This window comes from Pseudomonas sp. GW822-FHT02D10 (assembly GCF_058802345.1).
Map to the genome: position 1 here is coordinate 115,344 of NZ_JBXAOB010000003.1, position 57,213 is coordinate 172,556.

Sequence of the window (57,213 nt, forward strand, 5' to 3'; positions counted from 1 at the left end):
TCTCGGTCGGCGCCGGCGGCGTGGCCCGCACCAGCACGGGCTGGCCGATACGCGCTTCGAGCAACTTGATGCGCTGGGAAATCGCCGATTGTGACAACCCCAACACCTGAGCGGCGCGCTCGAATCCGGCTTGCTCAACCACCGCAGCCAGGGCGGACAGTAATTTATAGTCGAACATCAGTTTTCCTAATGAGCGATCAGTAATATTTGTTTTTCTTATACAGCCTGGAACAGGAGAATGACCAGCACGAACTGTTTGTCGGCCAGGCCGACGCCCAGCGCGCAATGTCGGTACTGCGCCAACTCGCGGCAAACGCGGAGTAAACCTTATGTGGCAAAGCTATGTGAACGGCCTGTTGGTCGCTGCGGGATTGATCATGGCGATCGGTACGCAAAATGCGTTCGTGCTGGCGCAAAGCTTGCGCCGCGAACATCACCTGCCGGTAGCCGCACTCTGCGTGACCTGCGATGCGTTGCTGGTGGCCGCCGGGGTGTTCGGCCTGGCGACGGTGCTGGCGCAGAACCCGACGTTGCTGGCCATTGCCCGTTGGGGCGGTGCAGCGTTTCTGCTGTGGTACGGCAGTCTGGCACTGCGTCGTGCCTGCTCGAAGCAAAGTCTGCAACAGGGCGAAAATCAGACCGTGCGTTCATTGCGAGCGGTATTGCTCAGTGCACTGGCGGTGACGCTGCTCAACCCTCACGTGTATCTGGACACCGTGTTGCTGATCGGTTCTCTCGGAGCACAACAAACAGTGCCGGGCGCTTATGTGGTGGGCGCGGCCAGTGCGTCATTGCTGTGGTTTTTCACCCTCGCGCTGGGCGCCGCGTGGCTGGCACCGTGGCTGGCACGCCCGAGCACCTGGCGGATTCTCGACCTGCTGGTGGCGGTGATGATGTTTACCGTGACCTTTCAATTGATCACTGCGGCCTGATTATTCCAAACAGCTCTGGAGCCTCTATTCCACACAGTTGTTGCGTGGTTAAGCCGCCCCCCCGGTGCTATGATCCGACACCTGCGCCGCCAAAGAGTACAAACTCCCCGGCGCTTGTCTGGCCGCCCGTGATCGGCCTTGCGCTCACCGCAACTGACCTGATTAGGAGAATCACCATGGCTTTCGAATTGCCGCCACTGCCTTACGCACACGATGCACTGCAGCCGCACATTTCCCAGGAAACGCTGGAGTATCACCACGACAAGCACCACAACACCTACGTCGTGAACCTGAACAACCTGGTGCCAGGCACCGAGTTCGAAGGCAAGACCCTGGAACAAATCGTCAAGACTTCTTCGGGTGGCATCTTCAACAACGCCGCTCAGGTCTGGAACCACACTTTCTACTGGAACTGCCTGGCGCCAAACGCCGGCGGTCAACCAACCGGCGCACTGGCTGAGGCCATCAACGCGGCTTTCGGTTCGTTCGACAAGTTCAAAGAAGAATTCACCAAGACTTCGGTCGGCACCTTCGGTTCCGGTTGGGGCTGGCTGGTGAAAAAAGCTGACGGTTCCCTGGCCCTGGCCAGCACCATCGGCGCCGGCAACCCGCTGACCGGCGGCGACACCCCGCTGCTGACCTGCGACGTCTGGGAACACGCTTACTACATCGACTACCGCAACCTGCGTCCGAAGTACGTTGAAGCGTTCTGGAACCTGGTCAACTGGAAGTTCGTGGCTGAGCAGTTCGAAGGCAAAACCTTCACCGCTTAAGTCTGCTTGCAGTCAAAAAAACCCGGCATTGCCGGGTTTTTTTATGCCTGAAAATTGGCTACTGGTTCTGGGGTGCCTCAAAACCACGCTGCTCAATCACCCCAAACACATCGGCAACATCCTGGATCAGGATCCGGGCGATGTTGGTGACGGTGTTGATGTCGTTCTCGGCGTAGTCCGGCAGGCTGGTGCAGGCCATCAGGTTCAGGTACTTGAGGGCGGCGTTAAGGCGTTCGCTGACACAGTTGTGGAGTTCGCGTAGCGGCGCATTACTGTCAATGAGCAGGACGGGGTAATCGGTGGCGAATTGGGCCATGGGGGTGAAGCGGCGTGACGGGTTGTTCATTGTCATAAGTAAATCTTCCTCGAATCTAAAAGAAGAGCTACTGCCGTTCGCTGCGAAACGAATGGGGTGGTAGCTATGTGCGGGTTCGCAGACCAGGGATACGAGGAACCCGGCAGACCCGAAGATCTCCCACACACAGCCACCATAAAACGGACTACGGGCGTTGAGGCGACCGTCGTTACTTTTTAGGGTGCTAGGTTACTACACGTATCGTAAGGGCTGCGAAACCCCGTAGCCGATTGATGTCAGCCACGGGAGAACTTTAGGCGTCGACTTTGGTGTCTGCAACCGGGGGGGGGTAGGACGGTTGCGCGGTCATTGTGGCGAGGGGGCTTGCCCCCGTTCGGCGGCATAGCCGTCATAAAACCGGGCGCTGCGGAGTGTCTGAAGAAATTGGGTGCCAGGGCTTGGGGCTGCGTCGCAGCCCAGCGGGAGCAAGCTCCCTCGCCACAATGGGGTTATTCCTACAAGGTTTGCGGACATAAAGATCAAAAGATCACAGCCTTCGCAGCTCTCACTTTTGAGTTAGCCGCTACATCACGCTCACGTTTGAGAAACAAATCCGCCTTTACGCGTCCCTTGCGGATAGTTAGAACGCGTTGCCTTGTCCTGGTGTGGGTGGGATCGGGAGTGTTGGCATGATTACTTTTTCTAGCCCACAGCAACACGGGAACTGTGCTGCCAATAGGCATAAGCGCTAAATAATCGAATCAATATCCAGATTGAAAGGGGCGCCCACAGCATGCCCTCCCGTGATTGCGGCAATGGCCGCGTCATGGTCTTTGGGCACTGGCGGAATCATCGCCAACTGCTCCTGAGCGATGTTCTCCGGATGGGCATTCCAGCGCAGCAGGTTTTCCTGCACCCACTCGGGCTGGTCGGCGTAGCTGCCGTAAACTTCGGTCTCGGTGACTCGCTGGTTGTGTAGGGCCAGCAGGCGAGTCTGGGTCATCTGAATCTTTCCCTTTTCTTCCTTGAGAGCCTCGGACTTTTGCGCGTCTTGATGGTAATTGGCATGTGCGGGGGGGTTGTTTTCGAGTTTCTGCTGGAGGTCGTCCAGCTGTCTGCTGATGTTTCGCAAGGCGTCGTCGATCCGTTCGAACTCCTGAGCAGTCACCAGTGAGCGCTTGAGTTCCTGCGCCTGCTGCCAACGGCGCAGGCTGGCCCAGCAACCGGGGATGTAGCTGCCGACCATCGAGTGATCGGCGGCCTCCAGCACCTGCCGCAGGAGTGAGCCGCGTTTGGGCAGGCCATCGATCTGTCGCAGTGCCTCGGCGCAGCCATGATCATTGATCGTGCTGCAACCCGGTTCCCAGAGGATGGAGGACTTGTGACCTTCGCCGAACACCACCGGCATGAAGTGGCGCAGTTTGCCGTGATGCGCGTAGGGCTCGCCCCCGAAGTTGACCATCCCCACGATCAAGAGCGCCAAGCCAGCGGCCGGGTTGAGGACAAGTACCGTCCCATGGGCGACATACATCGGCTTGGACGGCGTGTTCATCCAGGTGGCGGGTACGCTCGGCACGGGGTCGTTGTGGTTGACGATCCGGTGATGGTTCAAGGGGTGGGCGTTTTTGATGAAGGTGGCGTCACCGGCGCGGGGGGCGCCGTAGGTGTATAGGACGATGTCCGGTTGATAGCGTTTATTGCGTCGTAGCATCTCGGACAGTATCAGTGCCACCGCTCCGCCCAGACTATGCCCGGTAATCACCAACTTTTGCCCGCTGTAGAATTTTTCCAGATAGCCGACGACAAACGTATAGGCGACCTTGGCGGCTTCGTAGAAACCGTTATGAACCTTGCCTTCCCCTTCCTCAAACGGAACCTGCTGGGCATCCGCATCACGCAGGCCGTCGGCGAGCAGCTCATTGGTTCCGCGCACGCTAACCAATATCAATTCGTCGTGATGGGTGATAAATGCCTGCGTGTCCGAGCTTTTGACCTTCTTGCGATCATCGAGAAAGTGCAGTTTGGTCGGGTGCTCCTGCTCATCACCCAATTCGGGGTTGTTGACCTCGGGGTAGAGTTGCGGGTCGAATGGCACCACTTCCAGCCGTTTCGAGTAAGGCACCTCTTCATAAAGCGGGTAGTACTTTTTCGTCTGCGTGGCATCGACTTTCCACAACTCATCAAACTGCGGCAGGGCATGGCCGAACCAGTTGCCGCTGGTTGGCTGCAAGGGGAAGCTCACACTGTCGGTCTTGACCGGTTGGGTGTCCGGTTCCTGACCAAAATCGGTGTAACTCAGGGTTGCCATCAACGCCAATTGATAGAGGTTAAGTGCGCAAAACTCGTTGCCGGTCGACAACATCGGGCGTAGCGCCCTCATGGGGCGCACTTCCATCACATGATGTTTATTCGGCAACAGGGCAATGCCCTTTGGTTTGGGCGGGGGCGGGAAAAATCCCAACTCGACCGTGGCCATGTCCACCTGACTGAAGACCGCGCTGAGCCCGCCATCCGGGGCGCTTTTATCGACAATCGTGAAAGCTCTGGTTTTGGGAGTGGATCGCAGCAGTTTGTGCACCACCATATTCGGTGGATCGCGACGAAAGGCCAGGGGCGGTAAGTGCGCTACGTGTTTTACCAATTCGCTGACTTCGACCTGGTAATAGGCAGTGGCATCAGCGAGGTCTTTTGCTGGATTGGCTTGGGTGCGTACGCCTGATTTGTTGAAGAAACGGGTTTTTTCGGCGCGTACCTGGAGTTCGGTGATGGGGAGTGGGTAGTGCGGTCTTCCCTGCAAAAATGTGTATGTTTTCTCACTTCCTTGATAGGGACTATTCAGTTTGAGCACCACAGGGCCGCAGAAGTGGTTGTCCACCTTCGCGGAACCGGTCGCATCGAGCTTTCCGGTGTAGATGGTGTCTTCGTAATCGGTAACTTCATAGGTCAAGCCGGCATAAGGCTTGCCATCGCCAAACTCGTCCACGAACTGAAAACTCGTTGAATGGCCACGCAATGGGCAGGCGTGAATGTTGCCTTGCATGAATGCCACATCACTGGCGGCTAAAGGTTCAATGCTCATGGATTTTCGTCCTTGTTTTCCGTGCAGCCTGGGTAAATGGTGCAGACCCGCTCATCCACCATTTTGAAAGTGCTGAAATCTTTGTGATTGCCGTAGCAAAAGGCGTATTGGTCTTCAAAGTTATCGCCCATGCAGCGTTTCCATCCGCCGGGTACTTTGCTCCAGGTATCAGCTATGGCTGGTATTTCCTCCTCGGCCAACTTGATTTTCAGCCTTACGGTTTTCCCCGGAAGCTGAGTCAGCGTGTATGCCGTGAAAGGACGACTTCGACCGACATTGCCCTGTGCATCCATTTTTTTGCACGTGAGCAGTTTTATCAGGTAACGCTTCGGCCCTACCGTGCGAAAAGACCACAGGCATTCGCCGAAGAACTCGCCCACGCTGTCATCGCTGAAAGTGCCTATGTGTCGCTCCAACAACTCCGGGCGCACGGCAAAGGAGGCGTAGTCATAGCTGCTGTCACTTCGTTCCGGGCCAAAAATTCCCGTGATTTTGATCTCCACATGGTTCAGCGCTAGCGGGCAGTCGCTCACGGTTCTGTACAGCTCAATCTCGGAAGTGTCTTTGTATGGCGCATTGATCTGATTGAAACCAACCTGAGTGTTTTTTCCGCCTGGCACTGTGCAGGTTTGCCCTTTGGCGGGCACGTAGGTGGCTGTCAGTTCGTACTTGAAGTCAGGTGGAAAATCGGGAATGAAGGTAAAGCTGCCAGGCTTGCTGACAGCCGCACAACCCACGGTCAGGGAAAGGCAACTGCCGAGGGTCAAGCCTTGAATGACACGTTTCATACGGGGGCATCTCCCTGCCAATACAGCGCTTTGCAATGCGTCATGGAGTTTCGTCCTTGTTTTCCGTGCAGCCCGGGTAAATGGTGCAGACTCGCTCATCCACCATTTTGAAAGTGCTGAAATCTTTGTGATTGCCGTAGCAAAAGGCGTATCGGTCTTCAAAGTTATCGCCCATGCAGCGTTTCCATCCGCCGGGGACTTTGCTCCAGGTATCAGCTATGGCTGGTATTTCCTCCTCGGCCAACTTGATTTTCAGCCTTACGGTTTTCCCCGGTAGCTGAGTCAGCGTGTACGCCGTGAAAGGACGACTTCGACCGACATTGCCCTGTGCATCCATTTTTTTGCACGTGAGCAGTTTTATCAGGTAGCGCTTCGGCCCTACCGTGCGAAAAGACCACAGGCATTCGCCAAAGAACTCCCCCACGCCGTCATCGCTGAAAGTGCCCATGTGTCGCTCCAACAACTCCGGGCGCACGGCAAAGGAGGCGTAGTCATAGCTGCGATTACTTCGTCCCGGGCCAAAAACTCCTATGACCTTGAGCTCCACAAGGTTCAATGCCATCGGGCAGTCGCTCACGGTTCTGTACAGCTCAATCTCAGCAGTGCCTACGTATTCCATGTTGGGCTTGTTGAAGCTGACCTGAAAATTTCGCCCGCCGGGCAAGCTGCACGTCTGCCCTTTGGCGGGCAGGTAGATGGCCTTCAGTTCGTACTTGAAGTCAGGTGGGAAATCGGGAATGAAGGTAAAGCTGTCTGGCTTACCGACAGCCGCACAACCCACAGTCAGAGAAAGGCAACTGCCGAGGGTCAAGCCTTGAATGACACGTTTCATACGGGGGCATCTCCCTGCCAATACAGCGTTTGCTGATACACGCGCTCAAAGTGTGCCGCTGGGTCCTCTTCGGGCTGGGGAGCCACGAGTTCGGTGCAAGGTAGCCCGGCGCTTGCAGGCTCTGGGTCAGCAAAAAGTGCACCTGCTCGGGTTGCTGCCAGCCCCATAGACGAGCCAATTGAATCTGGCCCCACAACCAGTCATACACATTCAGCTGTGCGGCGAGGTGAGCAAGCTCTCCACATCAAAATCAGGGTTTTCGCTGACCGGCTCTATGACAGGAAATGAAGCGCGATGTCCAAACCGTCCATGGTTTATGCACGCGAAATTGGCGGGCACGTTAACAATGGGGAAAAAGGATTGATGTAGGAGGGATCCTCGAATACAGCCAGACCGTTCCGCTTTACAAGATGTTGCGTTAATGCATTAGAAGCAGGCGGCCCGCACCCTGAGCCCTGGCGACTTGCAGGACCTGAAGCGTTATCTCAAAAACAAACGTTCCCTTGCCTCAACGCCACAGCCGTCTACCCTCAACCAGACACAAATATTCTCTCCTGCCCCTCAAGTTGCAGGAGGTGCCTACCGACACATTACTAATGGGTTCCAATTGCCAGTCACCGAGGCAATGCGGCCAAGCCGGCAGACAAAATCTGCAAGGCTTGATTGTCCCTTTGACTGCCATCGCAGGATTGCCAATACTCATGGCAATTTGACGTTACCCGCACGGAACAAGGAATAACCCTTTGAAGCTGGAACTCAAAAACAGCTTGTCGGTGAAGTTGCTCCGGGTCGTGCTCCTGTCGGCATTGATCGTCGGCGTGGTGTTGAGCTGCGCGCAGATCGTTTTCGATGCCTATAAAACACGCCAGGCCGTGGCCAATGATGCCCAGCGCATCCTCGACATGTTTCGCGACCCCTCGACCCAGGCGGTGTACAGCCTCGATCGGGAAATGGGTATGCAGGTGATCGAAGGCCTGTTCCAGGACGACGCCGTGCGCATGGCCTCCATCGGCCATCCCAATGAAGCCATGCTCGCGGAAAAGTCCCGTGACTTGCAGCACTCTCACAGCCGCTGGCTGACCGACCTTATTCTGGGTCAGGAGCGCACGTTCACCACGCAACTGGTGGGGCGTGGCCCCTACAGCGAATATTACGGCGACCTCAGCATCACCCTCGACACCGCCACCTACGGTCAGGGTTTTATTGTCAGCTCGGTGATCATCTTTATTTCCGGCGTGCTTCGGGCCATGGCCATGGGCCTGGTGCTGTACCTGGTTTATCACTGGCTGCTGACCAAACCGCTGTCGCGGATCATCGAACACCTGACCAACGTCAATCCCGACCGTCCCAGCGAACACAAGATTCCGCAGCTCAAGGGCCACGAAAAGAACGAACTGGGGATCTGGATCAACACCGCCAACCAGTTGCTTGAGTCCATCGAACGCAATACCCATCTGCGCCACGAAGCCGAAAACAGCCTGTTGCGCATGGCTCAATACGATTTCCTCACCGGCCTGCCGAATCGTCAGCAGTTACAAACGCAACTGGACAAGATTCTGGTAGACGCCGGCCGCCTGCAACGCCGGGTCGCGGTGCTGTGTGTGGGCCTGGACGATTTCAAAGGCATCAACGAGCAGTTCAGCTACCAGACCGGCGACCAATTGCTGTTGGCTCTGGCAGACCGTCTGCGTGCTCACAGCGGCCGTCTCGGCGCGCTCGCTCGCCTGGGGGGCGATCAGTTCGCACTGGTTCAGGCCGACATCGAGCAACCTTACGAAGCCGCCGAACTGGCGCAAAGCATCCTCGATGACCTGGAAGCGGCGTTTGCCCTCGATCATCAGGAAATCCGCCTGCGCGCAACCATCGGCATCACCCTGTTCCCGGAAGATGGCGACAGCACCGAGAAGCTGTTGCAGAAAGCCGAACAGACCATGACCCTGGCCAAGACCCGTTCGCGCAACCGCTATCAGTTCTACATTGCCAGCGTTGACAGCGAAATGCGCCGGCGCCGCGAACTGGAAAAAGACCTGCGCGACGCCCTCACCCGCAATCAGTTCTACCTGGTCTACCAGCCGCAGATCAGCTACCGCGATCACCGGGTGGTCGGCGTCGAGGCGCTGATTCGCTGGCAACACCCGGAACACGGGCTGGTGCCGCCAGATCTGTTCATTCCACTGGCCGAGCAGAACGGCACGATCATCGCCATTGGCGAATGGGTGCTGGACCAGGCCTGCCGACAGCTGCGCGAATGGCACGACCAGGGGTTCAGCGACCTGCGCATGGCGGTCAACCTGTCCACCGTGCAACTGCACCACGCCGAGCTGCCGCGGGTGGTCAACAACCTGCTGCAAATCTATCGCCTGCCGCCGCGCAGCCTGGAGCTGGAAGTCACCGAGACCGGCCTGATGGAAGACATCAGCACCGCCGCGCAGCACCTGCTCAGCCTGCGCCGCTCGGGGGCATTGATCGCTATCGACGACTTCGGGACCGGATACTCGTCGCTGAGTTATCTGAAAAGCCTGCCGCTGGACAAGATCAAGATCGACAAGAGCTTCGTTCAGGACCTGCTCGATGACGACGACGATGCGACCATCGTTCGCGCGATCATCCAGCTCGGCAAAAGCCTTGGCATGCAGGTCATCGCCGAGGGCGTGGAAACCACCGAGCAAGAGACTTACATCATCTCCGAAGGCTGTCACGAAGGTCAGGGCTATCTCTACAGCAAACCGTTGCCTGCGCGGGAGCTGAGCGCTTATCTGAAACAGGCTCAACGCAGTAATGCGTTGAGCCTGTAGGTTCTTCGTCACAGCCAAAAGATCGCAGCCTGCGGCAGCTCCTACGCGGAAATGCGATCTGCGTAGGAGCTGCCGCAGGCTGCGATCTTTTCGGTGCGAACAAGAAATATTTCCAATCACAGCCCTTTACACATAATGCGAAAGATTTGCATTATGTCGCAGTTTTGCGCACCCCCGCGCCTGTCCATATTTACCGAAGCAGGATGTTCGCCATGATTCGTATGCCTCTGGCTACCGCCAGTTTGCTGGCCATCGCTATTTCCCTCGCTGGTTGCGGCGAAGGCAAAGACAAGGCTGCTGCTCCTCAAGCGCCTACTCCGGCCGCCAGCACCACCGCACCTGCTGCGTCTGCTGACGCTGGCAAAGTCGATGAAGCCGCTGCCAAAGCCGTTGTCGCGCACTACGCCGACATGGCTTTTGCGGTCTTCAGCGATGCCGAATCCACCGCGAAAACCCTGCAAACCGCTATCGACGCCTTCCTCGCCAAGCCGAATGCCGAAACCCTGAAAGCCGCTCGTGCTGCCTGGGTCGCCGCGCGCGTGCCTTACCTGCAGAGTGAAGCGTTCCGCTTCGGCAACACCATCATCGACGATTGGGAAGGTCAGGTTAACGCCTGGCCGCTCGATGAAGGCCTGATCGACTACGTCGACAAGAGTTACGAGCACGCTCTGGGTAACCCGGGCGCCAACGCCAACATCATCGCCAACCCGATTATTCAGATTGGCGAAGACAAGATCGACGTGACGGACATCACGCCGGAAAAGCTCGCCAGCCTGAACGAGCTGGGCGGTGCCGAAGCGAACGTCGCGACGGGTTACCACGCCATCGAATTCCTGCTCTGGGGCCAGGACCTGAACGGCACCGGGCCGGGTGCTGGCAACCGTCCTGCTTCGGACTACCTGGAAGGCGCCGGCGCTACCGGTGGCCACAATGATCGTCGTCGCGCTTACCTGAAAGCCGTGACTCAACTGCTGGTCAGCGACCTGGAAGAAATGGTCGGCAACTGGAAGCCGAACGTGCCTGACAACTACCGCGCCGAGCTGGAAGAAGAACCGGCTGAAAGCGGTCTGCGCAAAATGCTCTTCGGCATGGGCAGCCTCTCGCTGGGCGAACTGGCGGGCGAGCGCATGAAGGTTTCCCTGGAAGCCAACTCCCCTGAAGACGAGCAGGACTGCTTCAGCGACAACACCCACAACTCGCACTTCTACGATGCCAAGGGCATTCGTAACGTGTACCTGGGCGAATACACCCGTACAGATGGCACCAAGATGACCGGTGCCAGCCTGTCGTCGCTGGTGGCCAAAGTCGACCCGGCTGCCGACGCTGCGCTCAAGGCTGACCTGGCCGCCACTGAAGCCAAAATCCAGGTCATGGTTGATCACGCCAACAAGGGTGAGCATTACGACCAACTGATCGCTGCCGGCAACACCGCGGGCAACCAGATTGTGCGTGACGCCATTGCTGCGCTGGTCAAGCAGACCACCTCGATCGAACAGGCTGCCGGCAAACTGGGCATCAGTGACCTGAACCCGGACAACGCTGATCACGAGTTCTGATCAACGCTGACCGAGCGAATGACAAAGGCGACCTTCGGGTCGCCTTTTTTATACCTGCCTGAACGCAATACCCTGTGGGAGCGAGCTTGCTCGCGATATCGGTAGTATGTTCAAAATGAATGTTGGCAATGATGGCCCCATCGCGAGCAAGCTCGCTCCCACAGGGAATCGCGGTCAACCTGTGAGAGCAAACGATAATTCCTCTTATTCAAACTCCCCTGCCCTGTTAGACTTTGCGCCCTTGTTTTGCTCGCCTTTCAGGATTGCTGATGCCCTCGCTGCCTCTTCGCTTGTCTGCACTGATTCTGGCCCTCGGCCTGAGTGCCTGCGATGACGCTCCGCGTTTTACCAAGGCCGAACCCGGTGAAGCTCGCTCCGGCGGCGCGGCGACCGTCAGAAAAACCGACCAGAACGCATTTTCCCTGCCTTCAGCCAACCTCTCGCCAACCCGTCGGCTGGACTTCAGCGTCGGCAACAGTTTCTTCCGCAGCCCGTGGGTGATCGCCCCGTCGACCACCACTGCTCGCGATGGCCTCGGCCCACTGTTCAACACCAACGCCTGCCAGAACTGCCACATCAAGGACGGTCGCGGCCATCCGCCGACGGCCGATTCCGATAACGCCGTGTCGATGCTGGTGCGTCTGTCGATCCCCGACACCCCGGCCTATGCCAAGATCATCGAACACATGGGTGTGGTGCCTGAGCCCGTCTACGGCGGGCAGCTTCAAGACATGGCCGTGCCCGGCGTCGCCCCCGAAGGCAAGGTTCGCGTCGACTACGATTCGGTCCCGGTGCGCTTTACGGACGGCACCGAAATCGAACTGCGCAAACCCAAACTGCTGATCACCCAACTGGGCTATGGCCCGATGCATCCCGACACGCTTTTTTCCGCGCGGGTCGCTCCGCCGATGATCGGCCTCGGACTGCTCGAAGCCATCTCCGACGCGGCTATTCTGGCCAACGCCGACGCGCAGGCTAAAGACAAAAACGGCATCGCCGGACGTCCGAACCGGGTCTGGGATGACGCGCAACAAAAGACCGTTTTGGGCCGTTTTGGCTGGAAAGCCGGACAACCCAATCTCAATCAGCAAAACGTTCACGCGTTTTCCGGTGATATGGGCCTCACGACCAGCCTGCGGCCCTTTGATGATTGCACCCAGGCCCAGACTGACTGCCTGCAAGCGCCCAACGGCAATGGCCCGAATGGCGAGCCGGAAGTCAGCGACAACATCTTGCGCCTGGTGCTGTTCTACAGCCGTAACCTGGCAGTCCCGGCCCGCCGTGACGTCAACGGATCGCAGGTGCTGGCCGGCAAAAACCTGTTCTATCAGGCCGGTTGCCAGTCCTGCCACACACCGAAATTCACCACCGCCGCGAATGCCGCAGAACCTGAACTGGCCAATCAAGTGATTCGCCCCTACAGCGATCTGTTGCTGCATAACATGGGCGAAGGCCTCACCGATAACCGTAGCGAATTCCAGGCCTCTGGCCGTGACTGGCGCACACCGCCGCTGTGGGGCATTGGCCTGACGCAGACGGTCAGTGGCCACACTCAATTTTTGCATGACGGCCGCGCCCGCAATCTGCTCGAAGCCGTGCTTTGGCACGGCGGTGAAGCTACGGCCGCGCAGCAACAGGTTTTAGCTTTCAATGCCGAGCAGCGCGCTGCGTTGCTGGCCTTTTTGAATTCTCTTTAACGCATTTCCCATACGCTTTCGCCCATATAAAAAGGGAGCCCGACATGTTCCGTCCCAAGCTGTTGTTCACCAGCCTTGCCGCACTCGCCCTGGGCGCCTGCTCGCCCCAGGATCCTCAAGCCGTCACGTCGGCAGCCATCGCCAAACAAGTGATCCTGCCGACCTACAGCCGCTGGGTTGAAGCTGACCGCCAATTGGCCGTCAGTGCGCTGGCCTACTGCGAAGGCAAGGCCGACCTTGCGACCGCTCGTGCCGATTTCCTCCATGCACAAAAAGCTTGGGCACAATTGCAACCGTTGCTGATTGGCCCACTGGCCGAGGGCAATCGCTCCTGGCAGGTGCAGTTCTGGCCGGACAAGAAAAACCTGGTCGGCCGTCAGGTCGAGCAACTGGTCACCGCACAACCGCACATCGATGCCGCTGCGCTGGCCAAATCCAGCGTTGTCGTGCAGGGCCTCTCGGCCTATGAGTACATTCTGTTCGACGACAAGACCAACGTTGCCGACGCCGCGCAAAAAGCCCGCTACTGCCCACTGCTGACCGCCATCGGCGAACGTCAGAAGCAGCTGGCCGAAGAGATTCTGGCGAGCTGGAACAGTAACGACGGCATGCTCGCGCAACTGAGCAAATTCCCGAACCAGCGTTACGCCGACTCCCACGAAGCCATCGCCGATCTGCTGCGCGCGCAAGTGACGGCACTTGATACCCTGAAGAAAAAACTCGGCACGCCGATGGGTCGTCAGACCAAGGGCATTCCACAGCCGTTCCAGGCAGACGCATGGCGCAGTCATACGTCGCTGCAAAGCATGGAGGCGAGCCTGGCTGTCGCCCGGACCGTCTGGGTCGGTGTCGACAACAAGGGCCTGCGTGGACTGTTGCAACCTGAGCAGAAGCCGCTGGCTGACAAGATCGATGCTGCCTACGCTGCGTCCTTGAAACTGTTCAACAGCAATCAGCGCTCGCTGACCGAAATGCTCACCGACGATGCCGGTCATCAGCAACTCAACGACCTCTATGACAGCCTCAACGTCGTCCATCGCCTGCACGAAAGTGATCTGGCCAAGGCGCTGGGCATCCAACTGGGCTTCAACGCCAACGACGGCGACTGATGAGGGGTAGTTCCATGCTGCGACGCCAGGCTCTGACGTTAGGCGGTTTGTTGCTGGGCGCCGTGACGCTGGGTGGCTGGAAGCTGTTCAAGCAAAAGGACCACGGTCCTTTGCTGCTTTCGGCGCGCGACGACAGCGATGGTAAACACTACGCCGTCGGCTATCGGCTGGACGGCACTCGTGTGTTCGCCACCGAAGTCGGCCAGCGCTGCCACGACATCATCAACCACCCGACGTTGCCGATTGCCCTGTTCGTCGCCCGCCGACCGGGCACCGAGAGCTATCTGGTCGATCTGCGTGACGGCGCACTGCTGCAAACCGTGGTGTCGCAACCGAACCGGCACTTCTACGGCCACGCGGTCATTCACAACAGCGGTGACTGGCTGTACGCCACCGAGAACGACACCACCGACCCAGGTCGCGGCCTGCTCGGGGTGTACCGTTTCGAAGGTGAACGCTTGGTGCACAGCGGTGAGATTTCCACTCACGGTATCGGCCCGCACCAAGTGTCGTGGATGCCCGACGGTGAAACCCTGGTGGTGGCCAACGGCGGGATTCGCACCGAAGCCGAAAGCCGGGTCGAGATGAACCTCAACGCCATGGAACCCAGCCTGGTGCTGATGCAACGCAATGGCACCCTGTTGAACAAGGAAACCCTGGCCCAGCAAATGAACAGCGTGCGTCACATGGGGATCGCCAGCGACGGCACCATTGTCACCGGCCAGCAATTCATGGGGGCCGCCCATGAATCATCGGAGCTGTTGGCGATCAAGCGTCCCGGCCAGCCCTTTGTCGCGTTCCCGGTCGCCGAGCACCAGTTGCAGGCCATGGGGCACTACACCGCGAGCGTCGCGGTGCACAGTGATTTGCGGCTGGTGGCGCTCACCGCACCGCGCGGCAACCGCTTTTTCATCTGGGACCTGGACAGCGGCGAAGTGCGCCTCGATGCACCGCTGCCCGACTGCGCCGGTGTCGGTGCAGTGGCCGATGGTTTTATCGTGACCTCGGGGCAAGGGCGTTGCCGTTTCTATGATTGTCGCCAGACACCGCTGCTGGCCAAACCCCTCGAACTCCCCGCAGGGCTCTGGGATAACCATCTGCATCTGGTCTGATGCCGCTCACAGGCGGGTATGTGGAATCACCGGCACACACGGAGTAATGTTCGGCCTGTCTCACCTGATTTTTTCCAGGGAAGTGGAATATGCTGCGCCGCCGCATGCTGATCATGTTGGGTGTCGTCCTGTTGATCGTCCTGATGCTGGGAGGCTACAAAGCCTTCTCCATCTACAAGATGGTCCAGACTTTCGCTGTGCCAAGACCACCGGTGAGCGTTGCCGTGGCCACCGCCACCGAACGGCCCTGGCAAACCCGCTTGCCCACGGTCGGTACCCTCAAGGCGCTGCAAGGGGTCAACCTGAGTCTGGAGATTGCCGGTACGGTCAAGGACGTGCAGTTCGAGTCCGGGCAGAAGGTCAAGGCCGGCCAGCCGATCGTGCAGCTCGACAGCGCCGTCGAAAGTGCCCTGCTGGAAACCGCCCAGGCCGACCTTGGCCTGGCGCAACTGGATTACGGTCGTGGTAGCCAACTGGTCGGTAGTCAGGCGATCTCCAGGGGCGAGTTCGACCGCCTCACCGCGGTGCTTGCAAAGAGCAAGGCCACGGTCAATCAGCTCAAGGCTGCGCTGGCGAAAAAACACATCGTTGCACCCTTCAACGGCACCATCGGTATTCGTCAGGTAGACGTCGGAGACTTCCTGCCCAGCGGCACCGTCATTGCCACCCTGCAGGACCTCAGCAGCCTGTACGTCGACTTCTACGTGCCGGAACAATCAGTACCGAAAATCGCCCTCGGCCAGCCAGTACAGGTCACGGTCTCGGCCTACCCCACGCAAAACTTTCCAGGCGCCATCAGCGCGATCAACCCCAAGGTCGAAAACAGCACGCGCAACGTGCTGGTACGCGCCACCCTGGCCAACCCGGACGGCAAATTGCTGCCAGGCATGTTCGCCAGCCTGCTGGTCATGCTGCCGGATCCACAGCCCAAAATCGTCGTACCGGAAGGCGCGATCACCTACACCCTCTATGGCAACTCGCTCTACGTGGTCGCCCAGAAGAAAGACGCGGACGGCAACGTCGAGAAAGACGACAAGGGCCAGCCGTTCCTGATCGCCGAGCGGCGCTTCATCGAAACCGGCGAGCGACGCGACGGTATGGTGCTGATCAACAAAGGGCTGCAGAACGGCGAGCAAGTGGTCAGTGCCGGTCAGATCAAACTCGACAACGGCACGCACATTGTCGTCAGCCCCGACAAGAACCTGCCAGCCGAACAGACCCGCCAACCGCGCGCGAACTGATCGAGGAATCCCCATGGCGTTTACCGATCCGTTCATCCGCCGTCCGGTGCTCGCCACCGTGGTCAGCCTGCTGATTGTGCTGCTGGGCTTCCAGGCCTGGAGCAAGCTGCCGCTGCGCCAATATCCGCAAATGGAGAACGCGCTGATCACGGTGACCACCGCCTACCCCGGCGCCAACGCCGAAACCATTCAGGGTTACATCACCCAACCCTTGCAGCAAAGTCTGGCGAGTGCCGAAGGCATCGACTACATGACCTCGGTCAGCCGCCAGAACTTCTCGGTGATTTCGGTCTACGCACGTATCGGTTCCAACAGCGACCGGTTGTTTACCGAGTTGCTGGCCAAGGCCAACGAGGTCAAGAACAAGCTGCCCAAAGACGCTGAAGACCCGGTGCTGAGCAAGGAAGCCGCGGGCGCCTCGGCGCTGATGTACATGAGTTTTTTCAGCAAGGAACTGAGCAACCCGCAGATCACCGACTACCTGTCACGGGTGATCCAGCCCAAGCTCGCCACTCTGCCCGGCATGGCTGAAGCCGCCATTCTCGGCAACCAGGTGTTTGCCATGCGCCTGTGGCTCGACCCGGTGAAACTCGCCGGTTTCGGCCTGAGCGCCAGTGATGTCAGCAACGCCGTGCGCCAGTACAACTTTCTGTCCGCCGCCGGTGAAGTCAAAGGCGAGTACGTCGTTACCAGCATCAACGCCAATACCGAGTTGAGGACCGCCGAAGCCTTCGCCGCCATTCCGCTGAAAGTCGACGGCGACAGTCGGGTACTGCTCAGTGACGTAGCGCGCGTGGAGATGGGTGCCGAAAACTACAACACCATCAGCTCCTTCGGTGGCACTCCCTCGGTGTACATCGGGATCAAGGCCACGCCGGCCGCCAACCCGCTGGACGTGATCAAGGAGGTGCGCAAACTCATGCCGGAGCTGGAATCCCAGCTGCCCCCCACCCTCAAGGCCGAAATCGCCTACGACGCCACGTTGTTCATTCAGGCCTCGATCAACGAAGTGCTGAAAACCCTCTTCGAAGCCGTGCTGATCGTGATTGTCGTGGTGTTCCTGTTCCTCGGCGCGCTGCGTTCGGTGGTGATCCCGGTGGTGACCATTCCGCTGTCGATGATCGGCGTGATGTTCTTCATGCAGCTGATGGGCTACTCGATCAACCTGCTGACCTTGCTGGCGATGGTGCTGGCCATCGGTCTGGTGGTGGATGACGCCATCGTCGTGGTGGAAAACATTCACCGACACATCGAAGAGGGCAAGACGCCGCTGGACGCAGCCCTCGAAGGCGCGCAGGAAATCGCCATGCCGGTGGTCTCGATGACCATCACCCTGGCGGCGGTCTATGCGCCCATCGGTTTTCTGACGGGCCTGACCGGCGCTCTGTTCAAGGAGTTCGCCTTGACCCTGGCCGGTGCCGTGGTGATCTCAGGAATCGTTGCCCTGACCCTGTCGCCGATGATGTGCGCCCTGCTCTTGCGCCACGATGAAAACCCCTCAGGCCTGGCTCATCGCCTCGATCTGATTTTCGAAGGGCTCAAGCGTCGCTATCAGAGCGTTCTGCACGGCACGCTCAACACCCGGCCGGTGGTGCTGGTGTTCGCCGTGATCGTGCTGTGCCTGATTCCGGTGCTGCTCAAGTTCGCCAAATCGGAACTGGCACCGGATGAGGATCAGGGCGTCATTTTCATGTTGGCCAACGCCCCGCAACCGGCCAACCTGGAGTACCTGAATACCTATACCGACGAATTCCTGGCGATCTTCAAGGCGTTTCCCGAGTACTACTCGTCTTTCCAGATCAACGGATTCAACGGCGTGCAGTCAGGCATTGGCGGCTTCCTGCTCAAACCCTGGAATGAGCGCAAACGAACCCAGATGCAGCTTCTGCCTGAGGTGCAGAAAAAGCTGTCGAACGTCACCGGCCTGCAAATCTTCGGCTTCAACCTGCCCTCGCTGCCGGGCACGGGTGAAGGCTTGCCGTTCCAGTTTGTAATCAACACCGCCAATGACTACGCGTCGCTGCTGGAGGTGGTCAATCGGGTGAAGAAGCGTGCGCTGGAGTCCGGCAAGTTCGCCTTCGCCGACATCGACCTGGCCTTTGACAAACCCGAAGTGGTGGTTGATATCGACCGCGCCAAGGCAGCTCAGATGGGTGTCTCGATGGAGGATCTGGGCGTGACCCTGGCGACGTTGCTGGCAGAAGCCGAGATCAACCGCTTCACCATCGAGGGGCGCAGCTACAAGGTCATCGCCCAGGTCGAACGGCCCTACCGGGACAACCCCGATTGGCTAAGCAACTATTACGTGAAAAACGCCAACGGGGAACTGCTGCCCTTGTCGACCTTGATCACCATCAGCGACCGCGCACGACCGCGGCAGTTGAACCAGTTCCAGCAACTCAATTCGGCGATTCTTTCAGGTGTTTCGAAGGTCAGCATGGGCGAGGCGATTGATACCGTGCGCCAGATCGCCCAGGAAGAAGCACCGCCGGGCTATGCCTTTGATTACGGCGGCACCTCGCGACAGTACGTTCAGGAAGGCAGTGCCTTGTGGGTGACCTTTGCCTTGGCGCTGGCGATCATTTTCCTGGTGCTGGCGGCGCAGTTCGAAAGCTTCCGCGATCCACTGGTGATTCTGGTGACCGTGCCACTGTCGATTTGCGGCGCGCTGATCCCGTTGTTCCTGGGCTGGTCGAGCATGAACATTTATACCCAGGTCGGTTTGGTGACCTTGATCGGACTGATCAGCAAACACGGAATCCTGATCGTCCAGTTTGCCAACCAGTTGCGCAAGGACAAGGGCCTGACACCACGCGAAGCCGTGGAGCAAGCGGCCGCCATTCGCCTGCGTCCGGTATTGATGACCACGGCCGCCATGGTCTTCGGCATGGTGCCGTTGATCATCGCCACAGGCGCGGGCGCCGTCAGCCGCTACGATATCGGGATGGTGATTGCCACCGGGATGTCGATCGGGACGTTGTTCACCCTGTTCGTGCTGCCCTGTATCTACACGTTGCTGGCCAAGCCCGATAAACCGTAAGTACGGACTCCGCGTAGGAGCTGCCGAAGGCTGCGATCTTTACCAAAGATCAAAAGATCGCAGCCTTCGGCAGCTCCTACGAGGTCCATATAAACCTTATTCAGGACGAGCCAGCTGAAAAACAAAAGGCCTCGCATTTGCGAGGCCTTTGATGTGCGCTTTAGGGTTTTCAACCCTGGCGTTTCATTCCCTGGGTCATGCCAAACATGAACAACAACAACTCATCATTATCAGTGTGGGTCACCACGGATGACTTCGTAGTCCGTGGCAACGGACAATGCACGCTGCCATTCATTGCACTGAGAACTTGCGTACGCGGCTGCTCTAATCCAACCACCGCCAATGAAACAACTGCCAAGGCTCCTGCCATAAACAAACCTCTAGCAATTTCTAGTTTCATGGCCATAAACCTTTGATAGAGCGGCCAAACGCCTTCTTATAAAGGTAGACGAGCTTTTCCCTATCTGCCGGGCTCTACGACGAATGGCGGCCGAGGCACGCCACGGCATCAGGCGCCTGCCTGACTCAGCTCGACATAAAAGCGGCAGCCGTTGGGCTCCATGGTGCTGAGGCTGACGCTCCAGCCCTGGTTTTCACAAATCCGCTGCACCAGCGACAGGCCGAGCCCAAGCCCTTCGCCACGCTTCTCGCCACCCCGCACAAACGGCTCGAACATCGCTTCGCGCTTCTCTTCGGGAATACCGACGCCGCTGTCTTCGACCAGAAAACCGCAGGGCAGAATGGTCAGTCGGATAAACCCGCTGTCAGTGTAGTACAAGGCATTACGCAACAGATTGCCCATGACCGCATGCAGGAATGTCGCGTTATAGCGCGTATCCGACGGATTACCGGGTTCATAGAACAGCGTGAGTCCCTTGTCCTCGATCGGCTCGCGCCACAGGCCGAGCAAGTCTTCGGCCACCTGCCCCAGGGTCAGTTGCGGTGACATGCTGGCATCTTCGCGCTGAGCCCGGGCGAGCATCAGGAAGGTCTGGACCAATTCGCGCATTTCTTCACAAGCGCGAGCGATCCGCTCGACCTGATTGCGACCACGCTGATCGAGGTCCGGGTTCTCCAGCAACAATTCGCAGGAACTGGCCAATACCATCAACGGTGTACGCAGTTCGTGACTGACGTCGCTGGTGAATAGCCGCTCGCGGCTCAGTGCCTGGCGCAACCGGCCCAGCGTGGCGTCGAAGGCCACGGCCAGCTCACCGACTTCATCGGCGGCATAGTCCGGCGCCAGGGGCGGTGCCAGACCCAGCAGTTGATCGCGGTGACGCACCTGACGCGCCAGCCGGACCACCGGTGCCATGACCTTGCGTGCCAGCACCCAGCCAAGAAACACTGCCAACGCCAGACTTAATACAAACCCCACCAGCACCACGGCAAACAGCACCCGTTCGCGCTCTTCGAAATCGCTCTGATCTTGCAGCAAGACGTAACGCCGGCCGTCAATGATCTCGACGAGCGCGTGGTACGACAGCTGCTCGCGAAATACTTCATGGAACCCCGCATCCAGGTGCCGCAGGTCCCTGGGCAAGTCGAAGTCGCCGGGGCCACCGCTGAAGTAGAACAACTGATCGGGCTCGGGACGGTGGCTCCAGTCGGTCATGCTGTCCATCAACAGCAACCGCCGTAAATCCCCCCCCAGGCCTGCAGAAATCAGCTTTGCTTCGACCAGATGTACGGTCGCCACGATGCCCATGGCGAATGCCCCCGCCACCAACGCGCTCATCAAGGCAAAAGCAATAATGATCCGCTGAGCAAGGCTCTGCTTAAACTCCATCACGCCCCTCGGCCAGACGATAGCCGACGCCGTGCACGGTTTGCAGCAACGGTTTGGCGAACGGCTTGTCGATCACCTGACGCAGCTGATGGACGTGACTGCGCAGGCTGTCGCTGTCCGGGCAATCGTCGCCCCAGAGGGCTTCTTCGAGGATTTCGCGACGCAATACGTGCGGGCTTTTCTGCATCAATACCGCCAGCAGCTTGAGGCCTACCGGGTTGAGTTTCAGCAGGCGACCTTCGCGGGTCACTTCCAGCGTGTCGAGGTCGTAGCTCAGATCGCCAACCTGCAGGGCACGGCGACCGCCACCCTGGGTACGACGCATGACCGCCTCGATGCGCGCCGCCAGTTCGGACAGGGCAAAGGGTTTGACCAGGTAATCATCGGCACCGGACTTGAAGCCCTGCAGTCGGTCATCCAACTGATCACGGGCGGTCAGCATGATGACCGGGGTATCGCGCCGGGCGTCTTCCCGCAGGCGTTTGCACAGGGTGTAACCATCAATGCCGGGTAGCATGATGTCGAGCACGATCAGGTCGTAATGCTCGGTAGCCGCCAGGTGCAGACCTGACAAACCGTCCTGCGCGCAATCCACGGTATAGCCTTTAAGCCCCAGATAATCAGCCAGATTGGCGAGGATGTCGCGGTTGTCTTCAACCAATAGAATTCGCATGGGCACTTGCTCCGTACACAGTTACGGCCGTCTTGGCCCGCGCAGCTTAAGGCCAAGAGTGGTTCAGGGCTAGTCGCAATCACAGGCAGCCCTTTCCACATTGGACCAATGAAGCCACAAGGCTCACGGTGTATGCCAGATATAAAAAAACCCCGCCTGCATAACGCAGGCGGGGTTTTTCGTACAGGGTAAGGCTGGCTTACATCATGCCGCCCATGCCGCCCATACCGCCCATGTCTGGCATGCCGCCGCCAGCTGGACCGTCTTCCTTGATCTCGGCGATCATGGCTTCGGTGGTGATCATCAGGCTGGCAATCGACGAAGCCGCTTGCAGAGCCGAACGGGTCACTTTGGCCGGGTCCAGGATACCCATTTCGATCATGTCGCCGTATTCGCCGGTAGCAGCGTTGTAACCGTAGTTACCCGAACCCTGCTTGACCTTGTCGACTACAACGCTTGGCTCGTCACCGGAGTTGGCAACGATCTGGCGCAGTGGTGCTTCAACAGCGCGACGCAGCAACTGGATGCCCACGTTCTGGTCATCGTTGTCGCCTTTGAGTTCAGAGATAGCTTGCAGAGCGCGAACCAGTGCCACGCCACCGCCAGGTACCACGCCTTCTTCAACGGCTGCACGGGTAGCGTGCAGGGCGTCTTCAACGCGGGCTTTCTTCTCTTTCATTTCAACTTCGGAACCCGCGCCAACCTTGATCACTGCAACGCCGCCGGACAGCTTGGCCAGACGCTCTTGCAGTTTTTCACGGTCGTAGTCGGACGAAGTGTCAGCCACTTGTTGACGGATCTGAACAACGCGAGCCTGGATGTCAGCCTCAACGCCAGCACCGTCGATGATGGTGGTGTTTTCTTTGGACAGGATCACGCGCTTGGCATTACCCAGGTGTTCCAGGGTAGTGCTTTCCAGGCTCAGGCCGATCTCTTCGGAGATAACGGTACCGCCCGTCAGAACAGCGATGTCCTGCAGCATGGCCTTGCGACGGTCGCCGAAGCCTGGAGCCTTGACGGCTGCGACTTTAACGATGCCACGCATGTTGTTCACAACCAGAGTCGCCAGGGCTTCGCCTTCAACGTCTTCGGCAACGATCAGCAGAGGACGGCCGGCTTTGGCAACGGCTTCCAGTACTGGCAGCATTTCGCGGATGTTCGAGATCTTTTTGTCGACCAGCAGGATCAGCGGACCGTCCAGTTCGGCGGTCATGGTCTCTGGCTTGTTGACGAAGTACGGGGACAGGTAGCCACGGTCGAACTGCATGCCTTCTACAACCGACAGTTCGTTTTCCAGGCCCGAGCCTTCTTCAACGGTGATCACGCCTTCTTTACCAACTTTTTCCATGGCTTCGGCAATGATGTCGCCGATGGAGCTGTCGGAGTTGGCCGAGATGGTGCCGACCTGAGCGATGGCCTTGGTGTCAGCGCAAGGCTTGGACAGGGCTTTGAGCTCTTTGACGATAGCGATGGTCGCTTTGTCGATGCCGCGTTTCAGGTCCATCGGGTTCATGCCGGCAGCGACGGCTTTCAGGCCTTCGTTGACGATCGATTGAGCCAGAACGGTAGCGGTGGTGGTGCCGTCGCCTGCGTCATCGTTGGCACGGGAGGCAACGTCTTTGACCAGCTGCGCGCCCATGTTTTCGAAACGATCTTTCAGTTCGATTTCTTTGGCGACGGAAACGCCGTCCTTGGTGATGGTCGGAGCGCCGAAGCTCTTCTCGATGATCACGTTACGGCCTTTAGGGCCCAGGGTCGCTTTTACTGCGTCAGCCAGGACGTTCACACCGGCGAGCATTTTCTTACGGGCGGAATCGCCGAATTTAACTTCTTTAGCAGCCATGATCGATATTCCTTAAATACTTTGTAGTAGCGGGAAATTGAGCGGAAATCAGCCTTCGATAACAGCGAGAATCTCGTTCTCAGCCATTACCAGCAGGTCTTCACCGTCGACTTTCACAGTGTTGCTGCCGGAGTACGGGCCGAACACAACCTTGTCACCCACTTTCACGGCCAGCGCACGCACTTCACCGTTGTCCAGCACGCGGCCGGTACCGACAGCGAGGACTTCACCGCTGTTGGCTTTTTCGGCAGCCGAACCTGGCAGAACGATACCGCCAGCGGTTTTCTTTTCTTCTTCGCTGCGACGGATGACGACGCGGTCATGCAGAGGACGAAGCTTCATTGTCGATCTCTCCTAATTGTGGTTTTCAGCGGCCGGTGTAATCCCGGCGGGTTAAATTCCGGCGTTGCCGGTTGCGGCTCGTCAAGCGAGACGCGGAAGTCTGTCTGGTGATCTTCACCAGAAACCTTGCGGTGACCGTTACATAAGGGCGCATAAGCTTATTACAAGGGCTGGGCAGTGAAATTTTTTACATCACCGGCCACAGAAACGAACACGGCACCCGAAGGTGCCGTGTCGATGAAACAGTTATTTGGAGTCGCGGTGCTCGAACTCGCCTTCGATCACGTTCGGCTCACGACCCAGCGGTTGACGCGGAACCGGGCCACCACGCGGTTGCAGATCATCGGCGAAGGCACGTTGACGAATCGCCTGTTCTTCGGCGCGCTTGCGCATCGTGTTGGCCAGCAACCGACGGGTAAGCGGCAACGTCATGATCAGGCCGATCACGCTGCTGATGAAACCTGGCAGGATCAACAGACCACCGCCCAACGCCAGCATCAGGCCTTCGAGCATGGTCTGGGCTGGCAACTCACCACGGTTCAGGCTCTCACGAGCGCGCAATGCGGTGGCCAGACCGGCGATACGCAGCACGAACACGCCGAGCATCGAGCCGAGAATGATCAGCAGCAACGCCGGGAAAAACCCGATGGCCGCGCTGACCTTGACGAATACGAACAGCTCCAACACCGGGAACAGCAGAAAGAGCAACAAAAAAGGGCGCATCAAATGGTTCCTCAACGCAAGAATGCCTTGCAAGTAGAACTTAGATGACGTCGCCGTTTCGTGATTTCAAGCGTCGGCCACTGCATTTTTCGGCCAATGCTCGGCGTGAGCCAGTAAAACCAGGGCTTCGCGTACTTGTGTCGGCGTATTACAAACCTCCGGGAACGGCAACCAGTACAGCCCCTGACCAATGCGCAGGTGCATCCCTTCGCTGTCGATACCCGCCAATTGAGCAGGTGAAGTTTTCGGCAAACCGGCCAGCTCGACGTAATGGGCGATGGCTTTGGCGTGGTCGGCGTTCATGTGTTCGACCATGCTCACTTCAGCCTTGCCGGCGAACGGGTTGGCCAGGGTCAACTGGTCGACCCAGTGAATCGCACCGAAACCGCCGATGTAGCGATGACGGACCGGTTTGAGTACCCAAAAATCGAAATCATGCGCCTTGTGATAATTCTGCGAGTCCGGGAAATAGCGGTAATAACGCTCGGCGGCAGCATCGATGGCGGCTGGGTCTTCGATTTTTTCCGCTTCGGCCAGGTAAGTCAGTCGACCGACAGCCTGCACGTCTTCAGCCTCGCGCTCGCCCACCAGCAGTGAGCATTTTGGATCTTTTTGCAGATTATGGGTGTGCTGGGCGATCCGGCTGATCAGGATCAGCGGCCGGCCCTGCTCGTCCAGGCAATAAGGAACCACTGAGCCGAACGGGAAACCGGGCATCGCCTTGGAGTGTGTCGAGAGCACTCCGCGGTATTCCTTGAGCAGCAATTCTCGGGCATGCTTGGCAGCTTCAACGCTCAATTTATGACTCCTTATATAGAATCCGTCGAAAAAACGGACGGGCACCTGGGGCAAAGTTCCAGCAACGCCATCGGGGCAGTTCTCATGTGCAGCCAGGCCACATCAGGTGCAGATCGAGAGGCTCTCTAAAAGGAAACCACTCTGACCTGCTATTGGGGCATGCGAATGCAACTCACTGACAAAGTAATCATTATCACGGGCGGTTGCCAGGGTTTAGGCCGTTCGATGGCCGAGTATTTTGCTGCCAAGGGCGCGAAACTGGCGCTGGTCGACCTCAACCAGGAAAAACTCGACCAGACTGTCGCCGCCTGCACAGCCGCCGGTGTCGAGGCTCGCGCTTACCTGTGCAACGTCGCCAATGAAGAACAGGTGACTCACATGGTCGCCCAGGTTGCCGAAGACTTTGGCGCGATCCACGGCCTGATCAACAACGCCGGAATCCTGCGCGATGGCCTGCTGATCAAGGTCAAGGACGGAGAAATGACCAGGATGAGTCTGGCCCAATGGCAGTCGGTGATCGACGTCAACCTGACCGGCGTGTTCCTGTGCACCCGTGAAGTGGCGGCGAAGATGGTCGAGCTGAAAACCGGCGGCGCGATCATCAACATCTCCTCGATCTCCCGCGCCGGCAACGTCGGCCAGACCAACTACTCTGCCGCCAAGGCCGGTGTCGCTGCGGCCACCGTGACCTGGGCCAAGGAACTGGCGCGCTACGGCATTCGCGTGGCCGGTATTGCGCCGGGCTTCATCGAAACCGAAATGACCCTGGGCATGAAGCCTGAAGCGCTGGAGAAAATGACGTCCGGCATTCCGCTCAAGCGCATGGGCAAGCCGGAAGAAATCGCCCATTCGGCGGCGTACATCTTCGAGAACGACTATTACACCGGCCGAATCCTGGAAATGGATGGTGGGTTGCGGATTTAAGCTGTACACAAAACAACTGTGGGAGCGAGCTTGCTCCGGGCGGCGTTCCGACGATGAGGCCTTAACATTCACCATTGAAGGTGACTGTTACACCGCTATCGCGAGCAAGTTCGCTCCCACAATGGATCGCATTTCTTCAGCGAATCAATCGTCGCTGACGGTGATGTTCGGCATCGCTGGCGCGACCGCTTCCTGCAAGACAATTCGCGCACCGACGTGACGGGCCAGTTCCTGGTAAACCATGGCGATCTGGCTTTCAGGTTCTGCGATCACCGTTGGCTTGCCGCCGTCAGCCTGCTCGCGAATCACCATCGACAGTGGCAGCGACGCCAGCAGTTCGACGCCATATTGGTTGGCCAGCTTCTCGCCGCCGCCTTCGCCGAACAGGTGCTCGGCATGACCGCAGTTGGAACAGATGTGCACGGCCATGTTTTCCACCACGCCGAGTACCGGAATGTTGACCTTGCGGAACATCTCCACGCCTTTGCGGGCGTCCAGCAACGCCAGGTCCTGCGGCGTGGTGACGATCACCGCACCGGCCACCGGGACCTTCTGCGCCAGGGTCAACTGAATGTCACCGGTGCCTGGCGGCATGTCGATCACCAGATAGTCCAGGTCGCCCCAGGCGGTCTGCGTCACCAGTTGCAGCAAGGCGCCGGAAACCATCGGACCGCGCCAGACCATCGGCGTGTTGTCGTCGGTCAGGAACGCCATGGACATGACTTCAACGCCATGGGACTCGATCGGCACGAACCACTTCTGGTCCTTGATCCTGGGTCGGGTGCCTTCCGGGATGCCGAACATAATGCCCTGGCTCGGACCGTAGATATCGGCGTCGAGAATCCCGACCTTGGCGCCTTCGCGGGCCAGCGCCAACGCGAGGTTCGCGGCGGTGGTGGATTTGCCCACGCCGCCCTTGCCGGACGCCACCGCGACCATGTTCTTGACGTTGGCCAAGCCTGGAATCTGCGCCTGAGCCTTGTGCGCGGCAATCACGCTGGTGATGTCGACTTTGGCCGAGGTCACGCCATCCAGACCTTCGATTGCCATTTGCAGCATCTGCGCCCAGCCACTCTTGAACAGACCGGCGGCGTAGCCCAGTTCCAGCTGAACGCTGACGCGGTCGCCCTGGATATCGATGCTGCGCAGGCAACCGGCGCTGATCGGGTCCTGGTTCAGATAAGGGTCGGTGTACTGGCGAAGGACGGCTTCCACCGCTGCGCGATTGACGGCGCTCATGGGCAACTCCGATAACAAGACTGGGAAATCAGACGGGTATCGTACCTGTTCTGATGGTTTGGGGGGATGCCCAAAAGATCGCAGCCTTCGGCAGCTCCTACGTAGGAGCTGCCGAAGGCTGCGATCTTCTCGACATCCCCGGTTACTCATCCAATGAAACAGGCTCACGGGGTGAAAAATATGCGCCAGCGCTTTATAGTGGCCGACCTCCGTTTCATCAAGTAGCCGAGCCCCATGTCCGAGCCACGCAAGATCCTCGTCACCAGCGCCCTGCCCTATGCCAATGGTTCAATCCACCTTGGCCATATGCTTGAGTACATCCAGACCGATATGTGGGTGCGCTTCCAGAAGCATCGCGGCAATCAATGCACTTACGTCTGCGCGGACGACGCCCACGGTTCGGCCATCATGCTGCGCGCAGAAAAAGAAGGCATCACCCCGGAACAACTGATCGCCAATGTCCAGGCTGAACACAGCGCCGACTTTGCCGAGTTCCTGGTCGACTTCGACAATTTCCACTCCACTCACGCCGAAGAAAACCGTGAGCTGTCGAGCCAGATCTACCTGAAGCTGCGCGACGCCGGGCACATTGCCACGCGCTCGATCACGCAGTATTTCGACCCGGAAAAGAACATGTTCCTGGCCGACCGCTTCATCAAGGGCACCTGCCCGAAGTGCGGCACTGAAGACCAGTACGGCGACAACTGCGAAAAATGCGGCGCTACTTACGCGCCAACCGACCTGAAAGATCCGAAGTCGGCGATCTCTGGCGCCACCCCGGTGCTCAAGGATTCCCAGCACTTCTTCTTCAAGCTGCCGGACTTCCAGCAAATGCTGCAGGAATGGACCCGCAGCGGCACCCTGCAGGACGCGGTCGCGAACAAGATCGCCGAGTGGCTGGATGTCGGCCTGCAGCAGTGGGACATCTCCCGCGATGCGCCGTACTTCGGTTTCGAAATCCCGGACGAGCCAGGCAAATACTTCTACGTCTGGCTGGACGCGCCGATCGGCTACATGGCGAGTTTCAAGAACCTCTGTGCACGTCGTCCCGAACTGGACTTCGACGCGTACTGGGCCAAGGACTCCACCGCCGAGCTGTACCACTTCATCGGCAAGGACATCGTCAATTTCCACGCGCTGTTCTGGCCAGCCATGCTGGAAGGCGCCGGTTACCGTAAACCGACCGGCATCAACGTACACGGCTACCTGACCGTCAACGGCCAGAAGATGTCCAAGTCCCGCGGCACCTTTATCAAGGCCCGGACCTACCTGGACCACCTGTCGCCGGAATACCTGCGTTACTACTACGCCGCCAAACTCGGCCGTGGCGTCGACGACCTGGACCTGAACCTCGAAGACTTCGTGCAGAAGGTCAACTCCGACCTGGTCGGCAAAGTCGTCAACATTGCCAGCCGCTGCGCAGGCTTCATCCACAAAGGCAACGCCGGCGTGCTGGTGGCCGGTAATGCCGCGCCAGAACTGACCGAAGCGTTCCTCGCCGCTGCGCCGAGCATCGCCGAGGCTTACGAGGCCCGCGACTTCGCCCGTGCCATGCGCGAAATCATGGGCCTGGCCGACCGTGCCAACGCCTGGATCGCCGACAAAGCGCCGTGGTCGCTGAACAAACAGGAAGGCAAGCAAGACGAAGTCCAGGCGATCTGCGCCCTGGGCGTCAACCTGTTCCGCCAACTGGTGATTTTCCTCAAGCCCGTGCTGCCGTTGCTGGCCGCCGACGCCGAGGCGTTCCTCAACGTCGCACCGCTGACCTGGAACGATCACGCGACCCTGCTCAGCAACCATCAGCTGAACGAGTTCAAACCGTTGATGACCCGCATCGACCCGGTCAAGGTGCAAGCCATGACCGACGCTTCGAAAGAAGACCTGGCCGCCAGCCAGACCGACACCGGCGATGCCACCCCACAAGGGAATGGCGAACTGGCCAAGGATCCGCTGTCGCCAGAGATCGAGTTCGATACCTTTGCCGCCGTCGACCTGCGGGTTGCCCTGATCCTCAAGGCCGAAGCCGTGGAAGGCGCAGACAAGCTGCTGCGCCTGACCCTGGATATCGGTGACGAGCAACGCAACGTGTTCTCCGGCATCAAGAGCGCTTATCCGGACCCGGCCAAGCTTGAAGGTCGCCTGACGATGATGATCGCCAACCTCAAGCCACGTAAAATGCGCTTCGGGATCTCCGAAGGCATGGTCATGGCGGCAGGCCCTGGCGGCGAAGAAATCTACCTGTTGAGCCCGGACAGCGGCGCCAAGCCGGGTCAGCGCATCAAGTAAGTTGCCTGGCTGAACCGATCCCACCGTCGCGTTGACTCGCGGCGGTGGGATTTTCATATCTGCTTGCCGGATAATGCCTAATCTTTAAGCACAGGCCCGTTCGCTCAACCCGGCACACCCATGACCGACATTTTGCTTACGCTCATCAGCACCGCCCTGATCAATAACGTCATATTGCACTGGCCGCTGGGCGTCGATCCGTTGTTGCAGTCGACGCGTGAGCCTGCCATCGAACGGCGTCAGGTTCATGCCTTGGGCATCGCGACCACCAGCCTGATGCTGCTTAGCGGTTTGTTGGGCTACGCGGCGTATCACTGGCTGCTGGTTCCGCTGGGGCTGGCGTCTCTGCATCTGTTTGTATTTTTGCCCCTGAGTGTGTTGCTGATCACCCCTGTGCTGAATCTGCTGACGCGCACCCTGCCGCAGTTACCGTTCAGTGGACTGTGGCCGCTGCTGTTGGGCAACGCAGGCGTGCTCGGGCTGAGCCTGCTCGGTATGCAGAACGACAAAGGTTTTGGCGATCACGCAGCGCTGAGTCTCGGCGCCGGACTGGGTTTCTGGCTGGTGCTGAGTCTGTTCAGCGATCTGCGTCAGCGCACCTTCAATAACGATGTGCCCCTGCCCTTTCGTGGCCTGCCGATCGACCTGATCAGCGCCGGATTGATCGCGGTGGCATTTCTCGGTTTCAGCGGACTGATCAAAACATGAGTCTGATTCAACGCATCGACGCCCTCCTGCCGCAGACCCAATGCGGCAAGTGCGGCCATCCCGGATGCAAGCCCTACGCCGAAGGCATTGCCAATGGCGAGGCGATCAACAAGTGCCCGCCGGGCGGCAACGAGACTATTTCGGCACTGGCCGAGCTGCTGAAAATCCCGGTTCTGGAATTGGACGTCAGCCGTGGTTCGGCACCGGCGCAAATTGCATTTATCCGCGAAGCCGAATGCATCGGCTGCACCAAGTGTATTCAGGCCTGCCCGATAGACGCGATTGTCGGAGCGGCAAAACTGATGCACACGGTAATCATCGACGAATGCACCGGCTGTGATCTGTGCGTGGCACCCTGCCCGGTGGATTGCATCGAAATGCATCCATTGCCCTCGGCAAATGTTCTGCCGGTTGTCGGAGGTCTGGCTTTCACCCTCGAAGAACAACGAGCACGCAACGCCAAACGCGACCACGCCCGACAGCGCTTCGAACAACGCAATGCGCGCCTGCGTCGTGAGGAAGAGCAAAAGCACGCCGAACGACTGGCCCGCGCACAAAAAGCCGCACAGCACAGCGAAGCCAGCAACAATCCACTGCAGGACGCGATTGCCCGGGTTCAGGCACAGAAAGCCGCTGCCGCCGATGCCGCGCTGAAAAAAGCCAAGATCGATGTGGCAATGAGCCGGGCGCAACTGAACAAATCGCTGAAGGCTTTCGGGCATCCACCGACCTTCGAACAGCAGTCGCAGCTGATCATTTTGCAGCAGCAATTCGAAGCCGCCGAACAGGCCTTGGCGCAACTCGAAAGCACTGCGCCGACGGTCCCCGTGCCAGCGACGGCTCCGGCCAAGGATGCCGAACTCAAACGCGCGAAAATCCAGCTGGTGATGCGTCGCGCCGAACTCAAAAAAGCCCAGACCAGCGAAGCCCCGGCCGAGCAACTGGAGGCGCTCGGCGCGGCCCTGGCTCAAGCAGAACAGGCGCTGCACGCTGCCGAAGGCGCCAGCGAGCAACCGGTGCCAGACCTTGTGCGCATCGAAAAACGCCCCATCGACGCTCATCTGCGGCAACTGAAAACCGAATTGGCTTACGCTCGCGCCGACGTCAGCAAGCTCGAGCGACGCCTCGATACGTCGGCGGAACTCTTGGCCAAGGCCCGCGAAAGGCTCTGCGAAGCCGAGCGTCAGGTGAACGCCTATGTCGCCCCTTGAGCCGGTCGATGATCGCTTGCAACAGGCGATGAAGCGGGTTTTATTGGCCACCGTGCCGGGCATGCTGGTGTTGTTCTGGTTATTCGGCTGGGGTGTGCTGATCAACTTGCTGCTGGCCTGCGGCAGCGCGCTAGCGATTGAAGCGGCGGTACTGCGTTTGCGCAGGTATCCGCTTAAGCCAGCGCTAAGCGACGGCAGCGCGCTGGTCAGCGCCACCTTGCTGGCGCTGGCGTTGCCGCCTTACTGCCCAGGGTGGCTGACCGTCAGCGCTGCGGCATTTGCGATGTTTTTCGGCAAGCACCTGTATGGCGGCGTGGGTAAAAACCCGTTCAATCCGGCCATGCTCGGTTTTGCGCTGGTGCTGGTGTGTTTCCCACGACAGATGACCCACTGGCCGACGTCTCACGGGATGAACCTGCTGGCCGGCCTGCAACAGATTTTCGGTTTCAATTTCAGCGCTGCCGAACAGCCCGACGCTTGGGTGACGGCCACGGCGCTGGATAGCCTGCGGATCAACAAAAGCCTGACCATGGATGAACTCTTCGCCGGCAGCCCGGCGTTTGGTCACGTTGGCGGTAAAGGCATCGAATGGGTGAATTTGGCCTTCCTCGCAGGTGGCGCGTTTTTGTTGCAGCAGCGGGTGTTCAGCTGGCATGCGCCGGCCGGTATGCTCGGTAGCCTGTTCGTCATCAGTTTGCTGTGCTGGAACGGCTCGGGGTCGGACTCTCACGGCTCCCCGCTCTTTCACTTGCTGACGGGCGCGAGCATGCTCGGAGCATTCTTTATCGTGACCGAACCGGTGTCTGGAGCAAAGAGTCCCAAAGCCCGACTGATGTTCGGCGCGGGCGTCGGCCTGCTGACCTACCTGATTCGAACCTGGGGCGGTTATCCCGACGGGGTAGCCTTTGCGGTGCTGCTGATGAATCTCTGCGTACCGGCTCTGGAACGCCTCTTTGCTGCACAACCCGAGCCTCGCACACCATGAACCGCAATCTCAGTGTGCTGATGCTGGTCGTCGTGGCCGGACTGGGTGCAGGTGCGACCTTTTTCCTGCAACACGCCACCGCACCACACATCTTGGCTGAACAACGCTTGATCGAAAGCCGCAGGCTGTTCGACATGTTGCCAGCCGGCAGCTACGACAATCAGCCATTGGACCAGCCATTTGCGCTCAAGGATGTCGCACTGGGTAACAGCACCCTACTGGGCGGTTATTTGGCAACCGCGGGCGGCAAGCCCAGTGCCGTTATTCTGCGAAGCCAGACAATCGGCTACGAAGGTGCAATCGAACTGCTGATCGTGATCGACATCAACGGCAAGCTGCTGGGGGTCAAAACCCTCAAGCAATCGGAAACACCAGGGCTGGGTGGAAAAATCGCCGACCAACCCAACCCCTGGCTACAGAGCTTTATCGGCAAGTCGCGCGCTGATCCTGCTGATAGTGGTTGGGCGCTGAAAAAAGATCAGGGGCAATTCGACCAGATAACCGGAGCAACGGTGACTTCAAGGGCAGTCGTCAGCGCGATCCATGATGCGTTGCGCTATTTCGACGAGCATCAGCCACAGCTGATCGGGAGCGGCCAATGAACAAGTCCTCGATGCTGCAGAACTCACTGATACTGACCCCGCTGATCGGTGCCAGCGACTCCTTGGTAAAAGCCTTGGGTCTGTCGCTGCTGTCGCTGCTGGTTATCGGTGTTTACGGCCTGAAGATGAGTGTGTTGCGGCCGCGGATCGTCCCGTCCATGCAGTTGATCACCAGCATTGCGCTCGCCGCCACACTGACCAGCCTCGCAGCATTGGCCTTGCAGGCCTGGGCCTTTGAACTGCACCAACACCTGGGATTTTATGTAGGGTTGATTGCCCTGCAGTGCGTCGCGCTGGAGTACAACGGCTTTTTCACCCAGGCAGGCATGATCGACCGGGTTCGCTTGTACGGTCTGTTTTTGGGGCTGATGATTACGCTCGGATTAGTGCGCGAAGGTTTTGGCAACGGGTCTTTCGCCAGCCATGTGTCGTGGTTGACCGGACTGACAGAATCGAACTGGCAAGGTTGGCTATTGTCCGCGGACGGCGGCATACGACTGGCCGTCATCGCTCCTGGCGGGTTTATCCTGCTGGGACTGCTCATAGCCGCCAAACAAGCCTGGCCTGGCGCCTCAACCTCACACTGACCGCCTTGAAGGAAATGCTCTACCCATGAATGCCGCAAAACGCCTGGAAATTTTCCGTCGGCTTCACGAGGACAATCCGGAACCGAAAACCGAACTGGCCTACTCGTCGCCCTTCGAACTGTTGATCGCAGTGATTCTTTCTGCTCAGTCCACTGACGTGGGCGTCAACAAGGCCACCGCCAAACTGTTTCCGGTAGCCAATACGCCGGCAGCGATTTATGCGCTCGGTGTAGAAGGATTGTCCGACTACATCAAGACCATCGGCCTGTACAACAGCAAGGCAAAAAACGTCATCGAAACTTGCCGAATGCTGGTAGAGCTTCATGGCGGCGAAGTACCGCAAACCCGTGAGGAACTGGAAGCGCTGCCCGGAGTCGGTAGAAAAACTGCGAACGTGGTGCTCAACACGGCTTTCCGTCAGCTGACCATGGCCGTTGACACGCATATTTTCCGGGTCAGTAACCGCACAGGTTTAGCGCCAGGCAAAAATGTCGTCGAGGTGGAAAAAAAACTGATGAAATGTGTTCCCAAGGAGTTTCTGCTCGACTCACATCACTGGCTCATCCTCCACGGACGTTATGTTTGCCTGGCGCGCAAGCCCCGCTGTGGCAGCTGTCGGATCGAAGACCTGTGCGAATACAAGCAAAAGACCTCCGACGATTGAGGTTCTATTGCTTTTATTGATTTATCGATTGAAAAAATCTTTTTTACCCGCCAGGAGATTGTCGATATAAGAGGCGCCAATGGCATTCTTAGCCTGGAGTTAACCTTATGAGCACTGGCAAAGAACAACTGGACACAGAAGACGACTTCACCCCTGTTGAGGCCGATGATGGCGAGCCTGTGGTTGAGGTAGCGAAGACCAACCTGAGCAAACGTCGCACCATCGATAATCTCCTGGAGGAGCGCCGCTTGCAAAAGCAACTGGCCGATTACGATTTTGACCTTTAACACCTGAAAGCCTCCCGAAATGGAGGCTTTTCACCAAGCCCTCAACCCCTGTAAAAAAGTCGCACACCGCGCCCCTTGATCACTGGAGCAACGCTCACGGGTTCCATGGATCCAGAGCGACCGGGACATCAAGGCAAGCCAACCGATGGCTCAAGACCCGACCAGATCCGCGCTTACCTTCAAACGTTTTCCATACGCAAAACACTACTCGCCCCGAGAGAATCAAACCAGACCATTACGCTGCGCAAGCTCGATCAGGTCAACCAGCGAGCGAGCATTGAGCTTTAATAGCAGACGCGTTTTGTAAGTACTGACGGTTTTATTGCTGAGGAACATTCCATCGGCAATTTCCTTGTTGGTCTTGCCTCGGGCCAACTGTTGTAAAACCATCATTTCCCTTCCAGACAGACGATCCACCATGTCGGCTTCACTCGCATTCCCCAAACTTGAGCGAACCGAGTGCAAGGCTTGATTCGGAAAGTAACTGTACCCGGACAGTACAGCCTTGATTGCACTGAGCAGCTCGGTGAGATCCTGCTGCTTGCAGACATACCCGGCAGCCCCCGCCTGCATGCAACGCATTGAAAAGTGTCCGGGGGCTTGCGAAGTCAAGACCAGTACTCTCAAAGGCATGGCGGTTGAGGTCAACCGTGCAATCACTTCCAGGCCATCCAGTTTCGGAATACCAATATCCAGTATCACAATATCCGGCATATGTTCACGGGCAAGTTGCAATGCATCTACGCCATTGTCCGTTTCAGCAATAACTTCGTAGCCATGACGCTCCATTAGCATACGTACAGCAAGACGAATGACGGGGTGATCATCCACGATCAGCACTTTATTCATGGGCAAGTCCAATTTTCGCTGTTCGAATTTTTAGAGCCCGCACAATAGCCTAGTCGTTTCGACCTTGGGATGCTGCCCACCTCGGCCACCCACACCGAGAGACAATCCCTACAAACAACAAGGATTCCCCCTACAAGATTTCATAAAAAACAATGTCTCTTAAAGTTTACTCGAGGCTCTATCCGTCTCTGATCAAGTGTCCTCCACAGCGGCCATCGAAAAAAACCTGCCAGTACACACTCCTTCCCGGCAAACCTGAAACACTGGTCTATTATAAAAAATAGCCGCCGAGTTCCAGATTAAAACTGACACTACACAAAAACCTGCAAGACAGCCAGTGTGTCACCCGACAACCGCCAATAGCCACTTAACGCCCTGACAGTCTAAGGATATTAAATAAACCGACTTTAGCCCCCACACAAATCACACTTAAAGAAAGCTATTGATCCGCTCTAAATAATGATAAAACTGCACATCAGGGCGACCAACAAACAATGACAACTTAACATCTTCACCCACAAGGAATCCACCAGAGAACACTTTTTAACGAGCAATCAGAATGACAAAACCTCAAAATAAAATAACCAACCCGATGACGATAATTGCAATATTCGCAGCGCTCTCCGAAACGTCGGCGGCCGTATCGCTGCCTTTTCTCGACAACCAGGAGCGTCAGACTTATATCTGGTTTCTGATAAGCTTCCCTTTTTATCTGCTCTTTCTGTTCTTTATCACGCTAAACTTTAACTACAGATCATTGTATGCGCCTTCCGACTTTCAAAAAAGCAAGCAGTTTATAAAAATTATCGACGACTCTGCTCGACCAGAAAAAAACAAAAACAACACACTCAACGCCTCCATTGAAAAAGATAACCAACCGAAATTCAAGCGAGGTAAACCCGACTATCTGCTTCAGAGTGCACAAGACCCGCCGGCCTATATAACGCTCATCGCAAACCCGTCCACCCGGCACCAAGTGCCTTTACCTGCCTCGATACACGGTATGCGGATCATTGATGCCCGATGGATACGCAAAAAGAAAGATCTCGGCACGTTGATGACAACGCTCTATTTGAGAAAACACAACCGCAGTGAAACGATCGTATTTCTTACGAGCGGCGAGTCGGAACATCTGATTAACGAAAGGGCACTCAAAAAATCAGATGCAAAAATACCAGAGTCCAAAAATGCTCTTTATATGATTTATAACTTGAGCACATTGGCGATGACAGTCGTCAGCCAGAACTGACACCTGCCCTGCATCGAGCAACAGGATAAGTCGTTTACTGACCAAGACGTAACAGAAAGGAGATACCGACAATCCAGGCCACAAAAGCCCCAGGCTTAGTGACGCAGATTCAGGATACAAATACCCAGACACGAATGCTTCGATCACATTGTGGCCCCGCTACAAGCGGGGCCACAATTACTGATCATGCCAACAGCATCAGAACAGCTTGCGGCCTTTGTTTGCGGCAATGCGCATACGCAGAGCGTTCAGCTTGATGAAGCCGGCTGCATCAGCCTGGTTGTAGGCGCCGCCATCTTCTTCGAAGGTAGCAATGTTGGCGTCGAACAACGACTCATCGGACTTGCGACCGGTGACGATCACGTTGCCCTTGTACAGCTTCAGGCGAACCACACCGTTCACATGCGCCTGGGAAGCATCGATCATCTGTTGCAGCATCAGACGCTCTGGGCTCCACCAGTAACCGGTGTAGATCAGGCTGGCGTATTTAGGCATCAGCTCATCTTTGAGGTGAGCCACTTCGCGGTCCAGAGTGATCGATTCGATCGCCCGGTGAGCGCGCAGCATGATGGTGCCGCCTGGGGTTTCGTAGCAACCACGGGACTTCATGCCGACGTAACGGTTCTCGACGATATCCAGACGGCCGATACCGTGTTCGCCACCGATACGGTTCAGGGTCGCCAGAACGGTAGCCGGAGTCATTTCGACGCCGTCCAGGGCAACGATGTCGCCGTTTCGGTAAGTCAGTTCGAGGTACTGCGCCTTGTCGGGAGCGTTCTCCGGGGAGACGGTCCAGCGCCACATGTCTTCTTCGTGCTCGGTCCAGGTGTCTTCCAGCACGCCGCCTTCATAGGAGATGTGCAGCAGGTTGGCATCCATCGAGTACGGGGATTTTTTCTTGCCGTGACGCTCGATCGGGATTGCGTGCTTCGCGGCATAATCCATCAGCTTTTCGCGGGACAGCAGGTCCCACTCGCGCCAAGGGGCGATCACTTTCACGCCTGGCTTGAGTGCATAGGCGCCCAGTTCGAAGCGAACCTGGTCGTTGCCCTTGCCGGTCGCGCCGTGGGAAATGGCGTCAGCGCCGGTTTCATTGGCGATTTCGATCAGGCGTTTGGCGATCAACGGACGAGCGATGGAAGTACCCAGCAGGTACTCGCCTTCGTAAACGGTGTTGGCGCGGAACATCGGGAAAACGAAATCACGCACGAATTCTTCGCGCAGATCGTCGATGTAGATTTCTTTTACGCCCATGGCTTGTGCCTTGGCGCGGGCCGGCTCGACCTCTTCACCCTGACCCAGGTCAGCGGTAAAGGTCACCACTTCACAGTTATAAGTATCCTGCAGCCACTTGAGGATCACCGAAGTGTCCAGGCCGCCGGAATACGCCAGAACGACCTTGTTTACGTCCGCCATGCCATCACTCCACGGGGTTCTACGGAAAGCCAAGAAGTCTACCGCTGCGAGAGGATAAATTACAGAGGCGCGACAGCTTATGATGACGAAGCGACAGATTATGTCGAGCGAGCGACGATTTCAGCCGGTTCAGGAGGTCGTCGCAGCGGTGCCTGTCGAACTGACTTGCGGAGCCGGCTTGTCGGTGGGTGCGACGCGTTCAAGATGAACGTTAACCCGGCGATTTTTGGCCCGATTGGCAGTGCTGGTGTTAGGGGCCAACGGATAACGTTCGCCGTGAAAGCGCATCGTGATCTGTGATTCCGCAATGCCATTGGCCTTGAAGAAGTCCATCACCGCCAGCGCCCTGCGCCGGGACAGGTCACGGTTGGTCAGGCGATTGCCGCTGTTATCGGAATGGCCGTCGAGTTCGATGTGATTGACCGTCGGGTCGGCCTTCATGAACGTCAGCATGACCTGCAGCTTGGCTTTGGCTTGCGCGTCCAGATCGATACCACCGCCCGGGAAACCAACCTCAGCCTGCTTCACCTGCTCATAATTCATCGGCAGCAACTTGGCGACACACGCCTGATAATCGGCGTAGGCCTTGCTGAAACTGACCGGCAACAAACGGACTTCCGACACACCGCCATCGCGCGAATAATGACGAATCAGCGGACTGCGACCATCCATCAATCCGCCGATAAGGCGTCCGGCCTGGAGCTGCGAACTGTAGAACAGCACATCACCGCTGCCGACTTTGACCGAACCCAGATTGATATCCCCGCGCCCCGGTTGCCAAGGCGCCGCGGCGGCCAGCAACGTCGCCGAACCGCCTGCAATCATTGGGTTGTAGGTCTTCAGACGAAAGGTTGCCTGCTCGCCTGCGCGTCGCACGAACTCGCCCGAACCGAAATCGGTAATCGGCTGGGCCAGGCGACATTCGAACTTGTCGCCTTCGACCGTCCACACGATGCTCTCCAGACGTGTCTGGAAAGTGAGCGCCATCGCAGGAAGGCTGGCAAACACGCTGAGCAAGGCTAAATAACGCTGGCGCACGGGAGGCTCCACTGGCTTCTACAACAAAAAGACCGACACACATGATTACGGCATACCTTTGTCATATCGGTTGCTTGCTGCAAAACTTGATAGCGAGTGCCTGGAAGAGTCTTTTCCGGTAGCATTCGCTTGAGTTTGACCCGCCTGGAATCCCCAATGTCCGACCGCCTGACCCTGCTGCGTCCCGACGACTGGCATATTCATCTTCGCGATGGTGCTGTGTTGCCCAATACTGTCGCGGATGTCGCGCGCACCTTTGGTCGCGCCATCATCATGCCTAACCTGGTACCACCGGTGCGCAACGCCGCTGAAGCCGACGCCTATCGCCAGCGTATTCTCGCTGCGCGCCCGGCCGGCAGCCGTTTCGAACCGTTGATGGTGCTCTACCTGACCGACCGGACTACACCCGACGAAATTCGCGCGGCCAAGGCCAGCGGTTTCGTTCATGCCGCCAAGCTGTATCCGGCTGGCGCGACCACCAACTCGGATTCTGGTGTTACCAGCATCGACAAGATCTTCCCTGCGATCGAGGCCATGGCCGAGGTCGGGATGCTCTTGCTGATTCACGGTGAAATCACCCGTGGCGACGTTGATGTCTTCGACCGCGAAAAAATCTTCATCGACGAGCACATGCGTCGGGTCGTGGAGCGATTCCCAACGCTCAAAGTGGTGTTCGAACACATCACCACCCGCGATGCCGTGCAGTTCGTCAACGAGGCTTCGGCCAATGTTGGCGCAACCATCACCGCTCACCACCTGCTGTATAACCGCAACCACATGCTGGTGGGCGGGATTCGTCCGCACTTCTATTGCCTGCCGATTCTCAAGCGCAATACGCACCAGGTCGCCCTGCTTGACGCCGCCACCAGCGGCAGCGAGAAGTTCTTCCTGGGCACCGACTCTGCCCCGCACGCCCAGCACGCCAAAGAAGCGGCGTGTGGCTGTGCCGGTTGCTACACCGCTTATGCAGCGATCGAGCTGTACGCCGAGGCCTTTGAACAGCGCAATGCGCTGGACAAGCTCGAAGCCTTCGCCAGCCTCAACGGCCCACGCTTCTACGGCCTGCCGGTGAACACCGATCGCATTACCCTGGTCCGCGAAGAATGGACCGCCCCAACCAGCCTGCCGTTCGGCGAGCTGACTGTCATCCCGCTGCGCGCCGGTGAAAAACTGCGCTGGCGCCTGCTGGAGGAACACGCGTGAGTGAAGACCATTTCGACGACGAACAGGAAGGTTCAGGTGGCGGTGGTTCACGCCACCCGATGGCAGCCAGGTTCCGTGGATATCTGCCAGTCGTCGTCGACGTTGAAACCGGTGGTTTCAACTGTGCCACTGACGCCTTGCTGGAAATTGCCGCCACGACCATCAGCATGGACGAAAAAGGTTTTGTGTTCCCTGATCACACCTACTTCTTCCGTGTAGAACCGTTCGAAGGCGCCAACGTCGAAGCCGCCGCGCTGGAGTTCACCGGGATCAAGCTCGATCACCCACTGCGCATGGCCGTGAGTGAAGAGACGGCTCTGACCGACATCTTCCGTGGCGTGCGCAAGGCGCTGAAGGCCAACGGCTGCAAGCGGGCGATCCTGGTCGGCCACAACAGCAGCTTCGACCTGGGCTTCCTCAATGCCGCCGTCGCGCGCCTGGACATGAAGCGCAATCCGTTTCACCCGTTCTCCAGCTTCGACACTGCGACACTGGCCGGCCTGGCTTACGGTCAAACGGTCCTGGCCAAGGCATGCCAGGCTGCCGACATCGACTTCGACGGTCGCGAGGCTCACTCGGCACGCTACGACACCGAGAAGACTGCCGATCTGTTCTGCGGCATCGTCAATCGCTGGAAGCAAATGGGCGGCTGGGAAGATTTCAACGACTGATTCAGTCGCTGGATTTATCCCGCCCATAAAAAAACCGGCCTCAGCGGCCGGTTTTTTATGCCTGACGCGTGGCTTACAGCTTGCCAGCGTTCTCGGTCAGGTAAGCCGCAACGCCTTCTGGCGAAGCAGTCATGCCCTTGTCGCCTTTTTTCCAGTTGGCTGGGCAAACTTCGCCGTGCTCTTCGTGGAATTGCAGGGCGTCGACCAGACGAATCAGCTCTTCCATGTTACGGCCCAGTGGCAGGTCGTTGACGATCTGCGAGCGAACAACCCCTTTGTCGTCGATCAGGAATGCGCCACGGAAAGCCACGCCGCCTTCGGACTCAACGTCGTAGGCCTTGGCGATGTCATGCTTCATGTCAGCAGCCATGATGTACTGAACCTGACCGATGCCGCCGGCATTGATCGGGGTGTTGCGCCAGGCGTTGTGGGTGAAGTGCGAGTCGATCGAAACAGCGATCACTTCAACGTTGCGAGCCTTGAAGTCAGCCATGCGGTGGTCCAGAGCGATCAGCTCGGACGGGCAGACGAAGGTGAAATCCAGTGGGTAGAAAAACACCAGGCCGTATTTGCCTTTGATGGCCGAGGACAGGGTGAAGCTGTCAACGATTTCGCCATTGCCGAGTACGGCCGGTACGGTGAAGTCAGGGGCTTGTTTGCCTACGAGTACGCTCATTGGATATCTCCTGGTGTGGTGGCGTGAAGAACGGTATCGATCCAGTCTGTCGCAGATAAACGACAGACTCATGAATCGAGTACCCTTCGCAAGGACCGGCCATCATACACCGCGTTTTTGACCAGTCCTTAGCGCTTTTTACAACAGCATCAAAAACCTCGGCGCAGATTTAATGACACGATCCCGAGCCGTGTCATGCCGTTCGTCAGGCAGTCGCTGCTCTGGCGCAAAGCGTGTAGAAACAACTTTGACAATCATTCTCGTTAACATTAAGATCCGTCGCAATTGAGCCATAACCCACGACGGTTCTCACTTTATGTATGTCTGCCTCTGCACTGGCGTCACCGACGGAAAAATCCGCGATGCGATCTATGAAGGTTGCTGCAGCTACCGCGAGGTACGCCAAGCCACCGGCGTTGCCAGCCAATGCGGCAAATGCGCCTGCCTTGCCAAGCAAATGGTCCGTGAAACCCTGGCCGAATTGCAATTGAGCCAGGCGGCGATCCCCTACCCTGTAGAATTTTCGGCAGCGTAAATAAAATATTCTAAAGAGCCGGACTTAATGTCCGGTTTTTTTATGCCCGTAATTCAATCGCTTAGCGTTAGGATGCGGAACACAAACATTCTTATTTCGATTAATTTTCATATAGTATTCAATAACTTAGGTTTGACACTAACAACTACCAAGCTCAAACTTCGCCATCTATAGGGTAATTAAAGGGCAGGACCCCACATGAAAGGCGACATCACAGTCATCCAGCACCTCAACAAGATTCTTGCCAATGAGCTGGTCGCGATCAATCAGTACTTCCTGCATGCCCGCATGTATGAAGACTGGGGCCTGAACAAGCTCGGCAAGCACGAGTACCACGAATCCATCGACGAGATGAAACACGCGGACAAGCTGATCAAGCGCATCCTGTTTCTCGAAGGCCTGCCGAATGTCCAGGACCTGGGCAAGCTGCACATCGGCGAGCACACCAAGGAAATGCTTGAGTGCGACCTGCTTATCGAGCGCACTGGCCATGCCGACCTCAAAGTCGCTATCGCTCACTGTGAAACCGTCGGTGACTTCGGCAGCCGTGAACTGCTCGAAGATATTCTCGAATCCGAAGAAGAACATATCGACTGGCTGGAAACTCAACTGAGCCTGATCGATAAAGTCGGCCTTGAGAACTATCTGCAATCGCAGATGGGCGAGTAGGAGCTGCCATAGGCTGCGATCTTGTTGGCAGCGCCGCCATAACTTCCGAACCCAATAAAAAGCCCCGCTCTCTGACTAGATGCGGGGCTTTTTTACATCGTGTAGATCAACAGATCGCAGCCTTCGGCAGCTCCTGCAAGGAGCCTGCCGGGATCAGGCTTCGGTCTTGGCAGCAGCGGCTTTTTCGACAGCCGCTTTGATCGTGGCCTGCAACGAACCGTCAGCGGCCATTTCAGTCATGATGTCGCTACCACCGACCAGCTCACCACCGACCCACAGTTGCGGGAAGGTTGGCCAGTTGGCGTACTTTGGCAGGTTGGCACGGATCTCAGGGTTCTGCAGGATGTCCACGTAAGCGAACTTCTCACCACAGCCCATGACGGCCTGAGCGGCTTTCGCGGAGAAGCCACACTGTGGGGCATTCGGCGAGCCTTTCATGTAAAGCAGAATGGTGTTGTTAGCAATCTGCTCTTTAATAGTTTCAATGATATCCATGGAGCACCTCGGCTGAACTTTCCGACTCAGTTGTCGGCACGGTGACGCATTGTAACGGAAAGCCGAGCGCCATGCTCGGTCTCCCCGACAGACATGCTTACGCCGCCGCAACAGTCACCGGAACACCATTGAGCGCCGCATTTCCGGACAACTCATCGAGCTGGCGCTCATCGGTCAGATCGTTGGCACTGGAGCCCGGCTGCCCCATGGCAATGGTCATCTGCACGCCTGGCCGGGCATGGCCCCAACCGTGCGGCAGGCTGACCACGCCTTTCATCATCTCGACGCTGCTCAGCACCTCGACTTCGATCACCCCGACCCGCGAGCTGACCCGCACCCGTTGCCCATCGCTGAGCCCGCGACTGGAGAGGTCGTCCGGGTGCATCAGCAACTGATGACGCGGCTTGCCTTTCACCAGACGGTGATAGTTGTGCATCCATGAGTTATTGCTGCGCACATGGCGACGACCGATCATCAACAGTTCATCGGCAGGCGGCGCTTGCAACGCGGCAAATCGCGCCAGGTCAGCCAGGATCTCCGGTGGCGCCGCCTGCACGCGCTGGTTGGCGGTTTTCAGACGCGGTGCCAGGTTTGCCTGGAGAGCGCCAAGGTCGACCCCATGAGGATGATCGAACAAGTTCGCCACCGACAGCTTGTGCGGCGACGCATCACCATAGCGCCCGGCTCGCAAACCGAGGTCGATCATCTTCGCCGGGGTCATCGTCGGCTTCAGCTCTTTGCCGGTTTTCGCGGCAAAGGCCTGGGCCAGGCCGACGAAAATTTCCCAATCGTGCAGCGCGCCTTCGGGCTTGGGCAGGATTGCCCGATTGAAACGGCTGACGTTGCGCACCGCGAACATATTGAACGTGGTGTCGTAGTGATCGTTTTCCAACGCCGAAGTCGACGGCAGAATCAGGTCGGCGTAACGCGTGGTCTCGTTGATATACAGGTCGATGCTGAGCATGAATTCCAGCCCGTCCAGCGCCTGCTCCAGCTGCCGGCCATTAGGCGTCGACAACACCGGATTACCGGCCACGGTGATCAATGCCCGCACCTGCCCTTCGCCTTCGGTGAGCATCTCTTCGGCCAGCGCCGACACCGGCAACTCACCGGCGTATTCCGGACGACCAGATACTCGACTTTGCCAGAGATTGAAATGCCCGCCCGAGGTGGACGCCACCAGGTCAACCGCAGGCTCGGTGCACAGCGCGCCGCCCACCCGATCAAGATTGCCGGTGACCAGATTGATCAGCTGCACCAGCCAATGACACAAGGTGCCGAACGCCTGGGTCGAAACACCCATACGGCCATAACACACGGCGGTCTTCGCGCTGGCGAAGTCTCGTGCCAGCTGACGAATTTGCTCGGCCGGCACGGCACACAGCGGGCTCATGGCCTCAGCGTTAAAGGATGCGACGGCCTGGCGAACCTCTTCCAGCCCGTCTACTGGCAAATGACTCTCGCGGGTCAGACCTTCAGCGAACAACGTATTGAGCAAGCCGAATAACAGCGCCGCATCACCGCCCGGACGGACGAACACATGCTGATCGGCAATCGCTGCCGTCTCGCTGCGACGCGGATCGACCACCACCACTTTGCCGCCTCGGGCCTGAATCGCTTTCAAGCGCTTTTCGACATCCGGCACGGTCATGATGCTGCCGTTGGAGGCCAGCGGATTGCCGCCCAGGATCAGCATGAAATCGGTGTGATCGATGTCCGGAATCGGCAGCAGCAAACCATGGCCATACATCAAATGACTGGTGAGATGGTGAGGCAATTGATCGACCGAGGTCGCCGAGAAACGGTTGCGGGTCTTGAGTAGGCCAAGGAAGTAATTGCTGTGGGTCATCAACCCATAGTTGTGCACGCTGGGATTGCCCTGATAAACCGCGACGGCGTTCTGGCCATGGCGCTCCTGAATCGCCGACAGGCGCTCAGCCACCAGTGCAAACGCTTCGTCCCAGGCAATCGCTTGCCATTCGCTGCCGATCCGCAGCATCGGCTGTCGCAGGCGGTCGGGGTCGTTCTGGATATCTTGCAGCGCCACCGCTTTGGGGCAGATATGACCGCGACTGAAGCTGTCCTGCGGATCACCCTTGATCGAGGTGATTTGCACGCCAGCGTCGTCGGTTGCGGTGGTTTCGATGGTCAAGCCGCAAATGGCTTCACACAGGTGGCAGGCACGGTGATGAAGAGTCTTGGTCATGGCCATTCTCTGTTTTATTCGAGGCAACCGGCATCAGGTTGCGGGAACAAAACTATGGGCCGTGACTGAGCGCTGCGCCAGCGACGTTCGTCTTGTGAATCGAGGGCCATCAGGCCCGCCGATATCAGCCCTGCGGAAGCCTGGGCGGCGCTTGCAGCTGGATGTCCTGAATGGTTTCGATCTGCTCCTGGGCAATGTGCACACCCGTGAGCTCGCCGATCAGGCGCCAGTGCTCGTCGAGCCCGGCACTGACGGTGGCCATGCGGTCGATCATCCGTCGACCCGCAGCCTTGGTCACTTCGTCCTCGCTGCGCAGCAACTCAAAGGACATTGAGGTCATGGAAGCGGTCAGGTGGGTCAGGGAGCGCGCCGTGAGCCCGAGTAGCTCCAACAATTGCTGTTCTTTCGATTCCATTCCAAAGGCTTCCTGTGTCGCTCGTGACTTAGTTATAACCCAGCACTTTGCATTAGCAAATGTTTCACGCAAAGGCTGTCTGGATCCTGCCTGCAAACACCCTGGCCGACAGGTTAGAAACCGACTGATACTGCACTTTGCCCGCCCCGCTTGATTGCCAAGGCCCGCGAGGGCAGTGTACAAAGGGGTTGCTGCTGTCAGGAAACAGGCTTCAAAAGCGCTACTGCGGTTATCCCGTAGCCCCTCTGAAATCCCCTAAAAACCGTAGCCCTATTGGTAAGACGCGACATTTAATTATAAGATCGCGCCTTCCCCTATTTCGTCGCCCCGTGCGGCTTACGCCGCAGGTCTCGCCCGTTTTCAGTTAAACAAGGCTTTGAGTATCTGCGGTCTGTTGCAAAAAGGTAGTCAATGATGAGCGCAAGGCACTTTCTCTCCCTGATGGATTGCACGCCCGAAGAGCTGGTCAGCGTGATCCGTCGAGGCATTGAGCTCAAAGACCTGCGTAACCGCGGCGTACTGTTCGAGCCATTGAAAAACCGTGTGCTCGGGATGATCTTCGAGAAATCCTCGACGCGCACCCGGCTGTCATTTGAAGCCGGCATGATCCAGCTTGGTGGCCAGGCGATTTTCCTGTCGCCCCGTGACACCCAACTGGGTCGTGGCGAACCGATCGGCGACTGCGCCATCGTCATGTCGCGCATGCTCGATGCGGTGATGATCCGTACCTTTGCCCACAGCACCCTGACCGAATTCGCCGCCAACTCCCGCGTGCCAGTGATCAACGGCCTGTCCGATGACCTGCACCCGTGCCAGTTGCTGGCCGACATGCAAACCTTTCTCGAACATCGCGGTTCGATTCAGGGCAAGACCGTGGCCTGGATCGGCGACGGCAACAACATGTGCAACAGCTATATAGAAGCCGCCATCCAGTTCGACTTCCAGTTGCGCATCGCCTGCCCTGAAGGCTATGAGCCGAACCCTGAGTTCGTGACCAAGGCCGGCGATCGGGTGACCATCGTCCGTGATCCTCGGGATGCGGTGCTCGGCGCTCATCTGGTCAGCACCGACGTCTGGACCTCCATGGGCCAGGAAGAGGAAACTGCCAAGCGCCTCAAACTGTTCGCGCCATTCCAGGTCAATCGCGCCTTGCTCGATCTGGCCGCCAAGGACGTACTGTTCATGCACTGCCTGCCCGCCCACCGCGGTGAAGAAATCAGCCTCGACCTGCTCGATGACCCGCGCTCGGTCGCCTGGGATCAGGCCGAGAACCGTCTGCATGCGCAAAAGGCCCTGCTCGAGCTTCTCGTTGAGCCTGCATACCACCACGCATGAGTCATTCATTGCTGCTGAACCTGCGCAATCTGGCCTGCGGCTATCAAGACCAGCGAGTTGTCCAGCACCTCAACCTGCACCTCAATGCCGGTGACATCGGCTGCCTGCTCGGCTCGTCCGGCTGCGGCAAGACCACCACCCTGCGTGCGATTGCAGGCTTTGAACCGGTTCACGAAGGGGAAATCCAGCTGGCCGGTGAAACCATCTCCAGCGCCGGTTTCACCCTCGCGCCAGAGAAACGCCGGATCGGCATGGTGTTCCAGGACTACGCGCTGTTCCCGCACCTGAGTGTGGCCGAGAACATTGCCTTTGGCATTCGCAAGCATCCACAGAAAGATCGGGTCACCGAAGAGATGCTTGAACTGGTCAACCTGAAAAACCTCGGCAAGCGCTTCCCCCACGAACTCTCCGGCGGACAGCAACAGCGTGTCGCGCTGGCCCGGGCATTGGCACCGGAACCGCAACTGCTGCTGCTCGACGAGCCGTTCTCCAACCTCGATGGCGAATTACGCCGCAAGCTCAGCCATGAAGTCCGGGACATTCTCAAGGCGCGTGGCACCAGCGCGATTCTGGTGACTCACGACCAGGAAGAAGCCTTTGCCGTCAGCGATCAGGTCGGTGTGTTCAAGGAAGGTCGCCTGGAGCAGTGGGACACGCCTTACAACCTGTACCACGAACCGCAAACACCGTTTGTGGCGAGCTTTATCGGTCAGGGTTATTTCATTCGCGGCCAACTGCAGACCCCGGAATCGGTGCAGACCGAACTGGGCGTGCTGCGCGGTAATCGCACCTATACCTGGCCTACAGGTGGCGCAGTGGATGTATTGCTGCGTCCGGACGACATTGTTTACGCGCCCGGCAGCCCACTGAAGGCACAGATCGTTGGCAAGACCTTTCTGGGTGCATCGACTTTGTATCGCTTGCAGCTACCGACCGGCAGCCAACTGGAATCGATCTTCCCGAGCCATGCGAATCACTTGGTCGGCGCCGATGTCGGAATTCGCGTAGCCGCCGAACACCTGGTGCTGTTCCAGGCATCCGGCAGCACGGCGGCGCATATTCCGGTTGTAGAATCCGGGGTTCGTCGGTACAGCACTGCGCATTGAAGCAATGCAAAAAGATCGCAGCCTGCGGCAGCTCCTACAGAGACGATGTACACCCGTAGGAGCTGCCGAAGGCTGCGATCTTTATGGGTTCTATCCCAACATCAGCGTCCCGCTGGCCACCAGCGTCGCATGACCACCGATTTTCACCCGATCCCCTTCAAAACGGCAGAACAACTCCCCTCCCCGCGCCGAACACTGATACGCCGTCAGACTGGATTTGTCCAAACGCTGCGACCAGTACGGAATCAGACTGCAATGAGTCGAACCGGTGACCGGGTCCTCGTTGATACCGATGGCCGGCGCGAAGTAGCGCGAGACGAAATCATGCCGCGTTCCGCGCGCCGTAATGATTGCGCCAAGCCAAGGCAGCTTCGCCAGCGCGACCATGTCCGGCCGGCAATCGAGCACCGCCTGCTCCGACTCCAGCACCACGAACAATTCCTTGGAACCCAGCACTTCAACCGCCTGCACACCCAGCGCCCGCTCCACATCGAGGGTCACGCCCACTTCGCCCGGTTCGATCGCTGGAAAATTCAGCCATAACCGTTCGCCTTCCCGACTCACACTCAAAGGGCCCGACTTGCTGATGAAGTCCAACCGTTCAACCGGTTCTTTATAGACCTCGAACAACACATAAGCGCTGGCCAACGTCGCATGACCGCACAACGGCACCTCGGTGGTCGGCGTGAACCAGCGGATATGCCAGCCTTGCGCCTCACGCACCACAAAGGCGGTTTCAGCGAGATTGTGTTCAGCGGCGATTTTTTGCATCAGCTCATCGGCGAGCCAGGCGTCGAGCCGATAGACCATTGCCGGATTGCCACTGAACGGTTGGTCGCTGAACGCGTCGACCTGATGAAACGCAAGCTGCATGGGTACTCTCCTTGTTGTAGGTGAGGACGAGGATGCATTAGTCACCGCGCGCCTGACAGAGACAGACCCCGCCGATTTTCACCATACAGCGAGACAGTCAGGCTCGACCGATATCGGCGAATTTGGCCTGGGTATGCTCGGCCAACACCGTCGCCGCCAATTCGACCTCAAGACCACGCCGGCCAGCACTGACGTAGATACTCGCGAAAGGCTGAGCGCTGTTATCGATAAAGGTGCGCAAACGCTTCTTTTGCCCCAATGGACTGATGCCGCCCAGCAAGTAACCGGTCGCCCGTTGCGCTGCGGCGGGATCAGCCATTTCGACTTTTTTCACCCCGGCAGCATGCGCCAGCGCCTTCAAGTCCAGGCTTCCGACGACCGGCACGACGGCCACCAACAACTCTCCCTTCTCACTCGCAGCCAACAGCGTCTTGAACACCTGCGCCGGATCCAGCCCGAGCTTTTCCGCGGCCTCCAAACCGTAGGATGCTGCCTTCGGATCATGTTCATAACTGTGCACGCGATGTTCGGCACGAACTTTTTTCAACAGATCCAATGCGGGGGTCATGGCAGCTCCAAGCCTGGCGATAGAAGAAAAATACTGCGCTGGATTCTAGGTCATCACGGAGCAAAAGGCTCTATTACCGGGCCTATATCCCCAAATGACAGGCAAACACAGGAGAAAATCCAGCGACGCCCCAAGGCCACCAAAATGATCATCCACCTAACTAATAGTTTAAATATGACCAACGGTTCACTTTCGACCTTTGACATCAGCGTTTCTTGTCTATATTTTTTCGAATCTGAATAATGTGCGAACATTTCTACGCAGCACCCGGCAGTAAGCCGAGATCAGGATGGGGATCCTGCCTCGGTGAACATCGCGCTCGAACCCTTTCGAATAAAGCGCCCAACAACAACAAAAAAGGATGTTTCCAATGACAACTGCTCTACAACAACCATCGCTCTCGAGCCAATGCATGGCCGAGTTCCTGGGTACTGCCTTATTGATTTTTTTTGGTACTGGCTGTGTTGCCGCGCTCAAAGTCGCGGGTGCCAGCTTTGGCCTATGGGAAATCAGCATCATCTGGGGGATCGGCGTCAGCATGGCGATCTACCTGACCGCGGGCGTTTCCGGCGCTCACCTGAACCCGGCCGTCAGCATCGCGCTGTGCATTTTCGCCGATTTCGAAAAGCGTAAACTACCGCTCTACATCTTCTCCCAGGTCGCCGGCGCCTTCTGCGCAGCGTTGTTGGTTTACACGCTTTACAGCAACCTGTTCTTCGATTTCGAACAAACTCACCAGATGGTTCGCGGCACACAAGCCAGCCTCGAACTGGCCTCTGTGTTCTCGACCTTCCCGAACCCTGCCCTGTCGACGGGCCAGGCGTTTCTGGTCGAGGTCATCATCACCGCCATCCTGATGGGTGTGATCATGTCCCTGACCGACGACAACAATGGTCTGCCAAAGGGTCCACTGGCGCCGCTGTTGATCGGCCTGCTGATCGCCGTCATTGGTAGCTCGATGGGTCCGCTGACCGGTTTTGCGATGAACCCGGCGCGGGACTTCGGCCCTAAACTGATGACTTTCTTCGCTGGGTGGGGTGAAATTTCCTTCACTGGCGGACGTGATATTCCGTACTTCCTGATTCCGGTTTTTGCACCGATCGTCGGTGCCTGCCTCGGTGCGGCAGCTTATCGCGGGCTGATTGCCCGTCACCTGCCAAGCCCCGTAATTGCTACAAAGGATGCAGAACAGGCCATTGACGGCAAAGCTCGAATTTCTTGAAACCGTCGGCGCGAGGTCCTGCCCAACACCGATCTCGCGCCCCAGCTCACTCCCTTATTTCGTCCAAGGCAATCGACATGACCGACATTCAGAATAAGAACTACATCATTGCCCTCGATCAGGGTACGACCAGCTCCCGGGCGATCATTTTCGACCGTGACGCCAACGTGGTCTGCACTGCACAACGCGAATTCGCCCAGCATTACCCACAAGCCGGTTGGGTCGAACACGACCCGATGGAAATCTTCGCCACCCAAAGCGCCGTGATGGTCGAGGCCCTGGCGCAAGCCGGCCTGCATCACGATCAGGTGGCGGCCATCGGCATCACCAACCAGCGTGAAACCACTGTGGTCTGGGACAAGACCACCGGCCGGCCGATCTACAACGCAATCGTCTGGCAGTGCCGCCGCAGCACCGAGATCTGCCAGCAGCTCAAACGCGATGGCCACGAGCAGTACATCAGCGACACCACTGGCTTGGTCACCGACCCGTACTTCTCCGGCACAAAACTCAAGTGGATCCTCGACAACGTTGAAGGTAGCCGCGAACGCGCACGCAAAGGTGAGCTGCTGTTCGGCACCGTCGACAGCTGGCTGATCTGGAAATTTACCGGCGGCAAGACCCACGTCACCGACTACACCAACGCCTCGCGCACCATGCTCTTCAACATCCACACTCTGGAGTGGGACGCGAAGATGCTCGAGGTGCTGGACATCCCGCGCGAGATGCTCCCGGAGGTCAAGTCGTCGTCGGAAATCTATGGCTATACCAAGAGCGGCATCGCCATTGGCGGCATCGCTGGCGACCAACAAGCCGCACTGTTCGGCCAGATGTGCGTTGAACCGGGCCAGGCGAAAAACACCTACGGCACCGGCTGTTTCCTGCTGATGAACACCGGCGACAAAGCCGTGAAATCCAGGCACGGCATGCTCACCACCATCGCCTGCGGCCCACGCGGCGAAGTCGCCTATGCACTGGAAGGCGCGGTATTCAATGGCGGTTCCACCGTTCAGTGGCTGCGTGACGAGCTGAAGATCATCAACGACGCCCACGACACCGAATACTTCGCCAACAAGGTCAAGGACAGCAACGGCGTGTACCTGGTGCCCGCCTTCACCGGCCTCGGCGCTCCGTACTGGGATCCGTATGCCCGTGGTGCGCTGTTCGGTCTGACTCGTGGTGTACGCGTGGATCACATCATTCGTGCAGCACTGGAGTCGATTGCCTACCAGACCCGCGACGTACTCGACGCCATGCAACAGGACTCCGGCGAACGCCTCAAGGCCCTGCGCGTAGACGGCGGAGCGGTCGCGAACAACTTCCTGATGCAATTCCAGGCCGACATCCTCGGCACCAAGGTCGAACGCCCGCAAATGCGTGAAACCACCGCACTCGGCGCTGCCTATCTGGCCGGCCTGGCCTGCGGTTTCTGGGGCAGCCTGGATGAACTGCGCGGCAAGGCAGTGATCGAGCGCGAGTTCGATCCACAACTGGATGAAGCCGCGAAGGAAAAACTCTACGCTGGCTGGAAAAAAGCGGTCAGCCGCACCCGTGACTGGGAACCACACGAAGGCGCTGAATAAGCCAAGTAGCGGATTCGTATCGGTATGTAACTGGTAGGGAGCAGATTCGTACGGCATCATGGGCAAATTTTGCACGGCAGCCCAAAGGAAGCCCCATGAATCTGCCTCCCCGTCAGCAGCAAATCCTCGAACTGGTCCGCGAACGCGGTTACGTCAGTATCGAGGAAATGGCTCAGCTGTTCGTCGTTACACCGCAGACCATCCGCCGCGATATCAACCAATTGGCGGAAGTGAATTTGTTGCGTCGCTATCATGGCGGCGCAGCTTACGATTCAAGTGTCGAAAACACCGCCTACGCCATGCGCGCCGATCAGATGCGCGATGAAAAACAGCGCATCGCCGAAGCGATCGCCGCACAGATCCCCGATCACGCCTCGCTGTTCATCAACATCGGTACTACCACCGAATCCATCGCCCGGGCGCTGCTCAATCACAGCCAGCTCAAGGTGATCACCAACAACCTGCACGTTGCCTCGATCCTCAGCGCCAAGGATGACTTCGAAGTCCTGCTGGCCGGTGGCAACGTACGCCGTGATGGCGGCGTGGTGGGTCAAGCCTGCGTCGACTTCATCAACCAGTTCAAGGTCGACTTCGCACTGGTCGGCATCAGCGGTATCGATGAAGACGGCAGCCTGCTCGACTTCGACTACCAGGAAGTGCGGGTCTCCCAGGCGATCATCGCCAATGCCCGGCAAGTCTTGCTGGCGGCAGACTCCAGCAAGTTCGGCCGCAACGCCATGGTCCGCCTGGGACCGATCAGCCTGATCGACTGCCTGGTGACCGACCACGCGCCAGTGCCGGCATTGGCGCAACTGCTGAGTCAGCACAAGATTCGGCTGGAAGTGGTTTAACTCCTCCCCCGAGATTTTCGCCGCCTATACCGACGCCATCGCGAGCAAGCTCGCTCCCACAGGGTCCGCGCAATCCCTGTGGGAGCGAGCTTGCTCGCGAATACGGCCGCCCATTCACCGCACCTTCCGCGCCCTACCGAGGGCCTGAATGTTCGAAAATTTTCCTTTCCTCTCCCTTCGATCAGTATTTTCAATCGGAGTCGACTGGTCGCACCCGGCTTTATGCGTTACCATTTTCGCAAATGAACATTAATGTTCGAATTCAAATACCAAAAGAATGACCGAGGCCAGCCGATGCCCACTTCAACCTTGCCTATGCCTCCTCTTGCCGAGGTCTACGATATCGCTGTCATTGGCGGTGGGATTAACGGTGTGGGGATTGCAGCGGATGCCGCCGGCCGCGGTCTTTCGGTGTTCCTTTGCGAAAAAGACGATCTGGCCAGTCACACCTCGTCCGCCAGCAGCAAGCTGATCCACGGCGGCCTGCGCTACCTCGAACATTACGAATTCCGCCTGGTGCGTGAAGCCCTGGCCGAGCGTGAAGTGCTGCTGGCCAAAGCCCCGCACATCGTCAAGCAGATGCGTTTCGTGCTGCCGCATCGCCCGCACCTGCGTCCGGCATGGATGATTCGCGCCGGCCTGTTCCTCTATGACAATCTTGGCAAGCGGGAAAAGCTCGCCGGCTCCAAAAGCCTGAAGTTCGGTGCCGACAGCGTGCTGAAAAGCGAAATCACCAAAGGCTTCGAATACTCCGACTGCTGGGTCGACGACGCCCGCCTGGTGGTATTGAACGCCATGGCCGCCCGCGAAAAAGGTGCCCATGTCCACACCCAGACCCGCTGCGTCAGCGCCCGTCGTAGCAAAGGCCTGTGGGAGCTGAACCTGGAACGCGCCGATGGCAGCCTGTTCTCGATCCGCGCCAAGGCGCTGGTGAACGCCGCCGGCCCATGGGTCGCCAAATTCATTCGCGATGACCTGAAGATGGAATCGCCTTACGGCATACGTCTGATTCAGGGCAGCCACCTGATCGTGCCGAAACTGTACGAAGGCGAACACGCGCACATCTTGCAGAACGAAGACCAGCGCATCGTGTTCACCATTCCGTACCTCAATCAATTCACCCTGATCGGCACCACGGACCGCGAGTACACCGGCGATCCGGCGAAAGTCGCCATCACCGAAGGCGAGACCGACTACCTGCTCAAGGTGGTCAACGCGCACTTCAAGAAACAAGTCAGCCGTAGCGACATCTTGCACAGCTATTCCGGTGTTCGTCCGCTGTGCAACGACGAATCCGACAATCCTTCGGCCGTGACCCGCGATTACACCCTGGCGCTGTCCGGCAGCGCTGAAGAAGCCCCGCTGCTGTCGGTGTTCGGTGGCAAGCTGACCACCTACCGCAAGCTGGCCGAGTCGGCCATGGCGCAGCTGGCACCGTACTTCAAGGGCATCAAGCCAAGCTGGACCGCTCAGGCGACCCTGCCGGGCGGTGAAGACATGACCACGCCGCAGGCGTTGAGTGCGTTGATTCGCGACAAGTTCGACTGGCTGCCGACGGAAATCGCCCGGCGCTGGGCCACCACCTACGGCAGCCGCACCTGGCGCATGCTCGAAGGTGTGCAGAGCCTGAACGACATGGGCGAACACCTGGGTGGCGGTCTCTACACCCGCGAAGTCGATTACCTGTGCAGCGAAGAATGGGCAACCACCGCGCACGACATTCTTTGGCGTCGTAGCAAACTGGGTTTGTTCACCACCCCGGACGAACAGCAGAAGCTGGCGGACTACCTGAGCAAGGTCGAACAGAACCGCAGCAAGATCGAAGCAGCCTGATCGGTAATCCGATTCAACGAAAGCCCCTGAATCTCACGATTCAGGGGCTTTTTGCATTCTGATGCACATCACAAATCCACTGTGGGAGCGAGCTTGCTCGCGATAGCGGTGTGTCAGGCAACCTCAATGCTGGATGTGCCGACCTCATCGCGAGCAAGCTCGCTCCCACAGGGTATTCGGTGACCGGGGGATTGTATTCGGTTTTCCGAACGCGACTCTTCGGTCGATTCGGTAAACCGGATAATCCGCCTTGAAAACCAACGCCATAAATATTTAATTTCTTTTAAAATCAATATCTTGATTGAAGCAACCTGGCCTGGCACGAGTCATGCTCTACACTCTGGGACGAATGTCTGATGTACCAACACTTCAGGAGCCGTCAAGGCATTCCGCAGTACATAAGGGCCGATGAACTGGCTCCATATAAAAACAATGTTGAGGAAAATTTGATGCGTATCGTTCCCCATATCCTGGGCGCAGCCATTGCTGCCGCACTGATCAGCATGCCAGTTTTCGCCGCCGAACTCACCGGCACCCTGAAGAAGATCAAAGAGTCCGGCACCATTACTCTGGGGCATCGCGACGCTTCTATTCCGTTTTCCTACATTGCAGACGCTTCCGGCGTACCGGTCGGCTACTCCCACGATATTCAGCTGAAAATCGTCGAAGCCATCAAAAAAGACCTGGACATGCCGAACCTGAAGGTCAAGTACAACCTGGTCACCTCGCAAACCCGTATCCCACTGGTGCAGAACGGCACTGTGGACGTCGAGTGCGGCTCCACCACCAACAACGTCGAGCGTCAGCAACAAGTTGACTTCTCCGTTGGCATCTTTGAAATCGGCACCAAGCTGCTGTCGAAAAAAGACTCGACCTACAAAGACTTCGCTGACCTCAAAGGCAAGAACGTCGTGACCACCGCCGGCACCACGTCCGAGCGTATTCTGAAGTCGATGAACGCCGACAAGCAGATGGGCATGAACGTTATCTCCGCCAAGGACCACGGCGAATCCTTCCAGATGCTGGAATCGGGCCGCGCTGTCGCGTTCATGATGGACGACGCGCTGCTGGCCGGTGAAATGGCCAAGGCCAAGAAGCCGACCGACTGGGCCGTGACCGGTACTGCACAGTCCTACGAAATCTACGGTTGCATGGTCCGCAAGGGCGACGAGCCGTTCAAGAAAGCTGTGGATGACGCCATTGTCGCGACCTACAAGTCCGGCGAGATCAACAAGATCTACGAAAAGTGGTTCATGCAGCCAATCCCGCCAAAAGGCCTGAACCTGATGTTCCCGATGAGCGACGAGCTCAAGGCCCTGATCGCCAATCCGACCGACAAAGCGGCTGACGAAAAGAAATCCTGATTTCTGACTAACCTTACCTCCTGACAGGGCCCGCGCCCTTTCGGGAGGCTGTCACTACCTGCTGGCACTTTTTGGAAACACTCGAACCGGTGGTTGTCGAGCCGATCGCGTGTGCCTGACCGTCGAGGTCAGAAGGGAACGGAGCT

General features: G+C 58.0%; 52 protein-coding genes (1 of these 52 cut by a window edge). 30 read left to right on the forward strand and 22 right to left on the reverse strand.

What is annotated here, in order from left to right; genetic code table 11:
• Positions 1–178: the start of a LysR family transcriptional regulator ArgP gene (locus AC1RPZ_RS06210; RefSeq protein ID WP_493135867.1), read on the reverse strand. Its footprint begins 722 nt before the window's first position; only the first 178 of its 900 coding nucleotides appear in the window; its start codon is at positions 176–178; its stop codon lies beyond the left edge, outside the window.
• Positions 179–329: 151 nt separating this feature from the next.
• Here AC1RPZ_RS06210 and AC1RPZ_RS06215 point away from each other — a divergent pair, with 151 nt between their 5' ends.
• Positions 330–932 carry a LysE/ArgO family amino acid transporter gene (locus tag AC1RPZ_RS06215; RefSeq protein WP_493135869.1) on the forward strand — a complete coding sequence of 201 codons (603 nt, stop codon included), beginning with the start codon at positions 330–332 and terminating at the stop codon, positions 930–932.
• A 176-nt stretch (positions 933–1,108) separates the two neighbouring features.
• Positions 1,109–1,705, forward strand: a complete 597-nt coding sequence (locus AC1RPZ_RS06220) for a superoxide dismutase (RefSeq protein WP_493135871.1) — start codon at positions 1,109–1,111, stop codon at positions 1,703–1,705.
• 58 nt (positions 1,706–1,763) lie between these two features.
• On the opposite strand, the gene AC1RPZ_RS06225 is transcribed toward AC1RPZ_RS06220, so the two are convergent.
• The 4 genes from AC1RPZ_RS06225 to AC1RPZ_RS06240 form a co-directional block, all read right to left on the reverse strand.
• Complete coding sequence (locus AC1RPZ_RS06225) at positions 1,764–2,057, reverse strand: fructose-bisphosphate aldolase (RefSeq protein WP_493135873.1); 294 nt, start codon at positions 2,055–2,057, stop codon at positions 1,764–1,766.
• A gap of 691 nt (positions 2,058–2,748) precedes the next feature.
• On the reverse strand, positions 2,749–5,079 hold the full coding sequence (locus tag AC1RPZ_RS06230) for a lipase family protein (RefSeq protein ID WP_493135875.1): 2,331 nt from the start codon (positions 5,077–5,079) through the stop codon (positions 2,749–2,751).
• Positions 5,076–5,867, reverse strand: coding sequence for a hypothetical protein (locus AC1RPZ_RS06235; RefSeq protein WP_493136447.1), 792 nt, complete (start codon positions 5,865–5,867; stop codon positions 5,076–5,078). The genes AC1RPZ_RS06230 and AC1RPZ_RS06235 overlap by 4 nt, the downstream gene beginning before the upstream one ends.
• Before the next feature lie 40 nt (positions 5,868–5,907).
• Positions 5,908–6,699, reverse strand: coding sequence for a hypothetical protein (locus tag AC1RPZ_RS06240; RefSeq protein ID WP_493135877.1), 792 nt, complete (start codon positions 6,697–6,699; stop codon positions 5,908–5,910).
• A gap of 743 nt (positions 6,700–7,442) precedes the next feature.
• On the opposite strand from AC1RPZ_RS06240, the gene AC1RPZ_RS06245 reads away from it, so the two are divergent.
• The 7 genes from AC1RPZ_RS06245 to AC1RPZ_RS06275 all read left to right on the forward strand — a co-directional run bounded on the left by AC1RPZ_RS06245 (position 7,443) and on the right by AC1RPZ_RS06275 (position 19,249).
• Positions 7,443–9,494, forward strand: coding sequence for a putative bifunctional diguanylate cyclase/phosphodiesterase (locus AC1RPZ_RS06245; RefSeq protein ID WP_493135879.1), 2,052 nt, complete (start codon positions 7,443–7,445; stop codon positions 9,492–9,494).
• Positions 9,495–9,706: 212 nt separating this feature from the next.
• On the forward strand, positions 9,707–11,050 hold the full coding sequence (locus AC1RPZ_RS06250) for an imelysin family protein (protein ID WP_493135881.1): 1,344 nt from the start codon (positions 9,707–9,709) through the stop codon (positions 11,048–11,050).
• A gap of 269 nt (positions 11,051–11,319) precedes the next feature.
• A complete protein-coding gene (locus tag AC1RPZ_RS06255; protein ID WP_493135883.1) occupies positions 11,320–12,747 on the forward strand; it encodes a di-heme oxidoreductase family protein in 1,428 nt (475 codons plus the stop codon).
• 44 nt (positions 12,748–12,791) lie between these two features.
• Complete coding sequence (locus AC1RPZ_RS06260) at positions 12,792–13,856, forward strand: imelysin family protein (protein ID WP_493135885.1); 1,065 nt, start codon at positions 12,792–12,794, stop codon at positions 13,854–13,856.
• A 14-nt stretch (positions 13,857–13,870) separates the two neighbouring features.
• On the forward strand, positions 13,871–14,968 hold the full coding sequence (locus tag AC1RPZ_RS06265; RefSeq protein WP_493135887.1) for a DUF1513 domain-containing protein: 1,098 nt from the start codon (positions 13,871–13,873) through the stop codon (positions 14,966–14,968).
• Positions 14,969–15,057: 89 nt separating this feature from the next.
• On the forward strand, positions 15,058–16,209 hold the full coding sequence (locus tag AC1RPZ_RS06270) for an efflux RND transporter periplasmic adaptor subunit (RefSeq protein ID WP_493135889.1): 1,152 nt from the start codon (positions 15,058–15,060) through the stop codon (positions 16,207–16,209).
• A 13-nt stretch (positions 16,210–16,222) separates the two neighbouring features.
• On the forward strand, positions 16,223–19,249 hold the full coding sequence (locus tag AC1RPZ_RS06275) for a multidrug efflux RND transporter permease subunit (RefSeq protein ID WP_493135891.1): 3,027 nt from the start codon (positions 16,223–16,225) through the stop codon (positions 19,247–19,249).
• A gap of 169 nt (positions 19,250–19,418) precedes the next feature.
• Here AC1RPZ_RS06275 and AC1RPZ_RS06280 read toward each other — a convergent pair whose 3' ends face one another.
• The 7 genes from AC1RPZ_RS06280 to AC1RPZ_RS06310 form a co-directional block, all read right to left on the reverse strand.
• Positions 19,419–19,649: a hypothetical protein gene (locus AC1RPZ_RS06280; protein ID WP_493135893.1), complete on the reverse strand. Its 231-nt coding sequence runs from the start codon at positions 19,647–19,649 to the stop codon at positions 19,419–19,421.
• A gap of 108 nt (positions 19,650–19,757) precedes the next feature.
• Positions 19,758–21,038 carry a sensor histidine kinase gene (locus AC1RPZ_RS06285; RefSeq protein ID WP_493135896.1) on the reverse strand — a complete coding sequence of 427 codons (1,281 nt, stop codon included), beginning with the start codon at positions 21,036–21,038 and terminating at the stop codon, positions 19,758–19,760.
• Positions 21,028–21,711, reverse strand: a complete 684-nt coding sequence (colR, locus tag AC1RPZ_RS06290) for a two-component system response regulator ColR (RefSeq protein ID WP_054593790.1) — start codon at positions 21,709–21,711, stop codon at positions 21,028–21,030. The genes AC1RPZ_RS06285 and colR overlap by 11 nt, the downstream gene beginning before the upstream one ends.
• A 199-nt stretch (positions 21,712–21,910) precedes the next feature.
• Positions 21,911–23,554 carry a chaperonin GroEL gene (gene groL, locus AC1RPZ_RS06295; RefSeq protein WP_123425207.1) on the reverse strand — a complete coding sequence of 548 codons (1,644 nt, stop codon included), beginning with the start codon at positions 23,552–23,554 and terminating at the stop codon, positions 21,911–21,913.
• A 48-nt stretch (positions 23,555–23,602) separates the two neighbouring features.
• A complete protein-coding gene (locus tag AC1RPZ_RS06300; protein WP_008032125.1) occupies positions 23,603–23,896 on the reverse strand; it encodes a co-chaperone GroES in 294 nt (97 codons plus the stop codon).
• 246 nt (positions 23,897–24,142) lie between these two features.
• Entirely contained in the window at positions 24,143–24,619 is a 477-nt protein-coding gene (locus AC1RPZ_RS06305; protein WP_493135898.1) for an FxsA family protein, read from the reverse strand.
• 66 nt (positions 24,620–24,685) lie between these two features.
• Positions 24,686–25,417 (reverse strand): HugZ family pyridoxamine 5'-phosphate oxidase, encoded by a 732-nt coding sequence (locus tag AC1RPZ_RS06310; protein ID WP_493135900.1) that lies wholly within the window; start codon positions 25,415–25,417, stop codon positions 24,686–24,688.
• Between the two features lie 165 nt (positions 25,418–25,582).
• On the opposite strand from AC1RPZ_RS06310, the gene AC1RPZ_RS06315 reads away from it, so the two are divergent.
• A complete protein-coding gene (locus tag AC1RPZ_RS06315) occupies positions 25,583–26,341 on the forward strand; it encodes an SDR family oxidoreductase (RefSeq protein WP_493135902.1) in 759 nt (252 codons plus the stop codon).
• 144 nt (positions 26,342–26,485) lie between these two features.
• Here the strand turns inward: AC1RPZ_RS06315 and apbC are convergent, their stop codons facing one another.
• Complete coding sequence (gene apbC, locus AC1RPZ_RS06320) at positions 26,486–27,580, reverse strand: iron-sulfur cluster carrier protein ApbC (RefSeq protein WP_493135904.1); 1,095 nt, start codon at positions 27,578–27,580, stop codon at positions 26,486–26,488.
• Positions 27,581–27,814: 234 nt separating this feature from the next.
• Between apbC and metG the strand changes: the two genes are divergently transcribed.
• From metG to AC1RPZ_RS06360, 8 genes are all read left to right on the forward strand, one after another.
• Entirely contained in the window at positions 27,815–29,866 is a 2,052-nt protein-coding gene (metG, locus tag AC1RPZ_RS06325) for a methionine--tRNA ligase (protein WP_493135906.1), read from the forward strand.
• Positions 29,867–29,986: 120 nt separating this feature from the next.
• On the forward strand, positions 29,987–30,574 hold the full coding sequence (locus tag AC1RPZ_RS06330) for an Rnf-Nqr domain containing protein (protein WP_493135909.1): 588 nt from the start codon (positions 29,987–29,989) through the stop codon (positions 30,572–30,574).
• Positions 30,571–31,785: an electron transport complex subunit RsxB gene (gene rsxB / locus AC1RPZ_RS06335; RefSeq protein ID WP_493135911.1), complete on the forward strand. Its 1,215-nt coding sequence runs from the start codon at positions 30,571–30,573 to the stop codon at positions 31,783–31,785. Before AC1RPZ_RS06330 ends, rsxB begins: the two co-directional genes overlap by 4 nt.
• Positions 31,772–32,770 carry an RnfABCDGE type electron transport complex subunit D gene (locus AC1RPZ_RS06340; RefSeq protein ID WP_493135913.1) on the forward strand — a complete coding sequence of 333 codons (999 nt, stop codon included), beginning with the start codon at positions 31,772–31,774 and terminating at the stop codon, positions 32,768–32,770. The genes rsxB and AC1RPZ_RS06340 overlap by 14 nt, the downstream gene beginning before the upstream one ends.
• The gene (locus AC1RPZ_RS06345) at positions 32,767–33,372 is read left to right on the forward strand and encodes an RnfABCDGE type electron transport complex subunit G (RefSeq protein WP_493135915.1); all 606 of its coding nucleotides are present in this window, start codon (positions 32,767–32,769) and stop codon (positions 33,370–33,372) included. The genes AC1RPZ_RS06340 and AC1RPZ_RS06345 overlap by 4 nt, the downstream gene beginning before the upstream one ends.
• Positions 33,369–33,959 carry an Rnf-Nqr domain containing protein gene (locus AC1RPZ_RS06350; RefSeq protein WP_493135917.1) on the forward strand — a complete coding sequence of 197 codons (591 nt, stop codon included), beginning with the start codon at positions 33,369–33,371 and terminating at the stop codon, positions 33,957–33,959. The genes AC1RPZ_RS06345 and AC1RPZ_RS06350 overlap by 4 nt, the downstream gene beginning before the upstream one ends.
• Before the next feature lie 25 nt (positions 33,960–33,984).
• A complete protein-coding gene (nth, locus tag AC1RPZ_RS06355) occupies positions 33,985–34,623 on the forward strand; it encodes an endonuclease III (RefSeq protein WP_493135919.1) in 639 nt (212 codons plus the stop codon).
• A 107-nt stretch (positions 34,624–34,730) separates the two neighbouring features.
• Positions 34,731–34,910 carry a PA3496 family putative envelope integrity protein gene (locus AC1RPZ_RS06360; RefSeq protein WP_493135921.1) on the forward strand — a complete coding sequence of 60 codons (180 nt, stop codon included), beginning with the start codon at positions 34,731–34,733 and terminating at the stop codon, positions 34,908–34,910.
• A 222-nt stretch (positions 34,911–35,132) separates the two neighbouring features.
• Here the strand turns inward: AC1RPZ_RS06360 and AC1RPZ_RS06365 are convergent, their stop codons facing one another.
• Positions 35,133–35,759 (reverse strand): response regulator, encoded by a 627-nt coding sequence (locus tag AC1RPZ_RS06365; protein ID WP_493135923.1) that lies wholly within the window; start codon positions 35,757–35,759, stop codon positions 35,133–35,135.
• Between the two features lie 559 nt (positions 35,760–36,318).
• On the opposite strand from AC1RPZ_RS06365, the gene AC1RPZ_RS06370 reads away from it, so the two are divergent.
• A complete protein-coding gene (locus AC1RPZ_RS06370; RefSeq protein ID WP_493135925.1) occupies positions 36,319–37,008 on the forward strand; it encodes a hypothetical protein in 690 nt (229 codons plus the stop codon).
• Between the two features lie 198 nt (positions 37,009–37,206).
• Here the strand turns inward: AC1RPZ_RS06370 and AC1RPZ_RS06375 are convergent, their stop codons facing one another.
• Together AC1RPZ_RS06375 and AC1RPZ_RS06380 are read right to left on the reverse strand one after the other, a co-directional pair.
• Positions 37,207–38,424 (reverse strand): argininosuccinate synthase, encoded by a 1,218-nt coding sequence (locus AC1RPZ_RS06375; RefSeq protein WP_262113379.1) that lies wholly within the window; start codon positions 38,422–38,424, stop codon positions 37,207–37,209.
• Between the two features lie 129 nt (positions 38,425–38,553).
• Positions 38,554–39,462: a flagellar protein MotY gene (locus AC1RPZ_RS06380; protein ID WP_493135928.1), complete on the reverse strand. Its 909-nt coding sequence runs from the start codon at positions 39,460–39,462 to the stop codon at positions 38,554–38,556.
• A 156-nt stretch (positions 39,463–39,618) separates the two neighbouring features.
• Here AC1RPZ_RS06380 and pyrC point away from each other — a divergent pair, with 156 nt between their 5' ends.
• Together pyrC and rnt are read left to right on the forward strand one after the other, a co-directional pair.
• A complete protein-coding gene (pyrC, locus tag AC1RPZ_RS06385; protein ID WP_493135930.1) occupies positions 39,619–40,665 on the forward strand; it encodes a dihydroorotase in 1,047 nt (348 codons plus the stop codon).
• Positions 40,662–41,336 (forward strand): ribonuclease T, encoded by a 675-nt coding sequence (rnt, locus tag AC1RPZ_RS06390; protein ID WP_493135932.1) that lies wholly within the window; start codon positions 40,662–40,664, stop codon positions 41,334–41,336. Before pyrC ends, rnt begins: the two co-directional genes overlap by 4 nt.
• 73 nt (positions 41,337–41,409) lie before the next feature.
• Here rnt and AC1RPZ_RS06395 read toward each other — a convergent pair whose 3' ends face one another.
• On the reverse strand, positions 41,410–42,012 hold the full coding sequence (locus AC1RPZ_RS06395; protein ID WP_019693358.1) for a peroxiredoxin: 603 nt from the start codon (positions 42,010–42,012) through the stop codon (positions 41,410–41,412).
• A gap of 316 nt (positions 42,013–42,328) precedes the next feature.
• Here AC1RPZ_RS06395 and AC1RPZ_RS06400 point away from each other — a divergent pair, with 316 nt between their 5' ends.
• A complete protein-coding gene (locus AC1RPZ_RS06400) occupies positions 42,329–42,547 on the forward strand; it encodes a bacterioferritin-associated ferredoxin (RefSeq protein WP_493135934.1) in 219 nt (72 codons plus the stop codon).
• Positions 42,548–42,745: 198 nt separating this feature from the next.
• Positions 42,746–43,216, forward strand: a complete 471-nt coding sequence (bfr, locus tag AC1RPZ_RS06405; protein ID WP_493135936.1) for a bacterioferritin — start codon at positions 42,746–42,748, stop codon at positions 43,214–43,216.
• Between the two features lie 153 nt (positions 43,217–43,369).
• On the opposite strand, the gene grxD is transcribed toward bfr, so the two are convergent.
• The 3 genes from grxD to plzR form a co-directional block, all read right to left on the reverse strand.
• Complete coding sequence (gene grxD, locus AC1RPZ_RS06410; RefSeq protein ID WP_123425187.1) at positions 43,370–43,711, reverse strand: Grx4 family monothiol glutaredoxin; 342 nt, start codon at positions 43,709–43,711, stop codon at positions 43,370–43,372.
• Between the two features lie 97 nt (positions 43,712–43,808).
• Positions 43,809–45,917: a molybdopterin oxidoreductase family protein gene (locus tag AC1RPZ_RS06415; RefSeq protein WP_493135938.1), complete on the reverse strand. Its 2,109-nt coding sequence runs from the start codon at positions 45,915–45,917 to the stop codon at positions 43,809–43,811.
• Positions 45,918–46,041: 124 nt separating this feature from the next.
• Positions 46,042–46,332: a PlzR type 4 pili assembly inhibitor gene (plzR, locus tag AC1RPZ_RS06420; protein ID WP_493135940.1), complete on the reverse strand. Its 291-nt coding sequence runs from the start codon at positions 46,330–46,332 to the stop codon at positions 46,042–46,044.
• A 414-nt stretch (positions 46,333–46,746) separates the two neighbouring features.
• On the opposite strand from plzR, the gene argF reads away from it, so the two are divergent.
• Complete coding sequence (argF, locus tag AC1RPZ_RS06425; RefSeq protein WP_493135942.1) at positions 46,747–47,667, forward strand: ornithine carbamoyltransferase; 921 nt, start codon at positions 46,747–46,749, stop codon at positions 47,665–47,667.
• The gene (locus AC1RPZ_RS06430) at positions 47,664–48,773 is read left to right on the forward strand and encodes an ABC transporter ATP-binding protein (RefSeq protein ID WP_493135944.1); all 1,110 of its coding nucleotides are present in this window, start codon (positions 47,664–47,666) and stop codon (positions 48,771–48,773) included. The genes argF and AC1RPZ_RS06430 overlap by 4 nt, the downstream gene beginning before the upstream one ends.
• 90 nt (positions 48,774–48,863) lie before the next feature.
• On the opposite strand, the gene AC1RPZ_RS06435 is transcribed toward AC1RPZ_RS06430, so the two are convergent.
• Positions 48,864–49,646 (reverse strand): PhzF family phenazine biosynthesis protein, encoded by a 783-nt coding sequence (locus tag AC1RPZ_RS06435; protein ID WP_493135946.1) that lies wholly within the window; start codon positions 49,644–49,646, stop codon positions 48,864–48,866.
• 97 nt (positions 49,647–49,743) lie between these two features.
• Positions 49,744–50,214, reverse strand: coding sequence for a Cys-tRNA(Pro) deacylase (ybaK, locus tag AC1RPZ_RS06440; protein WP_054593814.1), 471 nt, complete (start codon positions 50,212–50,214; stop codon positions 49,744–49,746).
• A gap of 370 nt (positions 50,215–50,584) precedes the next feature.
• Between ybaK and AC1RPZ_RS06445 the strand changes: the two genes are divergently transcribed.
• From AC1RPZ_RS06445 to AC1RPZ_RS06465, 5 genes are all read left to right on the forward strand, one after another.
• A complete protein-coding gene (locus AC1RPZ_RS06445) occupies positions 50,585–51,436 on the forward strand; it encodes an MIP/aquaporin family protein (RefSeq protein ID WP_493135948.1) in 852 nt (283 codons plus the stop codon).
• Positions 51,437–51,513: 77 nt separating this feature from the next.
• Entirely contained in the window at positions 51,514–53,019 is a 1,506-nt protein-coding gene (glpK, locus tag AC1RPZ_RS06450; RefSeq protein WP_493135950.1) for a glycerol kinase GlpK, read from the forward strand.
• A gap of 95 nt (positions 53,020–53,114) precedes the next feature.
• Positions 53,115–53,870 carry a DeoR/GlpR family transcriptional regulator gene (locus AC1RPZ_RS06455; RefSeq protein ID WP_071553568.1) on the forward strand — a complete coding sequence of 252 codons (756 nt, stop codon included), beginning with the start codon at positions 53,115–53,117 and terminating at the stop codon, positions 53,868–53,870.
• Positions 53,871–54,164: 294 nt separating this feature from the next.
• Positions 54,165–55,703, forward strand: coding sequence for a glycerol-3-phosphate dehydrogenase (gene glpD, locus AC1RPZ_RS06460; protein ID WP_493135952.1), 1,539 nt, complete (start codon positions 54,165–54,167; stop codon positions 55,701–55,703).
• A 449-nt stretch (positions 55,704–56,152) separates the two neighbouring features.
• Positions 56,153–57,067 (forward strand): glutamate/aspartate ABC transporter substrate-binding protein, encoded by a 915-nt coding sequence (locus AC1RPZ_RS06465; RefSeq protein ID WP_493135954.1) that lies wholly within the window; start codon positions 56,153–56,155, stop codon positions 57,065–57,067.
• Positions 57,068–57,213 lie beyond the last annotated feature (146 nt).

What these genes read in the sequence shown, in the direction of transcription:
- bfr (WP_493135936.1), top strand. Translation starts at nt 42,746, where the DNA reads ATGAAAGGCGACATCACAGTCATCCAGCACCTCAACAAGATTCTTGCC.
- glpK (WP_493135950.1), top strand. Translation starts at nt 51,514, where the DNA reads ATGACCGACATTCAGAATAAGAACTACATCATTGCCCTCGATCAGGGT.
- AC1RPZ_RS06350 (WP_493135917.1), top strand. Translation starts at nt 33,369, where the DNA reads ATGAACAAGTCCTCGATGCTGCAGAACTCACTGATACTGACCCCGCTG.
- plzR (WP_493135940.1), bottom strand. Translation starts at nt 46,332, where the DNA reads ATGGAATCGAAAGAACAGCAATTGTTGGAGCTACTCGGGCTCACGGCG.
- AC1RPZ_RS06360 (WP_493135921.1), top strand. Translation starts at nt 34,731, where the DNA reads ATGAGCACTGGCAAAGAACAACTGGACACAGAAGACGACTTCACCCCT.
- AC1RPZ_RS06330 (WP_493135909.1), top strand. Translation starts at nt 29,987, where the DNA reads ATGACCGACATTTTGCTTACGCTCATCAGCACCGCCCTGATCAATAAC.
- grxD (WP_123425187.1), bottom strand. Translation starts at nt 43,711, where the DNA reads ATGGATATCATTGAAACTATTAAAGAGCAGATTGCTAACAACACCATT.
- AC1RPZ_RS06400 (WP_493135934.1), top strand. Translation starts at nt 42,329, where the DNA reads ATGTATGTCTGCCTCTGCACTGGCGTCACCGACGGAAAAATCCGCGAT.
- rsxB (WP_493135911.1), top strand. Translation starts at nt 30,571, where the DNA reads ATGAGTCTGATTCAACGCATCGACGCCCTCCTGCCGCAGACCCAATGC.
- AC1RPZ_RS06230 (WP_493135875.1), bottom strand. Translation starts at nt 5,079, where the DNA reads ATGAGCATTGAACCTTTAGCCGCCAGTGATGTGGCATTCATGCAAGGC.
- AC1RPZ_RS06370 (WP_493135925.1), top strand. Translation starts at nt 36,319, where the DNA reads ATGACAAAACCTCAAAATAAAATAACCAACCCGATGACGATAATTGCA.
- AC1RPZ_RS06375 (WP_262113379.1), bottom strand. Translation starts at nt 38,424, where the DNA reads ATGGCGGACGTAAACAAGGTCGTTCTGGCGTATTCCGGCGGCCTGGAC.
- colR (WP_054593790.1), bottom strand. Translation starts at nt 21,711, where the DNA reads ATGCGAATTCTATTGGTTGAAGACAACCGCGACATCCTCGCCAATCTG.
- AC1RPZ_RS06285 (WP_493135896.1), bottom strand. Translation starts at nt 21,038, where the DNA reads ATGGAGTTTAAGCAGAGCCTTGCTCAGCGGATCATTATTGCTTTTGCC.
- AC1RPZ_RS06235 (WP_493136447.1), bottom strand. Translation starts at nt 5,867, where the DNA reads ATGAAACGTGTCATTCAAGGCTTGACCCTCGGCAGTTGCCTTTCCCTG.
- AC1RPZ_RS06430 (WP_493135944.1), top strand. Translation starts at nt 47,664, where the DNA reads ATGAGTCATTCATTGCTGCTGAACCTGCGCAATCTGGCCTGCGGCTAT.
- AC1RPZ_RS06255 (WP_493135883.1), top strand. Translation starts at nt 11,320, where the DNA reads ATGCCCTCGCTGCCTCTTCGCTTGTCTGCACTGATTCTGGCCCTCGGC.
- AC1RPZ_RS06395 (WP_019693358.1), bottom strand. Translation starts at nt 42,012, where the DNA reads ATGAGCGTACTCGTAGGCAAACAAGCCCCTGACTTCACCGTACCGGCC.
- AC1RPZ_RS06365 (WP_493135923.1), bottom strand. Translation starts at nt 35,759, where the DNA reads ATGAATAAAGTGCTGATCGTGGATGATCACCCCGTCATTCGTCTTGCT.
- AC1RPZ_RS06415 (WP_493135938.1), bottom strand. Translation starts at nt 45,917, where the DNA reads ATGACCAAGACTCTTCATCACCGTGCCTGCCACCTGTGTGAAGCCATT.
- AC1RPZ_RS06345 (WP_493135915.1), top strand. Translation starts at nt 32,767, where the DNA reads ATGAACCGCAATCTCAGTGTGCTGATGCTGGTCGTCGTGGCCGGACTG.
- AC1RPZ_RS06220 (WP_493135871.1), top strand. Translation starts at nt 1,109, where the DNA reads ATGGCTTTCGAATTGCCGCCACTGCCTTACGCACACGATGCACTGCAG.
- AC1RPZ_RS06265 (WP_493135887.1), top strand. Translation starts at nt 13,871, where the DNA reads ATGCTGCGACGCCAGGCTCTGACGTTAGGCGGTTTGTTGCTGGGCGCC.
- glpD (WP_493135952.1), top strand. Translation starts at nt 54,165, where the DNA reads ATGCCCACTTCAACCTTGCCTATGCCTCCTCTTGCCGAGGTCTACGAT.
- AC1RPZ_RS06260 (WP_493135885.1), top strand. Translation starts at nt 12,792, where the DNA reads ATGTTCCGTCCCAAGCTGTTGTTCACCAGCCTTGCCGCACTCGCCCTG.
- AC1RPZ_RS06275 (WP_493135891.1), top strand. Translation starts at nt 16,223, where the DNA reads ATGGCGTTTACCGATCCGTTCATCCGCCGTCCGGTGCTCGCCACCGTG.
- AC1RPZ_RS06215 (WP_493135869.1), top strand. Translation starts at nt 330, where the DNA reads ATGTGGCAAAGCTATGTGAACGGCCTGTTGGTCGCTGCGGGATTGATC.
- AC1RPZ_RS06225 (WP_493135873.1), bottom strand. Translation starts at nt 2,057, where the DNA reads ATGACAATGAACAACCCGTCACGCCGCTTCACCCCCATGGCCCAATTC.
- AC1RPZ_RS06305 (WP_493135898.1), bottom strand. Translation starts at nt 24,619, where the DNA reads ATGCGCCCTTTTTTGTTGCTCTTTCTGCTGTTCCCGGTGTTGGAGCTG.
- AC1RPZ_RS06435 (WP_493135946.1), bottom strand. Translation starts at nt 49,646, where the DNA reads ATGCAGCTTGCGTTTCATCAGGTCGACGCGTTCAGCGACCAACCGTTC.
- AC1RPZ_RS06340 (WP_493135913.1), top strand. Translation starts at nt 31,772, where the DNA reads ATGTCGCCCCTTGAGCCGGTCGATGATCGCTTGCAACAGGCGATGAAG.
- groL (WP_123425207.1), bottom strand. Translation starts at nt 23,554, where the DNA reads ATGGCTGCTAAAGAAGTTAAATTCGGCGATTCCGCCCGTAAGAAAATG.
- nth (WP_493135919.1), top strand. Translation starts at nt 33,985, where the DNA reads ATGAATGCCGCAAAACGCCTGGAAATTTTCCGTCGGCTTCACGAGGAC.
- AC1RPZ_RS06465 (WP_493135954.1), top strand. Translation starts at nt 56,153, where the DNA reads ATGCGTATCGTTCCCCATATCCTGGGCGCAGCCATTGCTGCCGCACTG.
- ybaK (WP_054593814.1), bottom strand. Translation starts at nt 50,214, where the DNA reads ATGACCCCCGCATTGGATCTGTTGAAAAAAGTTCGTGCCGAACATCGC.
- argF (WP_493135942.1), top strand. Translation starts at nt 46,747, where the DNA reads ATGAGCGCAAGGCACTTTCTCTCCCTGATGGATTGCACGCCCGAAGAG.
- AC1RPZ_RS06445 (WP_493135948.1), top strand. Translation starts at nt 50,585, where the DNA reads ATGACAACTGCTCTACAACAACCATCGCTCTCGAGCCAATGCATGGCC.
- metG (WP_493135906.1), top strand. Translation starts at nt 27,815, where the DNA reads ATGTCCGAGCCACGCAAGATCCTCGTCACCAGCGCCCTGCCCTATGCC.
- AC1RPZ_RS06280 (WP_493135893.1), bottom strand. Translation starts at nt 19,649, where the DNA reads ATGAAACTAGAAATTGCTAGAGGTTTGTTTATGGCAGGAGCCTTGGCA.
- pyrC (WP_493135930.1), top strand. Translation starts at nt 39,619, where the DNA reads ATGTCCGACCGCCTGACCCTGCTGCGTCCCGACGACTGGCATATTCAT.
- AC1RPZ_RS06240 (WP_493135877.1), bottom strand. Translation starts at nt 6,699, where the DNA reads ATGAAACGTGTCATTCAAGGCTTGACCCTCGGCAGTTGCCTTTCTCTG.
- apbC (WP_493135904.1), bottom strand. Translation starts at nt 27,580, where the DNA reads ATGAGCGCCGTCAATCGCGCAGCGGTGGAAGCCGTCCTTCGCCAGTAC.
- AC1RPZ_RS06270 (WP_493135889.1), top strand. Translation starts at nt 15,058, where the DNA reads ATGCTGCGCCGCCGCATGCTGATCATGTTGGGTGTCGTCCTGTTGATC.
- AC1RPZ_RS06315 (WP_493135902.1), top strand. Translation starts at nt 25,583, where the DNA reads ATGCAACTCACTGACAAAGTAATCATTATCACGGGCGGTTGCCAGGGT.
- AC1RPZ_RS06300 (WP_008032125.1), bottom strand. Translation starts at nt 23,896, where the DNA reads ATGAAGCTTCGTCCTCTGCATGACCGCGTCGTCATCCGTCGCAGCGAA.
- AC1RPZ_RS06455 (WP_071553568.1), top strand. Translation starts at nt 53,115, where the DNA reads ATGAATCTGCCTCCCCGTCAGCAGCAAATCCTCGAACTGGTCCGCGAA.
- AC1RPZ_RS06250 (WP_493135881.1), top strand. Translation starts at nt 9,707, where the DNA reads ATGATTCGTATGCCTCTGGCTACCGCCAGTTTGCTGGCCATCGCTATT.